Here is a 57,671-nt window from a genome sequence, read left to right on the forward strand (position 1 = left end):
GCACCATTGGTGCATCGCTTTATTCCCTGTTCCAGATCATGACCCTTGAAAGCTGGTCGATGGGAATCGTCCGCCCGGTGATGGTGTTATATCCGTTGGCATGGATGTTTTTCGTGCCATTCATCCTGGTAACGACATTTGCGGTCCTCAATCTGTTCATCGCGATTGTCGTGGATGCGATGGCAACCCATGTTGACGTTGAAGAAGACCAGACCCGCGATGAAATAGACCACGATCATCAGGAAGTTATGAGTGAACTCCGCGCTTTGCGCCAGGAAATGGCCAAACTTGCAGCCGCCCAAAATTCCGGCGCCAACCGGCCTGACTCCGGACAAAACTGACCAATGCGGGCCTAACAGACACCGGGTCAGGATCGATTAATACAGAAAAATTCAAGCTTTCCTTATAAAAGGGGGTGGTTAAACGCCCCGAACCTCGTCTAATCTTTCGACAAAATATCGGGAGAACGGGGAATGAAGCTTACATTTGCGGGGACAGGTTCAGCCTTTTGCATGGCTGCCGAAAACTTTCAGAGCAATATGGTTCTGGAAACGACCCCGTTAGGTGACGAACAACCGCAACGCCTGTTGATTGACTGCGGTTCAGATGCGCGTCATTCTTTGCGCAACCTTGGCCACCTGCCAAACGATTTTGACGGGGTGTATATCAGCCATCTGCATTCAGACCATATCGGGGGTCTGGAATGGATGGCACTTGCCAATTATTTTGTGTTTGATGGCCACCGCGCGAAACTGTTTGCCGTTAAAGAACTGCTTGAACCGCTTTGGGAACATTCCCTGCGCGGCGGGCTTGAAACCAGCGATCATGGCAATAGCCAGCTTTCATCTTATTTCGATGTTGTTCCTCTTAAAGCCAAAGACGGATTTGACTGGCAAGATATGCATCTTGATGTCATTCCAGTGCCCCATATCGTTACCAGTGAAACCACCATGTTTTCATATGCCCTGTTCGGGCATGGTGCGAAGACTTCCTTTTTCCTGACAACAGATGCGATTTTCAATCCTGCTGCCCATATGGCATTCTATCAAAAGGCAGATATCATTTTTCAGGATTGTGAATTGGGCCCGCGTCATTCCGGGGTACATGCCCATTATGATGAACTTGTGACCCTGCCAGATGATGTGAAGGCAAAGATGTGGCTGTATCATTATCAAGCCTATGACAAGCCTGATGCAAAAGCGGACGGATTCTGTGGATTTATTGAACCGGAGCAAGTTTTCGATCTTGGCTGATCAAACCACCGGCGCATAATCTGCACACTACCCAGACAAAAACGAGCGACTGGAACAAAAAGTTCCAAACAACAAGACGGGACGTGCGAATGCCTAAATCGGTTTTTGCCTATATCTGGCGCCATAGCCGCCTTCAGCAGATCATCTTGCTGGTGGTGACGCTACTTTCATTTCCGTTCCTGTATTATTCGCTCGATCTGCCCAAACAGATTGTCAACGAAGCCATTGGCGGTGCCGGTGCCCCGTACGACATCGCGGGCATATCGCTTGACCAGATTGAATATCTTTTCGCCCTGTCGGGTATTTTCCTTGCCCTTGTTTTCGTCAATGGCGGGTTCAAATATTTCATCAATGTCTATCAGGGCGTCATGGCGGAACGCATGCTGCGCCGCCTGCGCTATACATTGTTTGACCGCGTTTTACGCTTTCCCCTGCCGCATTTCCGCAAAACCAGTCAGGGTGAAATTGTTTCCATGATCACCGCCGAAGCAGAACCGCTGGGCGGTTTCTTTGGCGAGGCGATTTCACTTCCGATCTATCAGGGCGGCATCCTGATTACGATTTCGGCCTTTATCTTTATTCAGGACCCGATGATGGGGTTGGCCGCGATTGCGTTCTATCCGCTTCAGGGCTACATGATCCCGAAGCTGCAAAAACGGGTCAATCTTCTGGGTAAGCAGCGCGTTCAGAACGTACGCCGCATGTCAGAACATCTGGGGGAATCTGTTGGCGGTGCGACCGATATTCGTGCCAATGAAACCCAGGGGTTCGAACTTACCCACTTCACCCAGCGGCTGGGCCGGATTTTTGAAATCCGCAAGGAAATCTATTTCCGCAAATTCTTTATCAAATTTCTCAACAACTTCATCGCGCAGATCACGCCATTCTTCTTCTATTCGATTGGTGGCTATCTCGTGATCAAGGGCGATCTTAGCTTTGGCGCATTGGTCGCAGCCCTTGCCGCCTATAAGGATATGGCTGCCCCCTGGAAAGAACTTCTGGCCTATTATCAGCGCCTTGCCGATGCACGGATCAAATACGAACAGCTTCACGAACAGTTCGAACTGCCTGATCTTAAACCCGAACATCAGCTTTTTGCCGCCCCGTCCCCTGTGCTCGGTGGGCCGCTTGATGTCAGTGGTCTGTCATGGATCGATGATGACGGGACGCGGGTGGTCGAAAATGTGTCCTTTAACATGTCCTTACCCAGCAAGGCCCTTTTGACCGGCGCGTCAGACAGCGGGAAATCACAGCTTGCCCGCCTTCTGGCCGGCATCCTTGATCCGACCGGTGGCCGTATTCAATTTAATGATCTTGATGCCAGCACCCTTCCATCTGCGGTCATTGGTCAACGTTTGGCCTATGTCGGTGCGGACGCCTATCTGTTTAACGGCAGCATCGCGGATAATCTGTTTTATGGCCTGAAACACCGCCCGATCACCATAAATCAGGATAGTGCATCGGCGCCAAAATCCGGGCCATCGGGTGAAAATGACAATGCCGCACAATCAGATACTGCCAAGGGCAAAGCTGTCGCCAAAATCGCCAACACGTCCAAAGGCACCGCCGACGATCATGACTATCCCGACCCGCAATTTGTCGATGTCATCGAACTGACCGATCCGGTTGAACTGCCAAAGAAACTGACCCGCGAGATGTTCAACGAAATCATAATGTCGGGCAACATCCCCTATGATCCGTCAGCTGAATGGATTGACTATGTCGGGCCCGGCTTTGGATCGCCAGATGAGCTTCAAGGCGAATTGATGCGACTGTTAGAAGTCGTCGGTCTGGACCGCGACATCTATCGCATCGGCTTACAGCGACGCATCAGTGCTGAAGAACGCCCGGAACTGGTTGAATCGGTTCTGACCGTGCGTCCACGCCTTAAACAAATCCTGGCTGAACGCGAACTGTCTGACCTTGTCGAGCCTTATGACATTGAAAAATACAATGAAAACGCGCCCGTCGGCGTAAACCTGATGTTCGGCACACCGTCGCGTACCGAAGAATTCAAACGGTTTGATTTCCTATCGCACCCGTTTATCCAAGACAGCCTGCGTGAATATGGGCTCTATGAAAAAATGGTCCAGATGGGCCGCGAAACGCTTGATCTCATGATCGAACTGTTTACCGGCTTGCCACCGGGTCATGAGTTCTTTGATCGCTACAGCTTCGTTTCCGCCGATGAAATCCCGGAAGTCAAAAACATCCTGAAACGCACCGATGGTGTTGCAGTCAAAGACATGCGCAAAGAAGATCAGCTTCATCTTCTTGACGTCGCCATGCAACTGACCCCGGCCCGCCATCGTTTGCGGGTGATTGATGATGATTTCCGCGGTCTTATCCTCAAGGCACGCCCGCACATTCGCGCGAATATGCCCGACAACCTCGCCAAATATATCGACTTCTTCGAAGCCGACGATTACGCGCCAGCCGCCCCGATCCTTGATAACTTGCTGTTTGGTCGCTTTGCCTATGGCCGTGCGAATTCCGAAGAACGTGTTGGTGAAGTCCTGTTTGAAATTGCCCATGAAGGCGGGCTTTATGAAGGACTGGTTGCTCTTGGCCTCGAAAGCCAGGTTGGTGTCGGCGGCAGCCGCATGTCCCAGACCCTGCGTCAGAAAATTGCCCTTGTGCGCGCCCTGATCAAGAACCCGAACCTTCTTGTCATTGACGAAGGCCTGTCTGCGCTTGATCGTGAAACCCGCGAAGGTGTGATCAATTATCTCACCGGCGAAAACGACAATACCAGTCTGGTCTGGGTCGATGGCGACGATGAAGCCAGTGAAAAGTTCGACACCTTCTTGCATATGTCGAACGGCAAACTGGTCAAACGCCGCAGCAACAATGACGATAGCCCATCAGAAACAGCAGAGGCTGATGAAGATGCTGCCGTCGTTGCCGATGGTGATATCGAACAGGAAGTTCGCCTTCTGCGCACCATTCCGCTGTTTGCCGGTCTTGATCCAAGTGTGGTTAAACTTCTTGCCTTTACCAGCCCGCGCCTGACCTTCAAGCGCGGTGAAGTTCTGGTCAAACAAGGCGATCCGGGCGATGCCGCCTATATCGTGATATCCGGCCGTGGTGAGATATGGTTGACCACCGAAGAACAGCAAACCGTGAAACTACGCGATGTTCACGCCAAGGAAGTCATCGGCGAAATCGCCCTTCTGGTCGATGCCCCGCGGTCGGCCACCATTCGCGCAGTAGAAGACATGACGGTTCTGAAACTCGATAAAACCGAGTTCCTCGGTCTGGTCCGACAGGACCAGGCGGTCGCCGTTCAGCTGATCCGCGTTCTTGCTGACAGGCTCGATCAAACCACCAAACAACTAAGTGCGCGTAACAACGATTAAACTCTCTGCCCTGAAAAGACTGTCCTTGAATGAATAAGATCGCCTCCATCCTGCTGGCCACCGTTATTGCCGTCGTCATCCTTGGCGGCTTTATCGCGATTTTAGGCGGCAGTATCCTTGGTGCGGTGCTGTTTCTCGTGGGCATTCCCTTTGCCTTTCCGATGTCGACCAGCATTGTTGTTCTGTTCTTTGCCGTGATCATTGTCCGGACTGTCATCGAAAAACGCCGCCAAAAGCGCGAAATGCAAAAGTATCTGGAATCCCGAGACGATTGATTTTCGGGCGTTTCAGGCCCTTGGCAGAAGAAACATGCCCATTTCCCCCCGCCGCGCCAAAAAAAGCGCATCATTTGGCATCGAGTTCGGACACCTCCTCTGAACACACGCTGATACCTTCCTTGCAGTTCAACAAACAAGCTTGGCGCAAATGTGCCAGCCCGTTTCAAGGAGGTCCCGATGTCGGCACAATCAAAAGAACAGCGTTGCGTGTCATTGAGCCAGCTTGCCGATCTGCGGCTGCTGCGCGAACATGCCTATATTGATGGTCGCTGGTGTTCTGCCGATAACCTTCAGGTCATCGAAGTCACCAACCCGTTTGACGGAAGCTTCATCGGCACCGTGCCAAATATGGGAATTTTCGAAACCCGCAAGGCAATTTCTGCGGCCAAGGAAGCCTTCCCGGCATGGGCAGCCCTTCTGCCACAGGAACGTTCAAACGCGCTGCGTCGCTGGCATGATCTTCTGATCGAAAACAAGGAAGATCTCGCCCTTCTGATGACGTTGGAGCAGGGCAAACCCATCACGGAATCCCGTGGCGAAATTGATTACGCTGCTAGCTTCATCGATTTTTACGCCGAAGAAGCCAAACGGATGAATGTTGAAAACATCACATCCCACCTGCCCGGCCGCAATATGTCGGTTAAACGCGAACCGATTGGCGTAACCGCCGCAGTAACCCCATGGAATTTCCCATGTGCGATGATCACCCGCAAGGCCGCTGCGGCCTTGGCAGCGGGCTGCACCATGATTGTCCGCCCGGCGACCGAAACCCCGTTTTCGGCAACTGCCTTGGCCGAACTGGCCGAACGTGCGGGCATCCCGGCGGGCGTGTTTAACATCATCACCGGTGATCCGAACCCGGTGGTTGGCGAGCTGTGCGGCAACCCGATTGTCCGTGCACTGTCCTTTACCGGCTCGACCGAAGTCGGGCGTTTGCTTCTGTCGCAAGGGGCGCAGACCATCAAAAAAATGTCGATGGAACTGGGTGGTCATGCCCCGTTCATCGTCTTTGATGATGTCGATGTCGATGAAGCCGTCGCCCACGCGATGAACGCCAAATTTGCCACCAGTGGTCAGGACTGCCTTGCGGCAAACCGCATCTTTGTTCAAAGCGCTATCTATGATGAGTTCCTTGATAAATACGCCAAGGCCATAGGCGAGTTGCGCATTGGTAACGGGATAGAGGAACATGTTGAAATCGGCCCGCTGATGCATGACCGTGCCGTTGCCAAATGTGACGAGCATGTTTCCGATGCCCGTGCCAAAGGTGCGCGTGTTTTGACCGGCGGCAAAAAGATGGGCGGGTTGTTCTATGCCCCGACATTGCTTGCCGATGTCACCTGTGACATGCAAATCTACCGCGAAGAAACTTTTGGTCCGGTCGCCCCCGTCATGGCGTTTGATTTTGAACAAGACGTGATCAATCAGGCCAATGACAGCGAATATGGCCTTGCGGCCTATCTGTTTACCAAGGACCATGATCGCGCGAACCGCGTTTCAAACGCCCTTGAATACGGCATGGTTGCGCTCAACTGCGTGAAAATCACCGGCGCACCAATCCCGTTTGGCGGGGTCAAACAATCCGGCCTCGGGCGCGAAGGATCGCGCCACGGTCTCGAAGAATTCACTGAGCTTAAATATGTCTGCGCTGCGTTCAAACAGTAACGCGCGCATCTGATACCACCGCATTCACATGGGAGAAGAAAATGAATGTCATCAAAAACACCACGGCTGATCTACAGGAAATGGATCGGGCGCATTTCATGCATCCATCCACCCACATGCGTCAGCACGCCGCCGGCGAAACCCCGAACCGCATCATCAATGGCGGCAAGGGCATCTATATCCATGACACCGAAGGCAAAGAAAGCCTTGATGCGTTTGCCGGTCTTTACTGTGTGAATGTTGGCTATGGCCGTACCGAAATTGCCGATGCAATCTATGCACAAGCCAAAGAACTGGCCTATTACCACACCTATGTCGGGCACGGGAACGAGCCGGTCATTCGCCTGTCGGACCGCATCATCAAAAGCGCGCCCGAAGGCATGCAGCGCGTCTATTACGGCATGTCCGGATCGGATGCCAACGAAACCAACATCAAGCTGATCTGGTACTACAACAACATCCGTGGCCTGCCGCAGAAGAAAAAGATCATCTCGCGCTGGCGTGGTTATCACGGCTCGGGCATCATGACCGGCAGCCTGACCGGCTTAGCTGCCTTCCACAACGCGTTTGATCTGCCGCGTGCACCTGTTCTGCACACCACCTGCCCGCACCATTACTGGAATGCAGAGGCCGGTGAAACCGAAGCAGAATTCGCCAAACGTTGTGCTGATGACCTTGAAAAAATGATCCTGCGCGAAGGACCTGAAACCGTTGCCGCCTTCATCGGCGAGCCGGTCATGGGCACGGGCGGCATCATCACCCCGCCAGAAGGCTACTGGGCTGCCATTCAGGCGGTTCTGAAAAAGTATGACGTGCTTTTGGTTGCTGACGAAGTTGTCACCGCCTTTGGCCGTACCGGATCCTATTTCGGGTCCATGCATTACGACATGAAACCGGACCTGATCACGATTGCCAAGGGTGTCTCATCTGGCTACCTGCCGCTTTCGGGCGTGATTGTCGGTGAACGCGTCTGGAAAGTTCTGGAAGACGGATCGGACAAAATGGGCCCGATCGGCCATGGCTGGACCTATTCAGCCCATCCGGTCTGTGCCGCAGCCGCCAACGCCAACCTTGATATCGTTGATGGTGAAAACCTGACTGGGAACTCGGCTGAAACCGGGGGCTATATGCAGACCCGTCTGCGCGAAACCTTTAACGACCACCCGCTGGTTGGTGAAGCACGTGGCGTTGGCCTGATGGCCGCCCTTGAATTCGTTGCTGATAAAACCAAGAAAGAGCGTTTTGATCCGAACCTGAAAATCGGCCCGCGTGTTTCTGCCGCCTGTCTTGAGCGCGGCATGATTGCCCGTGCCATGCCGCATGGTGACATCCTTGGTTTTGCACCACCGCTGTGCATCACCAAGGCAGAAGTCGACAAAGTCATCGACATTGCCAAACAGGCTGTTGATGCGGTTGCTGATGAAGTTGCCGCAGGCAAATAAGCACGCCTGATCACCGCTATCCCCGCCGCGTCAAATCTTCTTCCTGACGCGGTGCACAACAGGGGCCGGGCCCATGACCGGCCCCTGTTTTCTATATCTGACCCGTCATGTGACTAGCAGGTCGTGTCAAAGGTATTCCCGGTCTTGGTCGAGGTCACATCACACGTCCCCTGAACACTTCCGTCCTTGCGGACTTCGATGACCAATGTGTCACCAGAAGGCGAGCTGTCCCAAAAGGACATGACCGTCAGGGTATATCCCTTAACCCCTTTGACCCCGTTGGTGATCATGGCATTTCCGGCATTGGTCAAAGCATCGCGCACCGTGACATTCTTGCCATCGGTTGATGCATCTTTCCATTCAGCACTGCTCAGCAAAACACCATTGGGCGAATAAACATCGGCCTTCACCGACGTCACAAACGCCGCCAAAAGCACTGCTGCGGTTAGCATCGCAGGCAAAAAGACACCCGATAGCATCCGTGAAAAATTGCAATATTTCACAGCGATTTCCTTTCAAGTCTGTTGTGTTTCCATCTGTCTGTTGATCAAACAGATGGTTCACGTCAGACGCAGACACCCCAACGGGTGTGAGAAGGAATACACCAACCAATCGGCATCATGACCATCATGCGCCCGCTTCGGATCAAACCCGCCAACTGACGTTTTCACACCCGAAACAAACAAAGCCCCCCGCAAGACTAACTTGCGGGGGGCTTGTCAATTCGTCCGGTTTATAAGGTTCTTAAACCTTACATCGCGGTGCCGAATTCCTTACGAAGTGCATCAAGAACTTCCTGGGTGTCGCCACCGACTTCATCGACAAGGCTTGCGCCAATGCCTTTGGAAGCTTCTTTAAAGGCCGCACGCTGTTCGTCGGTCAAACGGATGACCTCGATCTCGGGCTTTGCTTCCTTGATACGATCAAGGGCGGCTTCGTTTGCTTTGGTCTGTGCGTCATAGATGAAGTCATCCAGCTCGGCTTTGACTTCTGCAAGAAGCTCTTTACGCTCATCAGACAGACCGGCATAGAAATCAGCATTCGATACCACGGTGGTGGTGTATTGCTGCTGGCCAGCATAGATCAGATAATCGGTAACTTCGTAGAATTTTGCACTTTCAACGAAGAAGATCGGGTTGACCTGTGCGTCGATAACGCTGGTCTGAAGGCCCGAATAAACTTCACCCCACGGCAATGCAACCGGATCGGAACCAAATGATTTATAGGTTTCGATCAGGATCGGCGAGGTCATCACACGGAACTTAACACCGTCAAAGTCATCCGGTTTGGTGACTTCTTTTTTGGTGGTCCAGACCATTTCGCCTTCCGGATACATGGTATAAAGCTTCAAGCCTTTGGACTCGAAATCTTTGCCAAGACCGTCATAAATGGTCGGGCTGCCCGACAGAACTTTCTTGTTCACGTCGTTGTCTTGCGACAGCAGGTAAGGAACACCAAAGACCTGAATTTCAGGCACAAAGGTTCCAAGGTGGCCCGGTGACGCATTCGAGAACTGAACCGCACCCGCAGCCGTCAATTCGGTAATGTCGTTTTCCGTACCAAGCTGGCCATAGGTGTAAATGGTCACAGTCACATCGCCGTCGGTCTTCTCTTCGACCAGACGTTTGAATTCCTGAGCATACAGATCCTGAACATCACCCGGGCTTTCTTCGTGGGCGAATTTCCATTCTTCAGCATGGGCAGCGGTTCCCGCTACTGCAAACAGGGCGGCGGCAGACAGAGTCGCCTTAAAGAGTTTGTTCAAACTCATATCGAAGTCTCCCTTATTATTACGCGCAACGACCGAGTTTGGGCCCGGAATCGAGGCGTTTGGTTGGCACATCAATTTCATGAACGCCCAAAGTGTTGAAATGTTCCTGTATCAGGTCAATGCCGATTTTGTTTCATGACAAAATAACAATCACACCTACACATTAACCCGGAGGGCATGTTAGGCTTCGGCAAAACACGAGGGGGTAGAAACCGAACCATGTGGTTGCCAGAGATCGATCTAAGCGGCGAGACCGGGCCAAAATACAAGGCACTGGTCGAAGCGATTATCACCGATATCGAGTCGGGACGTCTGCGCCATGATGTCCGTATGCCAACCCATCGGGAACTGGCATATCGCCTTAAAGTCAGCGTCCAGACTGTCAGTGCGGCCTATAAGGAAGTCGAACGTCAGGGCTATCTTCGATCCGAAAGACGGCGCGGAACGTTCGTGCAGGCCCGCCTGACCGACCGGGCATCGACCTTCATCCTCGATAACCGCCAACCTGATCTGATTGACCTGTCCATCGTGCGCGCGGCCTATACCGATTATCACAATGACCTGTCGCGCCAGATGCATGTCAAACTCGCCGAAGACCCCCATCATGGCTGGATGGAAAGCTGCCGTCCGGTTGCCGGGCTTGAATATCACCGCGAAATTGGCTGTAACTGGTTGGCAGGCATGGGGGTTGATGTCGCCATCCCCAATCTCCTGATCACCAATGGCGCCGCCCAAGGCGTCTTCACCGCCCTTTCCACCATCGTTCAACCCGATGACGTGGTCCTGACCGAAAGCCTGACCGATCATGGCGTGATTGGCACGGCCAGCATCCTGCGGTTCAAGCTTGGCGCACTTCCCACCGATGACGAAGGCATCATCCCCGAAGCCTTCGAAGCCGAATGCCGCCACCGTCAGGTGCGCGCTCTTGTCGTCACACCGATTTTCACCAATCCTACCAACTGCTTGATGGGGTTGGAGCGCCGCAAAAAGATCGCCGAGATCGCCGAACATTACGGCGTTTACGTCATCGAGGATGATGTTTATCGCCCGCTTCTTGAACAAAACCTGCCACCAATTACCAGTTTCCTGCCAAAACTTGGCTTCCACGTTTCAAGCCTGACCAAGATTGTCATGCCCGGTCTGCGCACCGGGTTTTTGACCGTTCCGCAGCACCTTTCGATCCGCGCCAGCAGTGTGCTGCGCGTCACCGGATGGATGGGGACTCCATTGATGGCAGAGATCGGCGCACGCTGGATTTCGGATGGAACCGTCGATCAGGCCGTAACAGTCCAGCGCGCCCTGATGCGCGAAAGACAGGCCCTTGTTGCCGAAGTTTTGGGTGACGCTGTAGTCCGCCACCACCCGACATCGCTCAGTGCGTGGGTGCGTATTCCCGAACATTGGCAGGAAGAATGGTTTGCATCAGAACTGCGCAAAAATGGCGTGGCTGTTACGATTTCCGACCCGTTCATGACGGTAAAAGTACCCCGCCCCAATGCCATTCGCATCTGCCTTGGCGGGGCGCCAGATACACGGACCACCCATCGCGGATTGATGCAGATCCGCCATACGATGGAACAGATGCCCGGTGTTCATGGCTTCGACGTGATGTATTGATTTTTGTGTCATGACAAAAATCTGATTGAACCGTTACAAAGCGTTTTTATTCTGGCCTATTAGGCGCGAAGCGAACGACACCCGTGTGGGAGGGAACCATTCACCGCACATAACGTTCTGCAACAATGTCTCGCACGCGCATCAAGGAGGTCGTATGTCAACTTCTAACGGGGAGACCCCCGCCTCGGGTGGTGGGGTGTTGGGCATTCTGAAACGGCTGGATGACGGATTATCCGTGGTCGAGCGTCAGCTTTTGGGGTGGAGCATTGTGATCATGGCGGTCAACACGGTTGCCAACGTGATTGCGCGTCTCGCATTCAGTTCGAGCATCTTCTTTTCCGAAGAGCTCAATCAGTTTCTGATTATTCTTGTGACTTTCGTCGGCATCAGCGAAGCAGCCCGCATGGGACGCCACATTCGCATGTCGGCCTTTACCGATATGCTTGGCCCCAAGGCCAGCAAAGTCATGATGATCATTATTACAACCGGCACCGCCTGCCTTCTGTTTTTACTGGCATGGTATTCCGTCGGTTATGTGTCGTCGTTGATTACGTCAAACCGACTGACACCGGCTTTGCGCATTCCATATTACTTTACCGTCCTCTGGGTTCCGTTCGGCCTGACCGTAACGGGCATTCAGTTCCTTCTCGCCGCAGCAACGAACATCTTCAAGCCGGGGACACATCTGTCCTACCGGGTAGAAGACACGTTCGAAGCCGACGACATTCACCTGTAAGGAGGACGCAATTATGGATCTTGGAACCACAATCCTTTTGGTGATGCTCGTCCTTCTGGTACTGGGCTTCCCCATGATGGTGCCGCTGGCAACCGCCAGTGTCGTCGCATTCGCTTTTTACATGCCGATCCCCGAACGCATTCTGATCCAGCAAATGGTCACCGGCATTTCGCCTGTCGCCCTGATTGCTGTGCCAATGTTTATCTTTGCCGCTGATATCGTGACAAAGGGCCACACAGCCAACCGGCTGATTGACCTTGCCATGACCTTTGTCGGGCATGTCCGGGGCGGCCTTGCGGTTACAACCGCCCTTGGTTGCACCATGTTTGGGGCCGTATCGGGTTCGACACAGGCAACTGTGGTTGCCATGGGCGGGCCGCTGCGTCCCAAAATGCTCAAGGCCGGCTACGAAGACAAATTCGCCATGGCATTGATCATTAATGCCAGCGACATCGCATTTTTGATCCCGCCCTCAATCGGCATGATCGTCTTTGGTGTTGTCGGCAAAGTCTCGATTGGCGAGCTGTTCCTGGCGGGTATTGGTCCGGGTATTCTCATCCTGATCATGTTCTCGCTGTACTGCATGTATTACGCCAAAAAGAACAACATCCCGACCATCCCGCGCATGACATGGGCCGAACGCGGCAAGGCCGTGATCAATGCCGGACCTGCGATCATGTTCCCGGTTCTGATTGTTGGCGGCATCTATCTGGGTTGGGTCAGCCCGACCGAGGTCGCAGCCGTTTCCGTGGTTTATGCGATCATCCTTGAAGTACTGATTTTCAAGTCGGTCAAATGGTCAGAACTGCTTGATATCGCCAGATCGACAGGTTTGATCACCGCCGTTGTGTTTATTCTGGTCGGGGCGGGCACGACATTCTCGTTCGTGATTTCCTTTGCCCAGATTCCGCAACACGTGATCGGTACCCTTGGCCTAGAAGGGGCAAACGAATACATCATTCTGGCGGCAATCTGCGCCGCGTTCTTCATCGGCTGTATGTTTGTCGATCCGATTGTTGTCATTCTGGTTCTGACCCCGATCTTTATGCCGTTGGTCCATGCTGCCGGACTTAATCCGGTTCTGGTCGGGACACTGGTCACCCTGCAAGTTGCCATCGGGTCGGCGACACCGCCATTCGGGTGCGACATCTTTACAGCCATCGCGATCTTCCGGCGACCCTATGCCGAGGTCATTCGCGGAACGCCGCCCTTTATCATCATGCTGTTGCTCGCAGCGGTGATTCTGGTCTTCGTCCCGCAAATCGCTTTGTTCCTGCCTGAACTTGCCTTCCACTAAGTTGGATTAAGTCAGCAGAACCGGGTTCGCCCGATATTCGATAACCACAGAAACCGGGGGTGGTCTTTCCAATCTGGATAAAGACCGCCCCCGACTTGGAGTTCAGGATGATGTCCGTATCCCCGACGGTCACGCCAGAGCCGGTAAACCTGCCCTATTTTCCTGATCCTGTCGGACCAGCAGGAAAGATCGGCTTGATTACACTGGCAACCGACTTCAACAGCGAGGATGACCTGCGCGGTATCCTGCCCGGTGACGTGCGCCTGTTCACCACCCGCATTGAAAATGCCAATCCGGTGACGGTCGAAAACCTGCGTTCTATGGCCGCGGACTTGCCGCGTGCCGCCCGCACCCTGATGCCGGGGTATGGCGTTGATGTCGTCATTTTTGGCTGCACATCGGGAACAGCCGTCACCGGGTCTGACAAAATAGCCGCCTTGATCAACGAAGGCATGCCCGGTGTCCATGTCACCAACCCGATGCTTGCAAGTACGCTGGCATTAAAGGCAGTCGGCGCGCAAAAAATCGCCATCGTTACCCCCTATCTTCCCGATGTCACCCAATCGGTCGCAGACGGTTTCGCCCAACAGGGGTTCGAGGCCACGCATCTTATGGGATTTGGTCTTGATAGTGATCAGGACATGACCGCCATCCCGCCCAAGGCCATTCTGGATGCTGCAATCAAGGCCGACACCAAAGATGCCGATGCGGTATTCATTTCCTGTACCGCCATCCGGTCCGCCGAAATCGCCGCCGAGGCTGAAAAACAATTGGGCAAGCCCGTGATCACCAGCAATCAGGCCTTGATCTGGCATGCACTTGGCCTGATCAAGTATGATAAACCGGTCAAAGGGTTCGGATGCCTGTTTGACCATGCCCCGCAACTCAAAGATCAAGTCGAGGTCCCATGAAAGATCCCATCACATTTGCTGATGTTCTTTCTGCCCGCAAAACCATTGCAGGGCACGTGATCCATACGCCACTGCGCCCGTCCACGGCCCTTTCCGATCGTGTCGGAAGCCCCGTCTGGCTGAAATGCGAACAACAACAATATACCGGAAGCTTCAAGCTCCGTGGTGCGGCCAACGCGGTTCTACGCCTGAGCGATGCGCAAAAGGCCAAAGGTGTCGTCGGTGTCTCGACCGGAAATTACGGTCGTGCATTGGCTTATGCTGCACGCAATGCCGGTGTTCGTTCTGTCATCTGCATGTCCGAACTGGTGCCCAAGAACAAGGTCGATGGCATCCGCGCCCAAGGTGCCGAAGTCCGCATCATCGGTCAGTCACAGGACGAGGCCCAGCAAGAAGTAGACCGTCTGGTAAAGCAGGACGGTATGACCATGCTGCCGCCGTTTGATCACGCCGACATTATTGCCGGTCAAGGAACCCTTGGCCTTGAAACCATCGAAGCCCTTCCAGATGTCGACACCCTTTTGGTTCCTTTATCGGGGGGTGGTCTTTTGGCCGGTGTTGCCCTTGTTGCGAAATCAATCAATCCCGCCATTCGCGTGGTCGGCATTTCGATGGAACGCGGCTGTGCCATGATCACAAGCCTGCAAGAAGGCAAACCGACAGCGGTCAAGGAACTGCCAACCCTTGCCGACAGTCTTGGCGGGGGCATTGGCGAAAACAACCAATACACATTTGATATGTGTGCCGATCTGACCGATGACTTTGTTCTGGTCAACGAAGCCCAGATCGCCGATGGCATTCGCGCCGCCTATCTTGATGACCAACAAGTGATCGAGGGATCCGGTGCCGTTGGCATTGCCGCCCTGCGCGCCGGTCTGGTCGATAATCCGGGTCGGACCGTGGTGTTGGCCACGGGGTGCAATATCGACATGGATTTACATAAACGCATTGTCGGCGGCGAAGACGTCGACCTGATGGCGGAGTAACCGATATGCCCAAAATCAGAATTCTGACCGAAAGCGATCTGCGCAAGGTTATCGACCTTGATATGGATGCGATTGCCTGTGTCGAAAATGCGTTTCTGGCCCTGGCGACCAAAGATGTCCGCATGCCGCCGATCCTGCGTTTGGATATTGACGATTATAATGGCGAGGTCGATGTCAAAACCGCTTATGTGCCGGGTCTGGATGGCTTTGCGATCAAGATCAGTCCGGGCTTCTTTGACAATCCCAAACTCGGCCTGCCATCGGTCAATGGCATGATGAACCTGTTTTCATCTAAAACCGGCATGCTCGAGGCCGTCTTGCTGGATAACGGCTTCCTGACCGATATCCGAACGGCTGCGGCCGGTGGTGTTGCCGCTGCCCATCTCGCCCGCAAAGATTCCAAACATGTCACAATCTATGGTGCGGGCGTTCAGGCATGCTTGCAGCTTAAAGCCATCACCCTGATCCGCGACATTGCGTCCGCCACCATCTGGGCACGTGACATTGGCAAGGCAGAAGCCTGCGCGAAAAAGGCCTCCCTTGAACTTGGCATTCCGGTCACGGCGACCAGTGATGGCAAGGATGCCTGTGCCAATGCAGATATCATCGTCACCACCACCCCGGCACGCGAACCGATCCTTATGGCCGACTGGGTCAAACCGGGTACGCATATCACCGCTATGGGATCAGATGCCGAACACAAAAACGAAATCGACCCTGCCCTGATCGGGCAGGCCGATCTTTATGTCAGCGACAGTCAGGCACAAACCAGCATCCTTGGCGAACTTCATCACGCCATTAATGCCGGAACCGTTGCCAAGGACGCGACATTCCCCGAACTTGGACAGATCATCGCCAAATCCAAATCTGGTCGAACTTCTGCTGATCAGATTACGGTGTGTGATTTGACCGGAACCGGTGTGCAAGACACCGCAATCGCCACCCTCGCCCAAAGCCGCTGCGACAAAGCAGCTGCCGGGGTCGAGATTATTTCGTAACAACAAAAGGAACATGGGTCAGAAAAGGACCTAGACTCACTAATGTGATGACCATGGCAACCGTTAGAGTTGCGAAATACGAGGAAAACTCCGCAGGGCGGGTTGGTGACCCGAACAAGGAGTTTAACGCTGGAGTTCGCAACTCTGGCGGTTGTCCTTCGGATTGTTCGGATTTGCACGGGCTGGTTTGTCGCAAAGCGTTGAAAGATCGTAATCTTCCTGCTGCTTTGCTTCGCCTATCCGCACAAATCCGAACAACCATTGTCGTCACATTAGTGAGTCTAGGTCCTTAACCCGCCTTTATCAGGAGGCCTGCGATGAGCCAGGTTGAATTAAATTTCACGCGCGAGGAATATGCCGAGCGTCTGGAGAAAACCAAAAAAGCCATGGTGGAAAAGGGCCTCGATCTTTTGATCGTGACCGATCCATCAAATATGGCCTGGCTGACCGGCTATGACGGCTGGTCCTTTTATGTCCATCAATGTGTGCTTGTGCCAATTGAAGATGACCCGATCTGGTTTGGGCGATCCCAAGACGCCAACGGCGCCAAACGCACCGTCTATATGCCCCATGATCGCATCATTCCCTATGCCGATTACTATGTGCAATCGACCACCCATCACCCGATGGATTACCTTTCCGAGGTGATTGAAAATCGTGGATGGGGCACGCGCAGAATCGGCGTGGAAATGGATAACTACTATTTCTCCGCCAAGGCCTTCCTGCAATTGCAGACCCATTTGCCCAATGCGAAATTTAACGATGCAACCGCGCTTGTGAACTGGCAACGTGCGGTAAAGTCCGAGACCGAGATTTTCTATATGCGTCAAGCCGCACGCATTGTCGAAAACATGCATGAACGTATTTTCGAAATCGTCGAACCGGGCATGAAGAAAAACGAACTGGTTGCCGAAATCTTCCGTACCGGCATCGCCGGTGTCGACGGGATCGGGGGCGATTATCCGGCGATTGTTCCGCTGTTGCCATCGGGTCCGGATGCCGGGGCACCGCATCTGACCTGGGATGAAAAACCCATCCCAGGTGATTCCGGTACGTTCTTTGAAATTGCCGGCTGTTACAAACGCTATCACGCACCCCTGTCGCGCACGATTTTCCTCGGCGATCCGGATCAGCGGTTCCTTGATGCTGAAAGTGCCCTGATCGAAGGCCTTCAGGCCGGTCTCGAAGCCGCCAAACCCGGCAATGTCTGCGAAGATATCGCCCTTGCCTTCTTTGGTGTTTTGCAAAAATTCGGCATCGAAAAAGACAGCCGTTGCGGTTACCCGATCGGGCTGTCCTACCCGCCAGACTGGGGCGAACGCACCATGAGCCTGCGCCCCGGTGATAAAACAGTTCTTGAACCGGGCATGACTTTCCACTTCATGCCGGGCCTCTGGTTTGATGACTGGGGGATCGAGATCACCGAAAGCATGATGATTACGGAAACCGGCAGCAAAACCCTGACCAGTTATCCACGGCAGTTGTTCGTCAAGAACTAGCCACCCTCAAAACCGCACCGATATGCTGCCCATTTAATATGGGCAGCATTCGGGCTCAGACGTCACCGCCCGGTAACGACGGTCGCGAAACCGGGAAAATGCAAGGATACGACCATGACAAAACCATCACCCATCAGCCCGACGATCCCGCTTGATCAGGACGGCGTTCATCACGGCTTTTTAAAGCTTCCCTATTCGCGCGATGATTCTGCGTGGGGGGCTGTGATGATCCCGATCACGGTCATTCGCAACGGCGATGGCCCCACCGCCCTTTTGACCGGCGGCAATCATGGCGATGAATATGAAGGCCTTGTGTCCCTGTTTAAACTGGCAGGATCGCTTACCCCGTCCGAAGTATCGGGCCGCGTGATCATTCTGCCTGCCATGAACTATCCGGCATTTCGCAATGCATCGCGGACTTCCCCAATTGATGCGGGCAATATGAACCGCTCCTATCCCGGCAAGCCTGATGGCACCGTGACCCAGAAAATTGCCGACTATGTGCTGCGTTTTCTGGTCCCCGAAGCCGACATTGTTCTCGATATCCATTCGGGTGGCAAAACGCTTGATTTCATTCCGTTCGCCGCCGCCCACGTCCTGCCCGACAAGGAACAGGAAGCCCGCTGTGTTGCGGCAATGAACGCCTTTGGCGCGCCCTATTCGATGATGATGCTCGAACTTGATGCGGTTGGCATGTTCGATACCGTTGTCGAAGAAGCTGGCAAAACCTTTGTCACCACCGAACTTGGCGGGGGTGGCTCAACCACCGCCGAACGGGTTGCGATTGCCGATCGCGGTGTGCGCAATATTTTGATCCATGCGGGTATTGTTGGCGGCGAACTTGACGTCGCACCGGATGGCACCACCATGCTTGATATGCCCGATGACACCTGCTTTGTCGCATCCGAGGCAACCGGGCTGTTTGAACCCTGTGTTGATCTGGGCGATATGGTTAAAAAGGGCGATCTGATCGCCCGCATCTATGATGTGGAGCGTACCGGATCCGTACCGCGTGAATATCATGCATCGCGTGATGGCATTGTTTCATGTCGCCATTTCCCCGGATTGATCAAAACCGGGGACTGTCTGGCCGTGATTGCAAAGGTGCTCTGACATGATCAGGCTTGATGAGCTGGATCTGAAAATCCTTAAAACCCTGCAACGTGAAGGGCGCATCACCAAGGTCAAACTGGCCGAGGCGGTAAACCTGTCGCCAAGCCCGTGCTGGGAACGGCTTAAACGTCTTGAAGACCTTGGCGTTATTTCGGGCTATCACGCCCATATCAATCTGGAAAAGCTGGTCAAACCGACCCTGGTCATGACCGAGGTAACGCTTCGCCATCATCAACATGATGACTTCCAGATTTTCGAAAAGGCCGTGCAGGACATCCCCGAAATCGTCGAATGCTATGCGCTCGGCGGCGGGGTGGATTATATGCTCAAGGTGCTCTGCCACGATGTTGATGCCTATCAGCGCCTGATAGACCGGCTTCTGGTGTCCGATATCGGGATTGATCGATACTTCACCTATATCGTGACCAAGAAAGTCAAAACCACCGCAATCACCCCGATTGAAAATCTGGTGGAGTCCCCGGAACGAAAATAACCCTTCAGGAATGTCTTTCCGCTTTCCTTTCCCCCGAATTTATGGCGAAGTTTCCGCTGCAACAGAACCTGAAATTCCATTCTGGTTCAGGCGCATCGGAGCCGCCATTTTCGGGGGATATATGGCATGGACAGGCGTTATCTGACGGTAATAACAAATACGGTTGGCGCGGGAATGCTTGCGCTGGCCCTTACCGCCTGTCAAACCACCGGCACCCCACAGACCGCCAGCCCCCCTGCCCAGAACAACCTGCCCGCTGCCGAAATTTCCGATCCGGGAATCCTTCAGTTCAAAATCAATCCGTCCGGTGTCGGGGCCTATTATGGTTGGCAGATGCAGATCACCAAGGCGGCGCGCAACAAGGGTTTCAAACCCTTTACCACCGAACAGCTTTCCGCCGGGCAGACCAAGGAATACACCCTCTGGCCCGACAGCTATACCGTGACGGTTTATCGTCTGGGGGATCTCAAATATAACGGTCAGATCGAAATCCGCCCCGGCGAAACCACGGTCGTCTATGCCGATTATGGTTTGCTGTCCGACAACATTGTCATCAGTCGTCAGATCGATCCGTTCCGCGCCCATCCGGAACTTGATACCACCGCCTGGCGCGTGCCGATATCCACCACCTATGAACCCGAAACACTTTTTGCCGAACGCGAATTTCGCGCCGAATATACCGGCCCGCAAAATAACGGCGAACGGGTTGGCGAAGGAACGGTTGATATTACCCGCAATGGCCTGCCGTTTGCCGAAATCCTCAACGCCGAAATCACCGATGAAAAAATCACCGGCGACATCACATATGCCGATGGCCGTGAAGTTGACGGCGACTATCAAAACACCAACCACCAACTGACACCGGGCAGCACCACCAAATGGCCGGACGGAACTGTCTTTACCGGCAGCTACACCTTGTTCGAACCGCAGGACGGCGAACTGAAGATGGCTGATGGCACGATCTGGCAAGGACCCGTGCGCGAACGCAAACCGTTCGGTCAGGGCCGTCTGACCCGCTGGGAAGGCGACTGGATGGACCTGCCCGATGGATCGGTCTTCCCCGGACAGAGCGGCGCATTTGTCTGTGGCGGGGAAACCGTCGCGGTCGGTGAATGCTATTATTACGGTGGCAAAAAACTCTCCGGGCCCGAAGAACTGGCCACCCTGATGGAACGTGACCGCCAGATCGCAGCCAAAACCGCCGCCGGGAAAGCCGCACAGGAATCCGCCACACAATCCCCCCGCCAGCCCGAAACCGCCCAAGCCGGGTGCCGCAATGCCAGCGGTACATTTAACGACAATACCGGCAATTCAACCCTGCGCCTTGACAGCCCCGGTCAAGGCAGTGGCAATTTCATCAGCTACACCTATGGCGGTGCGGCCAGATACCGGTTTGAAATCGGTTTTACCTTTACCACCGCCCCCGACAGCATTTCAGTCACCTACGGCAACGGCGTCTATAGCGACGCCGCAACCGGCAAGGTTCTACAACGCATGAGCGCCCCGTCAGGCACAGTATCCTGCCGCTACGACGGAACCGTTCTGGTGTTTGACGGGGTAGAATACCGCCGTTAGATCATGGTGCAACATGGCGAATATCCCATCCGGCAAGGGCCCGGATAAACGCCGCCACACCCCAAATACCGCCGCGAAAATTCATTCTGACAATTTACGTTTAAGGCGAAACCGCGACAAAATACCGGCCAAAAAGCCATAATCCCCGGGAAAGTGGCCGTAAATTCGCCCGCACAGCACCGTAACCTTCCAATCAAATGATATGGAGGTTATGCGTGCCTGGTCCTGATAAAGAAGATCAAACCGCCGCCGATAATGGCGGCGATCGCATTTTTATTTCTGCCTTTGTTGTCGGTATTGCCGCAATCAGCTTCGGTTTGGGCGCGTTTGTCGTTCTGGCCGAAGTGCCGCCATATCAACCGCTTAAAAATGCATGGCGTGCCGGGACCGCATTGTGGGAACAGCGCACAAAATACACCGATGTTGAACGACTTGATTTCTGGTCCGAGGCCAGAAGCACGCAAACCGGCGTCACCATTCACGATGAAAACCGTGCACAGCACGGCTTGACCCTTTATTCATCCGGCGATGGCCCGCATGCCGTGCTGATCGATATGGATGGCAACATTGTCCATGAATGGCGCATGGCCTTTAGCACCATCCATGATGAAACATCCCCGATCCCCAATCCGCAAAAAGACGATTTCATGCATTGGCATACGGCCAAGATGGCACCGGATGGCGATCTGATTGTGCAATATACCGCGGCTGGCGATACGCCATATGGCTATGGCATGGCCAAGATTGATCGGGGTTCGAACCCGGTCTGGAAATATCTCGGCACCGCCCATCACGATTTTTCCATCGCCGATGATGGCCGGATCTATGCATTAACGCAGGAATTCCGGTTCAACAGCTATGCCAATCGCAAACAACTGGCCCCGCCGCGTCTCGATGACTTTGCCGTTATCCTCTCGCCAGAGGGTGAGGAAATCAAAAAGGTCTCCATCCTCGATGCGCTGATCAATTCAAGCTATGCCAACATGGTCGATTTCGCGCCCTATTTCTCGAACGAAGACATTCTGCACACCAACACCATCCAGCTGATTGACGCCCAAACGGCCAAAAACTTCGCCTATGGCAAGGAAGGGGACGTTGTCCTGTCCTTCCGCGATCTTGGCATCATCGCCGTGCTTGATATGGATGCGGAAAAAATCGTCTGGGCGACCCGTGGGCCGTGGCTGGGGCAACATGACCCGGATGTTCTGCCCAATGGCGATATCTTGCTGTTTGATAATCAGGGGCAACTTGCCGATCCCGATGCCGGGCAATCGCGCGTGATTCAGATCGACCCGCAAACCAATGCGATCACCTGGCAATATAAAGGCACGGCCGATCAGAAGTTCGACAGCAATATCCGCGCCGATCAGCAACGCCTGCCCAACGGCAATACGCTGATGACGGAATCAAGTGGCGGTCGATTGCTTGAAGTCACACAGGACGGCGACATCGTCTGGGAATTCCACAACCCGATCCGGCGTGACGATCCCGAAAAACCCGACACCAAACTTATCCCCGTTGTATCGCAGGCCGAACGCATCACCGATGCGCGCCTTGATCTGTATCGCAACACCCCCGCCTCCAATACAGGAGAAGCAAAATGATATCCGAACAGAACGTACCTAAAACAATCGCCCCGTCGACAAAGCCCGATTTAAAACTGCTGACCATCGGAACGGCAACAATTGCCTGCGCCATGCTTCTGACCGCATTTCCGGCCCATGCCTATGTCGGTCCCGGTGCGGGGCTAAGCCTTTTATCCGCACTCTGGGCCGTTCTGGCCGCTGTCTTTGTTGCTGTTGGTTTCATTTTGATGTGGCCGCTTCGCAAAATGATGCGCAAACGCAAAGCCAACCGTGAAACGGCCAAGCACACGGCGACAAATGTTTCCGAACATCACAATTCATAAGCCAGCATCGCAATAACCGACCACAGGACGTGAGCACGATGGGAATTTTTGACTGGCCCGCCCCCGTATTTGCCACTCTGGACGGGCTTATGACAAATGCCATCGGCCCGTTTGGCCGCGTACTTGTATGGGCACTGCTCTGTGCGGTGATCTCGATGGTGTTGTATCGTCTCTTGTCACCACAGACGCGCATCAAACAGATCAAGTCCGAAGTCAAAACGGCGCAAAAAGCCATGGCCGATGATGATGGCGAAGATTTCGCCCATGGCATGCGACTGGCCCGCGCGCAGCTTGGAAAGGCGTTCAAACTGGTTGGCTTTGTCATCGGTCCGGCCGTTGCGGCATCTTTGCCCGCTCTTGCCCTGATTGTCTGGCTGGATGGGCAATATGGATATAGCTGTCCAGCCCCTGATCAAAACATTGCCATCACAATCGAACCGCAAGGGACCGCGTTTGAACAGGTCGGCATCAACCCGGATGCCGAAAATGGCACCTGCCCGATTGTGCAGATCCCCGGAAACCTCGATGGGCAAAGCCATGTCGTTGCTGCCGCTGCCGCCATTCCGGTCATGCATCACAAGGTCTGGTGGAACCATCTGATCGGGAATCCCGCCGGGTATCTTCCCGATGACACCCCGGTAACCCTGCTTCGTTTCGAGTTACCCGCACAGGAAATCATTTCTGTCGGGCCGGGTTGGGCACGTGGCTGGGAGCTGACATTCTTTGTCGCCCTTTTGTTGGGATCGCTTGCGATCAAGAAAGGATTTCGGATCGAATGACCCACTTTGCAAACAACATGGCCAATGCCCCCTCATCGCGTACGCCTACCAATGCCGAAGCATTCCACGTCTCGGGATGGGATCACTGGCTAAGCGGATGGATCGCGCGCAATCCGGCGCAATGGATACGTCTGGGCAATTTCGAAACAAGAATGGCTGCTGACAGCATCGAAAACGTGCAGGTCGAAAAACCGATCTTCGTTGCCGGTCTGGCGCGATCGGGCAGCACAATCTTGCTTGAAACACTCGCCCGGCATGAAGATGCCGCAACCCACCGCTACCGCGATTATCCGCCGGTGTTTACACCATGGTTCTGGAACCGCTTTGTTGATCTTGCCCCGGGTCGGCAGAATGTCGCGGTCGAACGCACCCATGCCGATGGCATCAACATCACCCCCGAAAGCCCCGAAGCCTTCGAAGAAATGATCTGGATGGCATTCTTCCGCCATCTGCACGATACCGGCGAAAGCAACGTTCTTGATGGCCAGATCAGCAACCCGGCATTCGAGAAATTCTATCGCGAACATATTCGCAAACTGATCCATGTGCGCGGCGGGCAACGATATGTGTCAAAGGCCAATTATCTTGTCACCCGGATGGAATATCTGTTGTCCATATTCCCTGATGCCCGCTTTGTCCTGCCGGTGCGCGATCCGGTTTGGCATATCGCATCCCTGATCAAACAACATGCGCTGTTTTGCTTGGGCGAACAGAACAATCCCCGTGCTGTGGCCCATATGCAGCGTGTCGGGCATTATGAATTCGGTCTGGACCGTCGTCCGATCAATACCGGTGATCTGCATGCGACCTTGGACATCATGAAGCTTTGGAAAAACGGCAATGAAATAGAAGGCTGGGCGCGATACTGGTCAAACCTGCATCACTATATCGCCGACCGGTTGATCGTGAACAAGGCGTTGGACAAAGCAACACTTGTGGTCCGCTATGAAGACCTTGTTGCCGATCCGGCGGGAAAACTGCGCACCCTGTTTGACCATGTCGATCTGGATGATGCACAGCCGATCATTGACCGCATTGCCCCGACCATTCATGCACCGGACTATTACCAACCAAAATTCAGCACCGAAGAAACGGCAATGATCCATGACATCACCGGCATTGCGGCGAAACGGTTCGGCTATGACGGCAAACCTGCCTAAAGGCATAAATCGACAAAAAAGGGGCAGGAATGTTTCCTGCCCCGTCAGTTTGCTTGCATCTCTCAGGAATGCTCCCTGACAGATCAGTGGGTATCTTCCTTACGACCTGTGGCAACATGCCAAAGATCCCATCCGGCAAGGGCAAGGGTCAATGCCGACATGATCCCCAAATCCCAACGCGGGACATACCCAACCAGAATGCCGACAAAACCGGCAAGAACCACAAACGCCGAAAGCGCCATAATGCGGTTTATAAGATTACTCGCCATCAGGTTTCTCCCTGTGTACTGAGATATGTTTTCAACCAGTTTGCTGTCCGCAGCAAACGGGCATCGTCACCGACTTTCCCGACAAGCTGTATGCCCATAGGCATACCGCTTTGCGACCAAAGCAACGGAATGGTAATGGCCGGTGTGCCACAAAACGTCCAAAGCCCGTTAAAGATCGGATTGCCCGTCGTATTCAAATCCGCCGGAGCCGGTCCGGGCGCCGCCGGTGTAATGATCGCGTCACAGCGCGAAAACACTTCCTTCAACCCGGCATTCAGGACCTTGCGCCAATCAAGTGCGGCAAGATAATCGCGTGCCTTCACATCGTTGCCCTTATCAATCGCTTCCAGAATTTCTGACGACAATTGATCCCGGCCACGCTTTTCATAGGCGTAGTAATCCTTGGCCATTTCGGCAAAATTGATCCGTGCGCGAAGGGCACTCGCATCATCAAATGCCTTGGGCAAAGGGGCCTCGAAACATTGATCACCAAGCATTTTGGTGATTTCTTCAAACGCCATGATGGTTTCTTCGTCCGCCACGTCTTCAAATTGCGGCGGACGGACAAAGGCAAACATCGGCGTTACCAATGGGTCGCTTTTGGCCGTATCAAGCAATCTTGGCGTCGGGCTTGGCGTGGTTGCAGGATCATGTGCATCATAGCCAAACAGGGTTTCAGCCACCATCGCCGCCCCGTTGATCGAATTGGCAAAGACACCAATCGTATCAAGGCTTGGACTTTGGCTTAGAACCCCGGTTCGGGCAATTGCGCCAAATGTCGGTTTAAACCCGACCACCCCGCAAAACGAAGCCGGACGGATAATCGACCCACCCGTTTGCGTGCCAACAGCCAACGGCACCATGGCTGCACCGACGGCAGCCGCCGATCCGGCCGATGATCCACCCGGCGTATGATCCGGGTTGTGGGGGTTTCGGGTTTTCGATGGATGCATAAAGGCAAGTTCGGTCGAAACCGTCTTGCCGATAATGATCGCCCCGGCCGCTTTAAGCCGCGACACCAGAACCGCATCCTCTTCCGGAACCCGGCCACTATCAAGCACCGTACCGTTTGAAGTCGGAATACGCGCCGTATCAATGACGTCCTTTAACCCGACGGGCAGGCCATGAAGCGGGCCGATTGGTGCCCCCGATTGCCGTCTGGCATCCAGTGCGCGGGCCTGGGCAATGGCATGATCGCTATCAAGCCACGCCCATGCCTGAACCTGCGGTTCGATCTCGGCGATCCGCGCAAGACAGGCCTCGACATATTCGACTGCGCGGACCGCCCCGCTGGCAAGGCGGTCCCGCAACTCGATGACATCAAGCGTCAGTAATGGGTTGATCTTACTCATCTAAAAACGTCCCTTACCGTGCGCCATAGAACAGATCCGGCAGATGGAACACGATCTGTGGGAACGTGTACATCAAGACCATGCTGACGATCACCATGAACAGGAACGGCATGATGCCCTTGAAGATATCGGTCAATAACAGCCCCGGAGGCGCCACCCCTTTCAGGTAATAGGCCGACATCGCCATCGGCGGCGTCAGGAACGAGGTCTGCAGGTTCAATGCAACCAGAATACCAAAGAACAGCGGATCAATATCAAACAGCGGCAGCAATGGCAGGAAGATCGGAACGAAGATGATAATGATCTCCGACCATTCCAGCGGCCACCCCAGAAGGAAAATGATCAGCTGGGCCAAAAGCAGGAACTGCAAGGGTGTTAGGTCAAGTCCACCAACAAACTCGGCAATCACATGCTCACCGCCAAGATAGGAGAACACAGACGAGAAGGTATAAGACCCGACAAACAACCAGCACACCATCGCCGATGTCCGCACCGTCAGATAAACCGACTCACGCAACCGGTCAAAGGTCAGCGCCCGATACGACAAGGCCAACAGCATCCCGCCAAGCGCACCGATCGATGCCGCTTCGGTCGGGGTGGCAAGACCAAACAGGATAGACCCCAGAACCGACAGGATCAGGAAGGCCAGCGGGAAGAACGACGTTGCCAGCATCCAGAGAACTTTGGGCAGGGGTACTTCGGGAATTTCATCACTGGTCGGCTTCGGTGCAGCTTTGGGCTGCAACATCGCACGGCCCACCACATACAAAAGATACAGACCAACCAGCGTCAGACCCGGCAGCAATGCGCCTGCATACAGACGCACAATCGAAACACCCGATGCGGCGGCATAGACAATCAACATGATCGATGGCGGGATCAGAATGCCAAGCGTACCACCGGCACAAATAATGCCCGCAGCAAAGCTTTTGTCATAACGGGCTTTGAGCATCGCCGGCAACGCCAGCATCCCCATCAGGGTCACAACCGCACCGACAATCCCGGTCGCAGTCGCAAACAACGCACAGGTGACAAGGGCGGCAACACCAAGCGAGCCGGGAATATTACGCGCAGCAATGTTCAGGGTTCCGAACAACCGGTTGACGATATTGGCGCGTTCAACAATGTAGCCCATAAACAGGAACAGCGGCACTGCTGTCAGCACCTCGTTGGACATCACCGTATATGTCTGATTGATAAACAGATCGAATATTCGACTGTTAAGCGCACCTTCAAACCACGTGGTCACGGATGTCAGAATATCGCTGTCTTCGGCCAGCCGGTCAAAGGCCCGCCACATACGGCCGGCATCGAAATAGGCGTAATAGCCAAATCCTATCCCCAGGGCCATGAGGGTAAAGGCAACCGGGAAACCCAGAAATACCAGTATAATAAAGATGCCCAGCATCAGTAGGGCGACATGTGCGTCAATCACTTTGGCAGCTCCGTTCGGGGGCGTGAATGGCGTGTGACACTGAAACCGTCATCGGATCAGTCTTCTTTGGCCACGCGCTGTTTCATCAGCAGTTCTTCGGTTTCTTCCACATCGTCATCCGCATTGCGCCAGTACCCTTCGCGGATACACAGAATGCAACGCATGACCTGGGCTATGCCCTGAATGAACAGAAGAATACCGGCTGCGACAATCACCGCCTTGAATTGAAAGATCGGAACGCCCGCCGGGCTGTTCACGCTTACTTCGCCATAACCCCACGACCGGACCGCGTATTTCCAGCCAGACAGGATCAGTGCCGTAACACCGGGGAAGAAGAAAAAGATATAAAGGACCAGATCAACCTTGGCCTGGGTTTGAGGCTTCCACAGGCGATAAAGGAAATCGCCGCGTACATGCCCGCCGCGTGACAGGGTATAGGCCCCACCCATCATGAACAGCGTGCCGTACATGATAAAGGACACATCAAGTGACCATGTGGTTGGCGCATTAAATAGGTATCGCGAAGCCACCTCATAGCTCATGCCAAGCGTCATAAGGAGAATCAGCCAGCCAAAGGTCTTGCCAAACCAGGCCGACAACCTGTCCGCGAATTCAATAAATCCAATCATGAAATCCTGTCCGTTCGCGTATTGATCGCTCCGCCTGCCGCATGACACGGCAGACGAAGCGATCAGGATCATCAAACCACTGAAAAACCGTGACGGTTGATCAGAGTTTCAATTTGCCCGGGAAGTAGTGGTTATATGCCAACTGATAATCAGGCGAGTTCATCAGTTCGTAATAAGTCACACGTTCTACCCATGCACGCTGGCTATCAAGAACCCGTTTCATGAACGGATCTTCTTCCAGGGTCGGGATCAGTTTGTCCCAGGCCTCAAGCTGTGCTGCCAGGATTTCTTTCGACGTGCGGTGAACTTCAACACCGGCGTCCTGAAGTTTCTGCAAGTCGGCAGAATAGTTATCCATGGCAAGTGCGGTGTTGGACGTCGAAGCCGCTTCAACCCCATGGCGCAAGATTGCCTGCAGATCCGGGTCCATGTCTTCCATCAGCGATTTACTGAACAGGAATTCAAAGCTCTCGGATGCCTGATGGTACGAAGAAAGATAGTAGTTCTTCGCAACGTCCTGTGCGCCGAAACGCATGTCAGACGACGGGTTGTTGAATTCAAACGCGTCAATCACACCACGTTCCATTGCCGGGACGATTTCCCCGCCTGGAAGCTGTGCAACAGACATGCCCATGGACTGCAACAGATCAGCAGCAAGACCCACGGTACGGTATTTGAAGCCCTGGATATCGGCGACGGTATTGATTTCGCCTTTGAACCAGCCAAACGGCTGTGCCGGCATCGGGAACCCGAGAAGACCAACGATATCAAGACCCATCACGTCCTGAACAAGTTCGCGATAGAACTCTTCACCACCACCGGCATAGAACCAGCTCAGCATGGTGGTTGCAGAACCACCAAAGACCGGGCCCGTACCAAACAGGGATGCTGCTTTGTTTTTGCCATACCAGTAAACCGGCACGGAATGGGCGATATCGATCACGCCATCATTGACGGCATCGAGAACCTGAAACGCGCCAACAACCGCACCAGCAGGCAGAAGGTCGATTTTAAGACGACCACCCGACATGGCTTCGACACGATCAACATATTGCTGAGCAAACGTCATCCAGATGTCGGATGACGGCCAGGAAGTCTGCATTTTCAGCACCATCGGTGCTGGCTGTGCATGGACGGCAGGTGCGGCAAACATTCCTGTTGCCACGGCACCACCGGCGACAACCCCGGTCGCACCTTTGGTAAGGAACGAACGGCGGGATAGTTCCTTGGACGTCACGTCTTTGTCTTTAGATTTCATATCCATTATTTCCTCCCAGATTTATCGCCATTTACCGACAACCATTGCCGGGGAATGAACGATAACTGTCAGCCTTCAAAAGCCCCTGACCTCGTTATTGAAGATCATTAAAGATGCGCTTTTCCCGTTTCGGGACCTGAAAAAAACGGCACGCATTTTGTTATTATTAGAACTTTGAATTAACTGAATTCCGGCGGTTTTTCCGCCTTGTTAGGCCACCCGGTCACCCGGTTCCCGACCGTTAAAATAGGCATCAAGATTATCGAGCGCGCGGAACCCCATGGCGTCGCGCGTTTCTTCGGTAGCCGACCCTATATGTGGCAACAGAAAAACGTTTTTCAACGCGCTAATCCGTTGATTTCCACCGGGTTCGGTACGAAACACATCCAAACCGGCGGCAAAAAGCTTTCCGCTTTCAAGGGCGGCGACCAGATCATCTTCATTCACCAGGTTGCCGCGTGCCGTATTCACAATGATCGCACGATCTGGCAGCAACGCAATGGTATCACGGTTAATGATGCCCGTCGTCTCTGGCGTGGACGGGCAATGCAATGACAACACATCCGAATTGGCAAAAAGCCCTTCGATCGTATCATGATACACAGCCCCCTTCACAAGATGGTCCGCGACCGGTTTGCGGTTGTGATAATGAACAGTCATTCCAAAACCGCGCGCGCGTTCGGCTGCAACCTGCCCGACACGCCCCATCCCGAGAACGCCGAAACGTTTGCCGGTGACCTGACGCCCGACCATAAAGGCCGGCGACCAGAAATCCCATTTCCCGGCACGCACCATGGCATCCCCCTCGGCCCCGCGCCGCGATGCGCCCAGCATACACAGCATCGCGATCTCGGCCGTGGCATCGGACAACACATCGGGCGTATTGGTCACAACAATCCCGGCATCCTTGGCCGCCGTCAGATCAACGTGATCGACACCCACAGAATGGTTGGCAATAATCTTCAGGCTTTTGGGCAATGCCGCGATGACATCTGCAGAAAAATGTTCGGAATGACACGGCAGGACGGCATCGACCTTCTGGCATTTTTCAATCAGTTCTTCGCGCGTGAAAACGCGGTCTTCGGCATTGGTCAGCACCTGATAGTCGCGTGCAGCGCGCGCCTGAACGGCATCACGCAAACGGCGCGTTATCAAAAGCTTTGGCTTATCGGGCATGCGGACGCTCCCGGTTTTTCCCTGAAAGGTAGGTTTATTTATTATGATGCAAGGAAACACCTATACGGAAAAACCATCAATAGGCGATCAACTATGTAGCAATTCTTTTTCACTTCGTGGAAAACCAAGGGCTTCATACCCAAGACAGAACCGAAATCAAAACACCATCAAGTTGATGATTCTAATCAATAAAGTCCGGTTATCACTTCAGAATCCTGAGTTAACTTGCTTTCGGTAAATTCCCCCATCCAAAAGTATACATTTCATTTCCAACCACCAGAGAATCGATATTCCGGTCGGCCGGTCAGTTTGGATTTCGCAATTGAATGCCAAATTTTCACCTGCAACCAAAAAGCGTATTGCCCCCTCAAATTCCCTTTTCAGATTTTCTGTTTTCTGATCAAATATTAGAAGAACAGGGTCTGCATCACGGGGAAGAGGATATGCAGGGTCAAAGCAAACTCACAAAATCAGCGCTTGCCACTGGAACTTTGCTCCTTGCCGCAAGCTATTTTCTCGCAGGATGCCAGACAACCGATTTGACCAGTATTGGCTCGGATTTTCTTTCCAGTATATCCGGCGCTTCAAACACCACCACATCTGCTCCCTCAGGTTTGCAGAAGGTCGAACAGACTTCCCAGACGAAACTTGCGAAGTCCGAACTCCCGTGGGGTGTGCTCTCGTTTCAGGTCGATCCCGACGGTCTCATGCCAGATTACTGGAATATGTATGTCATCGGATCGACCGACAATCCGAATTTCAAACCATATAGCGCCACGATGTTGGCACCCGGTCATCGCCATATCGCGCAACTTTGGCCCGGAACCTATCAAGTTCGCATCGAACATGATGGCGTTATTCTGTTTGACGGCCCTGTAAACGTTGATGCAGGTGAGTTGGTCTTGCTGAACGGAGAATACGGCTTGTTCAAAGACACAATCAAACAAACAAGCCAGACTCAGTTCTTTGATATACTTCCATACGCAAACAAGACCATTCACATTGATATGCTTTACGGACCTATCGTAATTCAACGCGGTGACGGCTGGCAGCTTGAGTATCGGGGAGAACAAGCGCGTGGTGAAATTCGCACCGATGGCCAAGGCATTGTTGGCATTCGCAAAAAAGGCGAAGAGATTGTCAAGATTACCAAGGCAGAAATCACTCCGACCGAAATTTCAGGCACCTTTATCTTGCCTGACGGCGGCGAAACACCCGGCACCATAAACCGAGAAACCATGGACTTTAAGCCGGACAACATAACACGATGGGCCAACGGCAAAACCTTTACCGGTGACTATGATACCGGCATTCCTAAATCGGGCAAGCTTACTCAACTAAGTGGATCCTTCTGGGAAGGCGAAGTCAAAGACGATAAACCGAACGGCAAAGGGCGCTATACAAATACGGATGGCAGTTGGGTCGAATATAGCGACTATGCGAGACGTGATACCTATGTCGGCCTACGCGATTGCGGTCCGTCTGCAGATGTGAAAACCACATGTGCCTATTACAAAGGAGAAAAGCTGGCCTCCGAAGCGGACCTTAATGACAAGATTGCTGCCGAGAACCGTTTGGCGGAGATCGAGCGCCAACGTCGTGAGGACAAACGCCTTGAAGAACTGGCCGCTGCCCAAGCCCTTGCCGAGGCACGCGAAGCTGCAGCAACCGAACAGGCCACACGCGAAGCCGCTGCCTCACAAAAGCGCGATGACTGCACCACCGCAACCGGAACCTTCACCGCCGACAGTGGCCTGACATCATACGACATGAATGGACCAGGTAGCGGCAGTGGTCATTTCCGGCAGCGCACCTACGGCAGCGAATATCAATTCGATATTGATTTCTATTTCAACACCTCGGCCCACAGCATCAGTTTCGATTATAGCGAAGGCGTCTACACCGATGCAGGAAGCGGTGCGGTATTGCAACGGACCGCAATTCCCAATGGCAGTGCAAATTGCAGCTTCAATGGGCGGGTTTTGACCATTGATGGTAAAGAGTTCGTCAAAAGATGACCGGATAAAAAAAGCCGCTGCCCGTTAAGGCAGCGGCAATGCGGCCGACAAGACGCCGGTCGGGAAGAATCCGTAATTTATGATCTACGAGCTTCTGCAATCCCCAGATTTACAGTGCCCGCACGTGATCACATCTTGACCCAAACAGCTCCGCCCTGACCAGACCGAACGACGGCCTCGACAAATTTCATGCCTTTAAGGCCCTCGACAACGCCGGGCACCAAAAGCGATCCTGTATCCGGTGCCGTTCCGTTGATATGCGCGTTCAACTGCTCGGCAAAATCGCTATAAAGGTTGGCAAACCCTTCAAGATAGCCTTCCGGGTGTCCCGGTGGTACGCGCACACCGCGCAGGCCTTCGGAACCGATACCGGCACCGCCGCGGGTCATCAGTTCCGGGCGACCATCAAGCGGGCGGAAATGCAAATGATTGGGATGTTCCTGCGCCCATTCAATCCCGCCTTTGTCACCATAGACCCTCAATCGCAGACCGTTTTCATGGCCAATAGCAACCTGACTGGCCCAAAGCATCCCGCGTGCGCCATTTTCATAGCGCAGAAGGATCTGCACATTGTCATCAAGCTTACGCCCCGGAACAATCGCATCAACATCCGCACACAGTTCGCTGATCTCAAGCCCTGTGACAAATTCCGCGATATTATGTGCATGGGTTCCGATATCGCCAAGTGCGCCGCCCATACCGGCCTTGGCCGGATCGGCACGCCAATTGGCCTGCTTGTTATCGGTGTCTTCAACGCGCGTTGCCATCCAGCCTTGCGGATACTCGACCTGCACCAGTCGAATGCTGCCAAGTTTGCCCTCGGCCACCATCTGACGGGCTTCGCGCACCATCGGATAGGCGGTGTAATTGTGCGTTAAGGCAAACAAAAGCCCGGTCTCTTTGACCTTGGCCTGAATTTTCTCGGCTTCTTCGACCGTCAGGCAAAGCGGCTTGTCACAAATCACGTGAATGCCTGCATTCAGCATTGCCATGGTGGCGGGGAAATGCAGATGGTTTGGCGTAACAATCGCACAGACATCCATACCGTCTTCACGGGCGGCTTCGGCCTGCGCCATGGTTTCAAAACTGTCATAGCTGCGATCCGGGGCAATGAACAATTCTGCCGCCGATGCAGCAGCAATATCGGGCTTTGAGGACAAAGCCCCCGCAACCAGCTCATAGCGATCATCAAGACGGGCCGCAATACGGTGAACGGCACCGATAAAGGCACCCTGCCCGCCACCGACCATACCAAGACGGATGCGACGACTAGGATTGGAAATCTTGCTCATGTCTGTCTCCAGAAGTCTTTTCACTGTGTTTGATACGACGTGACGGGCTCAGGCTCGGGACCTAGGCTGCCTTAATCAAGGCCAAGAATACGACGATTTGCCGCCTCGTCCGTGCCGCCATCGGCAAAATCGTCAAAGGCCTTTTCCGTCACGCGAATAATATGGTTCCTGATGAACTCGGCCCCTTCGCGGGCACCGTCTTCGGGATGTTTAAGCGCACATTCCCATTCCAGCACGGCCCAGCCATCAAAATCAATCGCGGCAAGCTTGGAAAAGATTGCGCCAAAATCAACTTGCCCATCGCCAAGCGACCGGAACCGGCCGGCACGCCCGACCCAGTTCTGATACCCGGAATAAACGCCCTGACGCCCGGTCGGATTAAACTCGGCATCCTTGACGTGGAACATGCGGATACGCTCCGCGTAAATATCGATGAAATCAAGATAATCAAGCTGCTGAAGCACAAAGTGGCTTGGATCATACAGGATGTTGGCACGTGAATGGTTTTTCACCCGCTCCAGAAACATCTCGAATGTTGCCCCGTCAAACAGGTCTTCACCCGGATGGATTTCATAGCAAACATCAACGCCACATTCATCCGCAACATTCAGGATCGGGGTCCAGCGTTTGGCAAGTTCATCAAACGCGGTTTCAACCAGACCCGCCGGGCGCTGCGGCCACGGATAAACATAAGGCCAGGCAAGCGCACCCGAGAAAGTCGCATGGGCCGAAATGCCCATATGTTGCGATGCTTTAAGGGCTGCTTTTACCTGATTAACCGCCCATTCCTGGCGGGCTTTGGGATTGCCGCGCACTTCCGGTGCGGCAAAGCCGTCAAACATCTCGTCATAGGCCGGATGAACCGCAACAAGCTGCCCTTGCAGATGGGTCGAAAGTTCGGTCAGCTCGACACCATATTGCGCAAGTGTTCCGGTAATTTCGTCACAGTAATCTTTACTGTTTGCAGCTTTTTCAACATCAAACAGCCGCTTGTCCCAACTCGGGATCTGAACGCCCTTATATCCCAACGACCCGGCCCAACGGCCAATGGAATCAATTGTGTCGAACGGGGCTTCATCACCTGCAAATTGGGCTAGGAAAATAGCCGGTCCCTTAAGTGTTTTCATAGCGAGCCTCTTTGACTACGTCCTGATGGGTATGGCGGAAAAGATGTGCGTCGGGCGGGCTCCCGCCCGACGCTTAAATGCTGGTCCCAACCAAAGACCAATTAGAACGGGCTGTCCGGGAAATAGAAGTTCTCGGCATTTTCTTCGGTCACGACAGTCGCGCCAAGGATATAGCGGCCTTCAACCGGCACACCTGATGTGAATTTCAGCGCCGTCAGCTCCATCGCGGTTGCGATCATTGCTGGCGGATACAAAACGTCAATCGGGGTCAGTTTGTCGCCATCCATCACACGTTTGATGATGTCTTTCATACCGGCACCGCCAACGATGAACATCTCGTCGGTACGATCCGCCTGTTTGACGGCTTCGATCACACCAAGGGCGATGTCATCATCCTGTGCCCAGACCGCATCGATCTGCGGGAAGCGCGACAGGAAGTCCTGCATCACTTCATAGCCGTCATCACGGTTCCAGTTGGCGTGCTTCATATCAAGCACTTCGATGTTTGAACCTTCGATCGATTCAATGAAGGCATCTACACGTTCGGTATCAATCGTGGTCGGAATGCCGCGCAAGATAACGATCTTGCCTTCGTCATTCAGACGATCACGAATGTATTCACCCGATACACGACCCAGTTCCGGGTTATTCCCCGCAACGTAAACGTCTTCAATCCCCGGAAGGGAAAGACCACGGTCAACCACGGTGATGAACTTGCCAGCTTCCTTGACCTGCTGGACCGGAACGGTCAGCGGATCAGATTCAAACGGCAAGATAACCAACGCATCAATATTCTGAACCGACACCAGATCTTCAAGATCATTGGCCTGTTCTGTCGCACCATTTGCCGAAACAACGATGACATCGATATTGGGATAGGAGGCCTCGATACGTTTTTCGGCCTCTGCAGCATGCCAGTTCAGGCCACCGGCCCAACCATGGGTCGCAGCGGGAATAGAAACACCGATTTTAATTTTTTCCTGTGCGAATGCACCGGTAGACACAAGGCCAAGACCCAGAACACAGGCGGCCCCAAGATATTTCGTAAACGTTTTCATAAACGCTTCCTCCTGATCAAAAAAAATGATGCGTTTTCACATTCATCCCGGACGTTGATCGCCGGTTATTTGCTCTTTTTGCGTCGCCAGTCCCCACGTTGCAGGAAGACGGCAACGATGATGATCAGCCCCTGAACCGCTCCGTTCAGATAGTTACTGATCGCATCCGTCAAATTCAGAATATTGCCAATGGTGGTCAGCATGATCGCACCGACAACCGTGCCCCAGATCCGGCCATAGCCGCCCTTCAGCATCGTTCCGCCAATGATCACTGCTGCAATGGCTTCAAGTTCCCAAAGAACGCCGGTCGAACTGGATGCCGAACCAAGGCGCGGCACATAAATGATGGTCGCAATCGACACACAGATCCCCTGAATCACATAGGTCAGGGTCTTGATCCGGTCGACATGGATCGCCGAATAGCGTGCAACCTGTTCATTTGACCCGATGGCAAAACATTTCCGGCCAAACGGCGTCATGTTCAACAACACATACCCGGCAACCGCGACCACAAAGAACACCAGTACGGGTACGGGAATGCCCAAGACATCGCCGTAATAAATCGGGCGATAGACACCGCGCACATCAAAGTCCAGCGACAAGGTCCCGCCATCGGCCATATAGGTCACAAGCGATCGGTAAATCCCCATGGTGCCCAACGTCACGATAAAGGCTTCAATCTTGCCCTTTGTGCTGACCAGACCATTGACCGCCCCGGCACCAATACCCAGAACGATACTAAGCAAAACACCAAGAAGCACGGTTTCAACCCCGGCCCCCAACGTTTGGACAAGCGTGTTCATCACGACAATCATGGCACCGGAAATAAAGGCCGCCATCGACCCGACCGAAAGATCAATCCCGCCCGCCGTAATAACAAAAGTCGCCCCGACCGCGATGATGCCGATAAAGGCCGCGCGGGTGAAAATATTCGACAGATTCCCGCCGCTTAGGAAGGCTTCATTAATCGCCGTTCCCAGGATGAAAAGTCCCACCAGCGCAAGGAACGGGCCCAACGCCTTAAAATCGATGCTAAAGCCGCTCGAAGTCTTTGAAGTCTTGGCTTCGTTGCGCTCAAGGCTACTCATGAACAGACACTCCCTGCTTGCCTGAAATTCCTGTCGCATGCCGCATGATTTCATGCTCATTGCGGTCGTTACCTTCGAGAATGCCGGTAATGCGCCCGGCTGCCATCACCGCAATACGGTCAGACAGGCCAAGCATTTCGGGCATTTCGGACGACAGGAGAATGACGGATTTTCCGCGATTGGTAAGATCGCCGATGAAATGATAAATCTGGCTTTTCGTACCAATATCGATGCCGCGTGTCGGCTCATCAATAATCACGATGTCCGGGTCGGTTTCCATGACTTTGGCCAACAGAAGTTTTTGCTGATTGCCACCGGAAAAATCACCGACCTTGGATTTTCGGTCTGCGGCCCGGATATCAAATGCTTCAATCGCGGCTTCAAGGGCGGCTTCTTCGGCCTTGCGGTCAATGATCACCCGCCCGAATTTTTCAAGTGCCAGCAAGGTCAGATTGGGCCGCATATCCATATTCAACAGCAACCCGCTGCCTTTGCGGTCCTTGGTCAGATAGGCAATGCCGCATTTCTTGGCATCTTGCAGACTGTGGATCTCGACCGGCGAACCATTATGTGCAATCTGGCCCGAACTTTTTTCGCGCAGACCAATGATCGCTTCCATAAGGGCGGTACGACCGGCCCCGACAATCCCGGCAAAGCCAAGAACCTCGCCCCGGCGAAGATCAAAACTGGCATCACGGACTTGCCCGTCCACCGAAAGCCCCCGGACCGAAAGCGCAATGTCCGATGCCTTGACCGGTTCACGATCGGGGAACATCTGTTTGATGTCGCGCCCGACCATCAGCCGCGCCATATCATCCTTTTCAAGACCCGAAACAGGTTCGGTCGTGATGTGGCGCCCGTCGCGCAGAACCGTCACCCGGTCGGCAATGGCTTTGATCTCGTCAAGTTTATGGGAAATATACAGGATCGCCACACCCTGCTCGCGCAACCGCTTGATCTGCTCAAACAGGATATCAACCTCGCGCCCGGTCAGAACCGCTGTCGGTTCGTCCAGAATCAGGATGTCGGCTTTTTTGGACAGTGCCTTGGCAATTTCGACCATCTGGCGGTCAGATACCGGCAGGTCCCGAATGCGCGTGCGCGGATCAACATCGCATTGCAATTGATCCAGAAGCTTTTTGGCTTCAAGGCGCATCGTCGCTTTATCAAGGAACCAGCCACGTTTGATTTCACGGCCAAGGAAAATGTTTTCTTCAACAGTCAATTGTTCGGCAAGGTTCAATTCCTGATGGATCAGGATCACGCCGTGGTTTTCACCAATTTCACTATCAAGGAATTCAACAGGCGCATGATCAAGAACCAGCTCACCGCTGGTCGGCTGGTGATAGCCGGACAGGATTTTAACCAATGTCGATTTGCCAGCACCATTCTCGCCCAAAAGGGCATGGACTTCGCCCGCATACAGATCGATGGAAACATCGAACAGCACCTGCGCAGATCCAAATGACTTGCAAACCTGCCGACCGGACAGGCGTATTTGTGCCTGTTGATCGGAGTTAACGGCATGATTGGCCGCATCCGACATGATGTATCCTCCCTAGCGTCGCATTTTTGCGATCAACTCTTTATTACAGCCTGTGTAAACGTTTTCATTTTTAATGTAAACCTTTACATTTGTGTAATTGTGATCAAAATCACCGCTCCAAACGACCCGATGAATGCCGCTGGACAGCCTGTTACCGGCAGAGTAGGAAGAAGCATGAATGAAAAAATCGCGACGATTGAAGATGTTGCCCGCCATGCGGGGGTGTCGATTGCCACTGTAAGCCGGGCTTTGCACAAGCCAGATGTGGTTTCCGAAACCGCACGTGAAAAAGTGCAAACCGCCATCGCCGCGACGGGCTACACCGCCAATGTCATGGCCAGAAACCTGCGCCTGAACCGTTCGGGCATGATTCTTTTGCTGGTTCCAGACATCGGAAACCCGTTTTTTTCAGCGATTCTCTCAGGCATTGAAAAAGGTGCCAGTCAGGCGGGCTATAATGTTCTGATTGGCGACACGCAAAACGACCCTGACCGCGAAGCCACCTATGCCGCCTATCTGCGCAGCAATCAGGCCGATGCCATGATCTTGCTTAATGGTCGATTACCGGCTCCGCTTGCCAATGCACCGGCAAATGCAACGCCGCCTGTGGTCATTGCCTGTGAACGTATTCCGGGATGTGCGTTGCCGACCGTCATCATTGATAATGACGAGGCATCTTTTATCGCCACCCGCCATCTGACGGATTTTGGCCATACACGCATCGCCCATGTCAGCGGGCCTTCAAACAACATCCTGACCACCGACCGCGTTGCCGGATATCGCCGCGCATTGGCCTCTGTCGGCATTCAAAACGACCCGGCCCTGATATATCGCGGTGATTTTTCAATTGATTCGGGGATTGCCGCCGGACGCGCCCTTCTGGCGGATCCGAAAACGCGACCAACAGCGGTATTTTGTGCCAGTGACGGCATGGCAATCGGGGTGATTGTTGCGGCCAAGGAATATGGTCTTCGCATCCCTCAGGACGTTTCAATCGTCGGCTTTGACGACATCCCCCATGCGGCCGCCTATGATCCGCCGATCACGACGGTGCGCCAACCCCGCCGCCGACTGGGCGAACAGGCGATTACCCTTCTTCTGGATCGGCTGGGTGCCAAGGCACCGTTTGAAAACCGTGAAAAGGGCCCGGTCATTGTCCCGACGGAATTGATCATCCGGCAAAGCACAGGCCCCTGCCCCAAGGGTTAGCTTGATAAAGCCCCCTTGGCGGACCACGCTCTTAACCGCTTGCGATCTTTTTCCATTCGTCGACGACCACGCGCGCCTCGCCTTCGTGATCGCGCCCGGATTTTGACGTTTCCGATGCGAAAATCTCGAACCGGATACCGTTGGGATCACGGAAGAACAGACGCCGTGCGCGCCCGTCATCTTCATTGTGATACACCACCTTGTGCTGGAACAGATGGTTCTGCCAGGCAATCACATCACGCGGCGCATCACAGCGCAGACCGATATGGAACACTTCGTCGGGCATATGCGGATCATTGGGATAAGGCCCGGTATCTGCCGGCCAGTCAAAGAATGACAGCCGCGTTCCATCCGGCAAGGAATATGTCATCAGCAAATAATCGCTTTTCCACGACGGGCTATAACCGCTTTCGGCATGGACAAGCGTTGCGCCGATCACTTTGGCATAAAAATGATCCGTCTTTTCAAGATCGCGGGTTGGAAAAGCAAGATGGTCGACACTGACAGGTGCAGGTGACATGGCCCCCTCCGTCTCTGGTTATCCTTAGGGTCAAAACGCAAGACCACGGAAAATGATCCGCCATCAATATGGTCAATCCTTCCTGAACCATTGAATGCCAGCGGTTTCGGTGTCACACTAGGATCAGGATTTCGCAACGTGCAAGCAGCGTGTTTTCGCTTTCAAACGCACGTATTTTTCACGGCGTCCGCCCATACTAAGCAGATGGGGAATTGCAAACCAAAATCAATGCGATGACCATCCGGACAAACCGTCATAAAACCACAATATCACGCAATGATAAAATCGCATTAGGGTCAGGGCTGATTAATTCGATTGGAATGGCAGTCGAATTAATCAGCCCTGACCCTACATATTAAGGCAATGCAGTATTGACCGTCATGCCCCTCGCTGCTATTGGGTCGCGGAACAGAGCTGCGGAACATCCCGGCGATCGCGCGCGTTGTTACCCACATTCAAACAACGCGCATTTGGCATCACCACCCTTGATGGGGACATAAACGATGAATGACTACAGTTTATCCGTCTCCGGGTCATGGATGACGCAACGTTTCGCCGACCATTAGATGATGGCACCATTTTATGGTGCGCCTGATGGTACGTTCGGTTTTGGCGTTTAACGCCACCCAATCTCGTTTCTCCCGTCCCCGTGACATAGTTGTAGAGAGCCGCCTATGCCCGCAACGCCATATTATCTGATCGACAAGTCCAAACTGCTGCGCAACATGGAAAAGATCGCCTATGTCCGCGAACATTCCGGCGCAAAAGCATTGCTGGCCTTGAAATGCTTTGCCACATGGTCGGTGTTTGACTTCATGTCCGATTATATGGATGGCACAACCTCGTCCTCGCTTTATGAGGTCAAACTTGGCCGCAAGAAATTTGGCAAGGAAACCCACGCCTATAGTGTGGCTTATTCCGATGATGAAATCACTGAGGTCATTGAAAATGCTGATAAGATCATTTTCAATTCCATCAGCCAGCTCACCCGGTTTAGCGATCAGGCATCGTCAATTGTGCGCGGTTTGCGCCTGAACCCGCAGGTCTCGACATCAAGCTTTGATCTCGCCGATCCGGCCCGCCCGTTTTCACGCCTTGGCGAATGGGATGTCACCAAGGTCGAAGCGGTGATGGATCAGATCACCGGCTTCATGATCCATAACAACTGCGAAAATGCCGACTTTAATCTGTTTGATCAGATGCTGGGCAATATCGAAGAAAAGTTCGGATCGCTCCTCTCGCGGGTCGAATGGGTCAGTCTGGGCGGCGGCATTCACTTTACCGGCGATGATTACCCGCTTGATACATTCTGTGCGCGTCTTCGGGCATTTTCGGAAAAGTTCGGCGTGCAGGTCTATCTTGAACCGGGCGAAGCATCGATCACGAAAAGCACCACCCTTGAAGTCAGCGTGCTTGATACCCTGTTTAACGGCAAAAATCTGGCCATCGTCGATAGCTCGATCGAAGCCCATATGCTGGACCTTTTGATCTACCGCGAAAATGCCAAGGTTCTGCCCAATACTGGCGATCACCCTTACATGATTTGTGGCAAATCATGCCTGGCCGGGGATGTCTTTGGCGAATTTAATTTCGAGCACGAGATCAAGGTCGGCGACCGTATCTCCATTCAGGATGCGGCCGGCTACACCATGGTGAAAAAGAACTGGTTTAACGGGGTCGGCATGCCGTCCATCGTGATCCGGGAACTCGACGGAACGGAACGCATTGTGCGTGAGTTTACCTTTGATGACTACGTATCGAGCCTTTCCTAAGCAGGAAAAGGACTTTTCATAGCGAACCGGGGCGATGGATCGCCCCACCTCTCACAACAAGGGAGTTTTTGGCCCGACATGAAAAAGAATGTTCTGATTATCGGCGCAGGTGGCGTCGCACAGGTAGTGGCACATAAATGTGCCCAGCATAATGACGTGCTTGGCGATATTAACATCGCATCGCGTACTGCTGCGAAATGTCAGGCAATCATCGACAGTATCCACGACAAAAAGGCCCTTAAGAACGACGGCGTTCTTGCTGGTCATGCCTTGGATGCCACCGATATTGCTGCGACCGCTGCCCTGATCGAAAAAACCGGCAGCCAGATCGTCATTAATGTCGGATCCCCGTTTGTGAACATGCCGGTGATGTCGGCTTGCATCAAAACCGGTGTTGCCTATCTCGATACCGCCATTCACGAAGAACAGGACAAAATCTGCGAAACCCCGCCATGGTATGCCAACTATGAGTGGAAGCGCCGCGAAGAATGCGAAAAGGCCGGTATCACCGCCATTCTTGGCATCGGATTTGATCCGGGTGTGGTCAATGCCTATGCCAAACTGGCGGTCGAAGATTACTTCGATAAAATTGACTCGATTGACATCATCGACATCAATGCCGGCAGCCACGGCAAATATTTCGCCACCAATTTCGATCCGGAGATTAATTTCCGCGAATTCACCGGCACGGTTTATTCCTGGCAGGACAGCAAATGGCAGTCCAACAAGATGTTCGAGATCAAGAAAATCTGGGACATGCCTGTGGTGGGTGAAAGCCAGACCTTCATGACCGGCCATGACGAAGTCCATTCCCTGTCCCAGAACCTTGACGTGCCCAATGTCCGCTTCTGGATGGGCTTTGGCGATCATTACGTCAATGTGTTTACCGTGCTCAACAGCATCGGTCTTCTCTCCGAACAGCCGGTCAAAACGGCCGAGGGTCTGGAAGTTGTGCCGCTTAAGGTCGTAAAGGCCTGCCTGCCCGATCCAAGTTCGCTTGCCCCGGACTATACCGGCAAGACCTGCATCGGTGATCTGGTCAAGGGCACCAAGGACGGCAAGGAAACCGAAGTCCTGATCTATAACGTGGCGGACCACAAAGACGCCTTTAACGAAGTCGGCAGCCAAGGCATTTCCTATACCGCTGGTGTTCCGCCGGTGGCCGCTGCGATGCTGATCGCGACCGGCGAATGGGATGTGAAGAAAATGGCAAATGTCGAAGATTTGCCGGCCAAACCGTTCCTGAATTTGCTGAACGGCATGGGTCTTCCGACCCGCATCAAGGACGCCAATGGTGATCGGGCTCTGGATTTCAGCTAAGCGGCTTATATCCTGATCTCATACGTAAAATGGCGGGCCATGTATCGTTTGGCTCGCCATTTTTATGTTTGAATTTCGCGCATCAACGCGGGAACGATCACAGAATGGGTTGTTTGCACTAAACAGCAATCTTGGTATCACGTGATACCAGATGTATGGACAAGGTCAATTTGGCCGGCATCGTACATTGCATGACGAAAAATATATTTTAGCGGATCGCGAATGTTCAAATTTGCAACCGGTTGCAAATTGCACGTTACATGACATCTAGTGAAATCGTGTTTGCAGAATTTGCGCAATGTGCGGGCAATTTCCGGTCCTGATTTTTGCGCGAAAAAGTGAGACGTTTTGTGTGTGCAATCTGTGAACGAAATTGTACTCACAAAAACGTGCAGTTTTTGTAATACAAAAATGTGTTGCTTCAGTACAAATTTTATTTGTATAACGGGTTTGCAAAAGTTGGGAAGAAAACCAACTTTTAAACAGATAGCCCCCTTGGCCGTCCGTAGCCCCCGTGAGAACGGATTAATAGCAGGCTACCGACCCCAAGGGGTTTTTTTTTGCCTTTTCCAATAATTTCAAAAATAAAATCATTGGGGGAAATATGCAGCGGATGGCCATCATGATTGACGGGGCGTTCTTTTTGAAGCGTTTCCCGGTTGTCTTCCCAAGTAAGGATGCGCGTGATCCTGAAGTGGTGGCAGAGACGGTCTTTCGAATGGCAATCTCTCACCTTAAGCCCAAAAACCCCAATGCCAAGCGTTCCGATCTATATCGCATTTTCTTTTACGATTGCCCGCCACTAACAAAGCGTTTGCATACGCCAATTGAAAAGAAGGCTATCAACTTTGAGAAATCAGATGAGGCGATTTTCCGAAACGCACTACATCTTAACCTCACGAAGCGCAGAAAAGTTGCCCTTCGATTGGGGCATTTGAACGACAAGAATGCAAATTGGTCATTGCGGCCGCGTGTGATGCAGGATCTGATAAAGAACAGACGTAAATGGGAAGAGCTTGCCGACCATGATTTCGTTTATACGGCGAAGCAAACTGGTGTTGATATGCGGATTGGTGTCGATATCACACAACTGTCTCAGAAGCGTCTGATCGATCAAGTTGTTTTGGTTGCAGGAGATAGCGACTTCGTGCCAGCAGCCAAACTGGCTCGTAGAGAGGGTGTTGATTTTATTCTTGATCCAATGTGGAACCATATCCATCCGGATTTACATACACATATTGATGGATTGAGATCGATGACCCGCAATCCGGAAATGGTTGCTAATGAAGCAGAGGCGCAAAAGCAAGTCGTTGACGATCTTGATATCGAATAACTTCCCAGCAAAGGCAGAGTAGGAAAGTCATGCGGGGTAGCGGATGTCAAAAAAATGGCAAATGTCGAAGATTTGCTGGCCAAACCGTTCCTGAATTTGCTGAACGGCATGGGCCTTCCGACCCGCATCAAGGACGCCAATGGTGACCGGGCTCTGGATTTTAGCTAGACCACCGCACATCGCATAATATGAACATTCTCAATGGCGGGCCTCAGTGCCCGCCATTTTTATGCCGAGTCCTGACCCGATGGTCAAGATATCCACCACAACGCCGACAAACTCGACACATCGACGCTACGCAATCACAGGGTGATGGAAACCTATACATTTGGTCGAAAAAGCGTATCTCCCGCTGTTTTCCTGATGTTTGCGCACAAATCGCCCCACCCTTAAGGATAGCTACGCGGTATCATTGCGGCGCACAATAAACCCATCAAAATCAACAGTTTGACAACCGAAACCGCTTTCGGCTAGCGTTCCCCCTGTTACCGAAAGCGATTTCGGAAAACAGCAAACATCGCCAACAAGGCGCTGAAAAAAGATAAGGGAGGTTCCGTGCCACGCGTCAAGCCACGCCGTGAAACTGTGTCTATTGCCCAACTGGCAAAGCATCTTGGCTTGTCCGAGGGAACCGTTTCGCGTGCCCTGAACAATTATCCCGACATCGCCAAGAAAACCATCGCACGCGTCCGCAAGGCCGCCGATGAACTGGGCTATCGCCCGTCAACCACCGCCCGCCGACTTGCCCGCGGTGTCGTTGAAACCATCGGTTTTGTCCTGCCCGCACGTCACGGCCATCAGATCGATCCGTTTCTGGCCGAAATCCTTGATGGCTTGGCAACCGAGCTTGCCTTGTCGGACTGGGATTTGCTGGTCGCTGCCGTCCCCGAAGGCCATGACGAGGTCGAAGTCATGGACCGCCTGATCCGGTCGGGCAAAGTCGGCGGATTTGTTGTTGCCCGATCGCGGCGCAATGACCCCCGCGTCGATTTCTTGCGCAAATCCCAGATCCCCTTTGTCGTTCAGGGCCGCACCGCCAAATATGACGATTACGCATGGCTCGATATCGACAATGAAAAGGCCTTCATCGACGCGATGAACCATCTTGTCGGGTTGGGCCATCGCAAGATTGCCTATCTTGGTGGTGATCCCGACCTGAACTACGCATGGCAACGCCGCGAAGGTTTCGTCTCTGCCGCCAAGGCCCATGGCTGTGACATGCCATCCGGTTATGTCTTTGACGGCATTTCCGATGAAATGGCTGCCCGCCACGCCGTAACCGAACTTCTCAAACATCCCGACCGCCCCACCGCCCTTTTATGTGTCACCGATGCCGTTGCGATTGGTGCAATCCATGCACTCGCCCATGCCGGGATCAAAGTGGGCGATGAAATTTCCGTCATTGGTTTTGATGGCCTGCCCATGGGCGAAGCCATCCATCCCGGCCTGACAACAATGTCGCAGGCCAGCTATCAGATCGGCCGTGAAGTGGGCCGGATCGTTGTCGCGCAGGCCAATGCGCCTGCATCGCCGTTTTCCCAGATTCTTTGGGAAGCTTCGCTGACCATTCGTGGATCAGCCAATCCACCGGCACAGAAGTCGGTAACAAATGCCAAGGGAGGCATCTCATGAAAACTTTGACGCGTGCATTGACACTCGCGGCTGCCGGTTTGTTGGTTTCGACCAGTATGGCAAGCGCACAGCTGCGTTTCTGGACCACCGAAGAACAACCCGAACGTCTGGCCAAACAAGAAGAAATGGCCAAGGAGTTTGAAGCCAAAACCGGCACTGCCGTTGAAGTCATCCCGGTTACGGAATCCGAACTTGGAACCCGCGCAACGGCTGCCTATGCCGCAGGCGATCTGCCAGACGTCATTTACCTGACATTGCAATATGTCCTGCCATGGTCAGAAGCCGGCATTCTCGATACCGAAGCCAATAACGAAGTCGTCATGAGCTTGGGCAAAGACACCTTCGCACCGGCTGCACTGTCGATGGCCGATTTTGACGGCGAAGTTGCTGCTGTGCCGTCTGATGGCTGGACCCAGATGGTTCTCTATCGCAAGGATCTGTTTGATGCCGCCGGGCTTGAGGCACCAAACAGCTACGCCAACATCACCAAGGCACTGGAAAAACTTCACAATCCGCCAGAAACCTATGGCTTTGTTGCCGCGACCAAGATCGACGACAACTTCATGAGCCAGGTGCTTGAACACGTTCTGCTTGCCAATGGGGCCACCCCGGTTTCCGCTGATGGTTCCATCGGGTTTGATAAGGCCAAGCTGATCGAGGCCCTCGATTTCTATAAATCCATCGCCCAGGCATCGCCTCCGGGGGATCTGTACTGGAAACAGTCACGCGAAGTCTATTTCGCAGGCAAGGCCGCAATGATCATTTGGTCGCCCTTCATCCTTGATGAATTGGCTGGCCTGCGTGACAGCGCCCCACCCACCATCAATGATGATCCGACATCGGGCGAACTGGCATCGAAAACCGGTGTTGTGACCCGCCTGATGGGCCCGTCCAATCCTGATGGGGCCGCATGGGGTGACATCCGCTATTTCGGGATCACCAATGATGCCGATACCGATGCCGCCGAAGAATTCGTCAAATTCTCGCTTGATGATGGCTACACCAGCACGCTTTCCATCGCACCGGAAGGCAAATTCCCGGTCCGTCACGGCACCGCAGACGATCCTGAAAAATTCGTCAAGGCATGGTCGACCCTGCCGGTCGGTGTGGATCGCAAAAAGCCGCTTTCCGAACTTTATGATCCGGCTGTTATTTCCGACATCGTGTCGGGCCTTGAAACAGCAAACCGTTGGGGTGTTGCCGAAGGTCAGTTGTCACTGGCATCGCGCATCATCAACAGTCAGATCATTAACCGTCTGGTCCGCGAATATATCGACGGCGAACGGGATGCATCGGCAACCGCCGATCTGATCAACGAAGAAATCGCCGCCATCGAATAAGCGGCAAACAATCTTGTATCCGGGGTGCGTGGTGATCTGCGTGCCCCGGATTTCCGGTTTTCACAACGGATACCAAGACGATGACAACGTCCCACGGCACACACACACCATCAGCAACCGCACCGCCGCAAGACCCGTCGCCAAGGCGGAAATCAAAAATTGGCCCGATGGCGCGACGCGAAGCCAAACTAGCACTTTGGATGCTGGCCCCGACCTTTTTGATCGTTATGGGCGTTGTCCTGTTTCCGTTGCTGGCCAATTTCTGGATTTCGGTCAAACCGGTCAAACTTTCGGATCTGCGACCACCAACCCCGGTTGTCTCCGAACGGGTGCGGGGTGACTTTGACGTCGCAGGCGAAGAATTCAGCATTCAATACCGCATGCGCAATTCATCGCGCGAAGGCGACATTACCGATGTTGTCCTGACCGATACTTTGCCGACCGGCATTACAATCACCAAATCCGACCCTGCCTGTAGTGTAACCGGCACCGAAGTCCGCTGTACCCTTGAACAGCTTGAAGCCGGTGAACGCAACCGGTTGGAACTTACCGCCATTGCCGATGAAAGTTTTGCCGCCAACCCCGTATCGCCGCGTGATAGCGAACCAACCGTCACCGGGTCGGCTGAAAACATCCTGACCAATTCGGAATTCACCCTCGATAACTTCGCCCGGATATTTGATTCCCGTGAATTTTGGTCGGTTCTTTGGGTGACGATTGCCTATACCGTGTTTGGCACCTTGGGTGCGCTGGTCATGGGGCTTTTTGCCGCACAGATTTTGAACAAACCCTTTGCCGGTCGCTCCATCATTCGCGGTCTGTTCCTGTTTCCCTATGTCGCCCCCGTGATCGCGGTCGCCTTTACATGGGTGATCCTGCTTGATCCGTTTAACGGCACATTCAATGCCATTCTTTTGCGCATGAACCTTGCCGATGAAGGTGTGAATTTCTTTGGCCAACGGGCTCTGCCGATCGACATTCTTGGCATGACCTTCGAATTCCCCTTGGCCTTGGCAACCGTGATTGCCTTTGAAGCATGGCGGTATTTCCCGCTGTCATTCCTGTTCATTCTCGCCCGTATGCAATCAATTTCATCTGACATGTACGAAGCCGCCGAGGTCGATGGTGCCACCCCGCTTCAACAGTTCTGGCACATTTCCCTGCCGCAGCTTTTAGGCATCCTCTCGACCCTGTTCCTGTTGCGCTTCATTTGGACCTTTAACAAGTTTGACGACATCTTCCTTCTGACCGGCGGGGCTGCGGGTACGCGGACATTGACCGTTGATGTCTATGAACAGGGCTTTGCCCTATCGAACCTTGGCGCAGGCGCAGCGGTCGCGGTTGCGATCTTTATCCTGCTTCTGATCTTTGCCGTGTTCTATTTCAAATTCGTCCACCGGGAGGATTCGTAATGCGTATTGGTACGGGTCTTCTTCTTGGCCTTTTATCGGGTTTGCTGTGGGGGGCGATTGCGGTTGCCATCATCGGCATTTCCCTGACCCTGATTACCGGGCTTCCGGCAACACCGATCATTACCGCCGGTGCACTTGGCGGGGCGGTCAATGCCGCAATCATATTGCTGCGCACCCCAACGGACCGCACACCGGGCCTTTATCTGGTGGCCTTTGCTGGCGTGATCATTGCCATGATGCTGGTTTCGTTTGGCGCACCCTTTAGTCTGGCCTTCTCGGAAAGCTCGGCCATTCAGGCATTTGGTGTTGGTCTGGTTGCCCTTGCGGTGACCTTTGCCAACCGTGCGGTCCTGATTGATATCCACTCCGGGATGCTCAAACGCTATAAAACCGACCTTGTGATCGTGCGCGTTCTCAAGGGGTTTGGTTTTGTCTTCTTTAGCGTGATTGTCATTCTGCCCTTCTATGTGATGGTGATGACCAGCCTGAAGACCCAGCAAGAACTGTTCTTGAACCCGCTCGATCTGTCGATTGACCTGACCCAAGGGGCGGCAAGCCTGTTTGACAGCTATGTCGAACTGTTTACCAAGTTCAACTTTGGCCGGTTCCTTCTGATCTCGACCATTGTGTCTGTCTCAACGGTTCTGATCACGCTGGCCTTTTCGATCCCCGGTGCTTACGCCGTGGCCCGGTTGAAATTCCCCGGACAGGCGGTACTTTCCAGCTCGATCTTGCTGATCTATCTCGTGCCGATGATTGTTCTGGTCATCCCGCTTTATGCGGTGTTTAGCCAGCTTGGCCTGCGCAATACCGTGGTCGGGCTTTTGATTGTCTATCCGGCAACGACGGTCCCGGTCGCCCTTTATATGCTACAGGGTTATTTCCGCGGTCTTCCCGCCGAACTGGAAGAAGCCGGTCTGATGGATGGCCTGTCACGCCTTGGCGTGATCTGGAAAATCACCCTGCCGCTCGCCCTTCCGGCGTTGGCATCGGTATCGCTTTATGTCTTCATGATCGCCTGGAATGAATTCCTGTTTGCTTTCATGTTCCTTGATGATCCCGACATATTCACCCTGTCGCGCGGGGTTGTCTCGCTTAATTCATCGGAAGTTCCGCGCCAGCACCTTATGGCCGGTGCCGTCATCGCAACGGTTCCGATCCTTGTGATCTTCCTGTGGTTTGAACGCTTCCTTGTTCAGGGCCTCACCGCCGGGAGTGTCAAGGGATGACCATGACCCTTAATGAACTAAACCCCAAAAACCGGCGTGCTGCCGATATTCTGATCGCCAATGATCGCGGCGGCTATACCGTGCCAAGTGCCAAGCTTTATCCGTTTCAATGGAACTGGGACAGTGCGCTGGTCGCGCTTGGATTTTCAATCTTTGATCCCGACCGGGCATGGCAGGAAGTCGAAAGTCTTCTGTCTGCTCAATGGGACAATGGCATGGTCCCGCACATCATTTTCTGGAAGGTGGAAAAAAGCTACTTCCCCGGCCCGGACCAATGGGGCACCGCCGATATCGCCCATAACCCGCCAACATCGGGCATCACACAGCCGCCGGTCGCCGCAACCGTGATCCAGCGCCTTCTGGCCGAGGATGTTGATGACATTGATGCCACTCGCGACCGTGCGGCAAAGCTGCTGCCCAAACTTGACCGCTGGCATCAATGGTTTCTTGATGCCCGTGACCCGGATGGCCTTGGCATTGTTGCCATCATGCATCCATGGGAAAGCGGCCGGGATAATCTGCCCGATTGGGATCGTCCATTATCCTTCATCGATACCACCGGGGTTGGCACCTATCACCGGCGCGACACCGATATCGTCAACGAAGACGAACGCCCGAAAAACAATGACTATGATCACTACATGGCGCTGGTGAAATTCGGGCGTGACTGCAACTGGGATACAGCAACCATCTCGCGGGATTGCCCGTTCTGGGTGGCGGAACCGGGCATGAATGCCATCTTGCGCCGGGCGGAACGCGATTTGATCGCGATGGCAAAACTTCTGGGTATGGATGACATTGCGACACGCGCGGCATCGCGTCTGGCCCGCCTTGATACCGGGTTTGAAAAACTGTGGTCTGACGATGTTGGCGGCTATGTCACCCTTGATCTGCGCCGCGATGAATATGCCACCGGCCTGACATCGGGAAGCTGGCTTGCCCTGTTTGCCGGGCATGTTGAGCCCAAGCGCGCAGGCAAAATGGCGACAACCTTGTCACATTGGCTGACACAGGTTGACCGCGGTGTGCCCAGTTTCGATCCGAACCATGAACTGTTTGATTCCATCCGGTATTGGCGCGGTCCGGTCTGGGCGATGGTCAACTGGATGATTGCAACCGGATTGATCGAACATGGCGAAACCGATCTTGCCGAACGCATCCGCGCCGATACCGAAGCCCTTATCGAACAATCGGATTACCGCGAATATTTCTGCCCGGTCACCGGCCGCGGCGGCGGCGGATCCGATTTTTCATGGACTGCATCCATGTCGCTCTATTGGGCATCCCGTCCAACCGGCGACGTCATCAACTCCCCCGTCTTAACGCCCACTACCCCGGAACAGGAGGCCAAATAAAATGGGTCAGATCGAACTCAAAAATATCCGTAAATCATTTGGCGGGGTTGAAGTCATCAAGGGCATCGACCTTCAGATTAACGAAGGCGAACTGGTGATTTTCGTGGGCCCTTCGGGGTGCGGTAAATCAACACTTCTGCGGTTGATCGCCGGTCTGGTCGAAGCATCCGACGGACATATCCTGATTGATGGCGATGACGTGACGGGCAAACCACCGGCAGAACGCGAACTCTCGATGGTGTTTCAATCCTATGCGCTTTATCCGCATAAATCGGTCCGCGAAAATATGGGCTTTGCCCTGACCGTTGGCGGCATGCCCAAGGCCGAAATTACCGCCAAGGTCGACGAAGCCGCCGCGACGCTCAAACTTGAAGACTATCTTGAACGCAAACCCAAAGCCCTTTCGGGCGGGCAGCGTCAACGCGTTGCCATTGGGCGTGCAATTGTCCGCGAACCCAAGGCCTTCCTGTTTGATGAACCGCTATCAAACCTTGATGCTGCCTTGCGCGTTGAAATGCGCCTCGAAATTGCCCGCCTGCACCAGAAACTCCGCGCGACCATGGTCTATGTCACCCACGATCAGGTCGAAGCCATGACCTTGGCCGACAAAATCGTCGTGCTTCAGGCGGGCCAGATCGAACAAATCGGATCTCCGCTTGATCTGTACCGGCATCCGGGAAATCTGTTTGTCGCCCAGTTCATCGGATCGCCCAAAATGAATGTGGTTGATTGCTCAGGTTCGGGCACCACCGTCACATTTGGTAACAACATGACATCCGATATTGCCCGCAACGCCGAAGGTGCGACCAAAATGGGCATTCGCCCCGAACATATGGCCCTATGCGATGCCAACGATACCAGTGCCGCGATCCTGACCGGGCAGATCGATGTCATGGAACATCTCGGCTCTGACAGCTTTGCCTATGTCAATGTCGCCGATGTCGGCCTGTTCACCGTCCGCATTGTCGGCCATTCCGAAGCCGTGGTTGGCGATATGGTCGGACTGACATTCGGCTCGGAAAATGTCCATCTGTTTGACGCCGCCGAAAAAACCATTCCGGCATGATGAATGTCGCAACTCCACCATTATGAATGTCCCAACTCCAGCATTACGAATGTCGCAACTCCTGCATGATCAATATCGCAACGCGGGACTCTTCCCGCACGCCGAGGTCAATCCTCATACAATTATAAATCGGGTAAAATGCGACGGTCCGGGGCGGGCTTCCGGTCCGCCCCTTGATTCTGCACTAAAATTGAATAATGCGCGCAACTGTTCAAAATAAGTGAATAATAAAAACAGCGCCGGGCGGCCTTTTTTGGCTGCCCGTAACCGCTATTTCAGCGACCCCAGAACCGCCAGACTTTCATAGCGTTTGATATAGGGTTCATGAAACACCCGATCAACAAATGCACTATATTCTTCCATGTCACTGACCTGAATGCGCAAAACAAAATCATGCGCGCCCGTAACATGATGACATTGCACCACTTCGGGCATTTTCGCAAAAGCTTCGCGCATCAGCATATAACGATCCGGTCGGTCACGCTCCATGGTCAGAAGGACGATCACCATCATCTTCTTACCGAACACTTTGGGTGAAACCACCGCAACATCGCGTTCAATCACGCCTGTTTCGCGCAAACGCTGCACACGGCGCAGGCATGCCGCGGACGAAAGGCCAACCTTTTCCGCAAGCTCCGTACCTGTCAGCCGACTGTTATCCTGCAACAGTTCCAGCAGGCGATAGTCGAATTTATCGAGTTCCGCCAAGGTTCAATTTTCCCAAATCATGATGGTGTAACACCCTGCAAACAAACATGACCTATGCAGCCAGCGAAAGAAAATCGTTTTTGTAAAATATTTGCGAAAATCTCGCACGGATTTGCGAAACTTGCGCACCAATTAACACACCGGGGGCGTAGATTGTTTGTGGGTTCAGAGGAAACTTTGTCCCTTATTAGCAAACAAACTAGCGAGCCAGCATCATGCCAGCACAGTTTACGAATGACTCCCTCGTCGCCACCACCAATGTAGCGCCGGTTTCGGGCGCATCCATCTGGCGCTGGCTCGTCCTTTTCCCGCGCAAATGGGCCATTGCGTTCAAGATTGCCCGTGATACCGAAATGCTGCGCCATGCGCCGCGTGAGGTTCTTGAAGATATCGGGATCGCCCGCAGTGACATCGAATTTGCCTGCGAAAAAGGCTACGCGCCGAAATAATCCCCCGATGAATGGCAAACAGGTGCCCCACCCTGAATTGCCAAATTAAAAAGCCTGTCTTTGCCGCTTTGCATCGACAGGCTTTTTTTTATTTCCGCAGCCATTATCCCGCACACCTCTAATAACAATGCCTTGCGGTTTCCCGCCATTTGGCCGTTTCAGATTTCGCCAATCTTGTCCTTAAATCCCGCCTGATCTTGCCTACATACACTCTGCGACCAGCCGGTCTGATGGCAGATCATCCGCGCCACCGGATCGACATATCGGATCATTGTGCGCGTTTACCCCTCGGTTACCTGCCCGCAGGCAATGATCAGGCATAACAAGCCAAGAGAGAGAGGCGGTCATGCAATATCAGCTTAAGATCAATGGAGAATCCCGCACCGTTGATGCAGAACCCGGCACACCGTTGCTGTGGGTTTTGCGCGACGAACTGCACCTTACCGGCACCAAGTTTGGCTGCGGCGTTGCCTATTGTGGTGCGTGCACTGTGCATGTTGACGGCTACCCGACCCGATCCTGCCAGACCTTTGTCGAAGACGCGGTCGAGACCGAAATCACCACCATCGAAGGTGCCACCGACAAGGTCGCACAGGCCGTTCAGGCCGCATGGCGTGAAAAGGACGTTGTGCAATGTGGCTGGTGCCAATCCGGTCAGATCATGTCCGCCATCGGTCTTTTGACCGAAAACCCCAGCCCGACCGATCAAGACATCAAAGATTACATGGACGGCAATGCCTGTCGTTGTGTGACCTATGTCCGCATCAACGAAGCCATCAAGCTGGCATCTGAAAAGCTGGAGGCCTAAGTCATGACCATTAATGTTTCACGTCGCGGCTTCCTTGCCGGAAGTGTCGCGGGCACCACCGCCCTTCTGGTCGGGGTCAACGCCAAAGGCGTTCTGACCGCCGGCAGCACGGCCGCTGCCGCCACCACCGATCTCAATCCGTTTGTTAAAATTGATGGCAACGGCACGGTTACCGTCATCATCAAGCATTTCGAAATGGGTCAGGGCACGACAACCGGTCTGGCAACGCTGGTTGCCGAAGAACTCGATGCGAATTGGGATAAAGTTCAAACCGACTTCGCCCCCGCCGATGACAAACGCTACGCCAATCTGTTCTTTGGCGGACAAGGCACCGGTGGTTCGACCTCGATTGCCAATTCATACATGCAGTACCGCGAAGCCGGTGCTGCTGCGCGCGATCTTCTGGTGCGTGCTGCTGCCCAAAGCTGGGGCGTGGATGCCAGCAGCATTTCCATCGAAGACGGCATGTTGAAATCCGGTGGCAATTCCGGCCATTTCGGGGAATTCGTTGCCATTGCAACAACCCTTGAAGCCGTCGAAAAACCCGCAATTAAAACACCCGATCAGTTTAAACTGATTGGCAGTGACAAATTGCATCGCAAGGATAACACCAGCAAAACCAACGGCACCGCGATCTTCGCCATGGATGTCAATTTGCCCGGCATGATCTATGCCGCCATCATCAGAAGCCCGAAATTCGGCGGCACGGTTGTTTCGTTTGATGATGCCGATGCCAAGGAAGTCGGCGGCTTTATTGCCGCACAGGTTCTGCCCAACAAGGCCGGTGTGGTTGCCTTTGGCAAAAACACCTGGTCGGCTTTTCAGGCCCGCGATGCGCTTTCGGTTGAATGGGATTTCAGTGCGGCCGAAACCCGCAGCACGGACGCCCTGATGGCCGATCACAAATCCTTGCTCGATGCGCCGCAATACAATCTCGGCAAAGAGATCACCGTGCAAACAGTTGCCCCGGTTCTTGACGGTGCCGCCGACACAATCGATGCGGAGTTCTCGTTCCCGTTCCTTGCCCATGCACCGCTTGAATCCCTGAACTGCACGATTGAGCCAACCGAAAACGGTGTCCGGCTTCATGATGGCTGTCAGTTCCCAAGCCTGACCCGCCCGACCCTTGCGGCAATCCTTGGCCTTGAACCATCGCAGGTCGAAATCAAAACGCTGTATGCCGGTGGATCATTCGGACGACGTGCAAGCCCGACCGCCGACTACAACGCCGAAGCCGCCATGGCCTTTGCCGTTTCGGGGCGCAAAGTGCCCGTCAAACTGGTCTGGAGCCGCGAAGACGACATCAAAGGCGGCTATTACCGTCCAATGGCTGCCCACCGCGCAAAAGTCGGCCTTGATGCCGATGGCAAGGTGATTGGCTGGGACCATCGCGTCGCCGTCAAATCAATCATGAAGGGCAGCCCGATGGAACCGATGACGGTCCATGACGGTATTGACCATACATCGGCCGAAGGTGTCGCCGGCGGCCTGTATTCAATCCCCAATCAAGCCATCGGTCTCAGCGATTTCCAGACAGAAGTCCCTATTCTATGGTGGCGTTCGGTCGGCCATACCCACACGGCATTTGCCATGGAAAGCCTGATGGATATGGTTGCCACCCAGACCGGTCAGGACCCGATAGACATGCGTCTTTCGATGCTTGACCCGGCGGCCCCAAATCCGGCCCGCATGATCGAAGCCATCAAGCTTGTCCGTGAAATTTCCGGTTGGAAAAAAGGCGATAAGCGCGGCTTTGCCTGCCATTATTCGTTCAATACATGCGTTGCCGTTGTCGCCGACATCACGGTCGAAGACAGCAGCGTGCATGTCAACAAACTGTTCATGGCGGTTGAATGCGGGGTTGCGATCAACCCCGATGTGATCCGTGCCCAGATGGAAGGCGGGGCTGGATATGCCCTGTCCGCAATCTATCGCAACGAAATCACGCTGACCGACGGGGAAGTCGATCAATATAACTTCCCTGATTACGAACTGCTGCGCAATTCCGAGATGCCTGAAGTCGAGGTCGCCATTGTTCCGTCGAACAATGCACCGACAGGTGTTGGTGAACCGGGCGTGCCCCCAACCGGGCCGGCCGTTGCCAATGCGATCTTCGCACAGACCGGTAAGCGGATTATGGATCTTCCCATGTCCAAGGCCGGTTTCGACTTCATGTAAGGCAAGCTGCCCGGGGAATGTTCATTCTTCCCCCCCCCCGATGTTTCCCGGGCAGCGGTCCTTCCATAAAAGGGATCAAGTGATGAGCAACCAACTTTCCGCAATGTTAAGCGCATGGCATGATGACCGTGACCTCACCCAATGGGTTCTCGGAACCGTTTATCGCACCGATGGATCGGCCTATCGCAAGGCCGGGGCCATGATGCTGATTAACGGCCATGGGCAACAATTTGGCCTGCTGAGTGGTGGCT

The 57,671-nt window shown here is 53.7% G+C and carries 50 protein-coding genes (2 of these 50 cut by a window edge); 35 read left to right on the forward strand and 15 right to left on the reverse strand.

Features of this window, described 5'->3' with window-relative positions; translation table 11 throughout:
* From RIC05_RS11620 to RIC05_RS11645, 6 genes are all read left to right on the forward strand, one after another.
* On the forward strand, positions 1-341 hold the end of the coding sequence (locus RIC05_RS11620) for an ion transporter (protein ID WP_350048762.1). It extends 478 nt beyond the left edge of the window; 341 of the gene's 819 nt are visible here — the last part of the coding sequence; its start codon lies off the left edge, out of view; the stop codon is at positions 339-341.
* Positions 342-473: 132 nt separating this feature from the next.
* Entirely contained in the window at positions 474-1,253 is a 780-nt protein-coding gene (locus tag RIC05_RS11625; protein WP_350043009.1) for an MBL fold metallo-hydrolase, read from the forward strand.
* An 89-nt stretch (positions 1,254-1,342) separates the two neighbouring features.
* Positions 1,343-4,612, forward strand: a complete 3,270-nt coding sequence (locus RIC05_RS11630) for an ABC transporter transmembrane domain-containing protein (protein ID WP_350048760.1) — start codon at positions 1,343-1,345, stop codon at positions 4,610-4,612.
* Positions 4,613-4,641: 29 nt separating this feature from the next.
* On the forward strand, positions 4,642-4,887 hold the full coding sequence (locus tag RIC05_RS11635) for a hypothetical protein (RefSeq protein WP_350048758.1): 246 nt from the start codon (positions 4,642-4,644) through the stop codon (positions 4,885-4,887).
* Positions 4,888-5,067: 180 nt separating this feature from the next.
* Entirely contained in the window at positions 5,068-6,555 is a 1,488-nt protein-coding gene (locus RIC05_RS11640) for an NAD-dependent succinate-semialdehyde dehydrogenase (RefSeq protein ID WP_350048756.1), read from the forward strand.
* Positions 6,556-6,596: 41 nt separating this feature from the next.
* On the forward strand, positions 6,597-7,997 hold the full coding sequence (locus tag RIC05_RS11645) for an aspartate aminotransferase family protein (RefSeq protein ID WP_350048754.1): 1,401 nt from the start codon (positions 6,597-6,599) through the stop codon (positions 7,995-7,997).
* Between the two features lie 113 nt (positions 7,998-8,110).
* On the opposite strand, the gene RIC05_RS11650 is transcribed toward RIC05_RS11645, so the two are convergent.
* Together RIC05_RS11650 and RIC05_RS11655 are read right to left on the reverse strand one after the other, a co-directional pair.
* On the reverse strand, positions 8,111-8,500 hold the full coding sequence (locus tag RIC05_RS11650) for a hypothetical protein (protein ID WP_350048752.1): 390 nt from the start codon (positions 8,498-8,500) through the stop codon (positions 8,111-8,113).
* 248 nt (positions 8,501-8,748) lie between these two features.
* Positions 8,749-9,768, reverse strand: a complete 1,020-nt coding sequence (locus tag RIC05_RS11655) for a TRAP transporter substrate-binding protein (RefSeq protein WP_350048750.1) — start codon at positions 9,766-9,768, stop codon at positions 8,749-8,751.
* A 219-nt stretch (positions 9,769-9,987) separates the two neighbouring features.
* On the opposite strand from RIC05_RS11655, the gene ehuR reads away from it, so the two are divergent.
* The 14 genes from ehuR to RIC05_RS11725 all read left to right on the forward strand — a co-directional run bounded on the left by ehuR (position 9,988) and on the right by RIC05_RS11725 (position 24,841).
* Entirely contained in the window at positions 9,988-11,385 is a 1,398-nt protein-coding gene (gene ehuR / locus RIC05_RS11660) for a MocR-like ectoine utilization transcription factor EhuR (RefSeq protein WP_350048748.1), read from the forward strand.
* A gap of 154 nt (positions 11,386-11,539) precedes the next feature.
* Positions 11,540-12,121 carry a TRAP transporter small permease gene (locus RIC05_RS11665; protein WP_350044171.1) on the forward strand — a complete coding sequence of 194 codons (582 nt, stop codon included), beginning with the start codon at positions 11,540-11,542 and terminating at the stop codon, positions 12,119-12,121.
* A 13-nt stretch (positions 12,122-12,134) separates the two neighbouring features.
* Positions 12,135-13,418, forward strand: a complete 1,284-nt coding sequence (locus tag RIC05_RS11670) for a TRAP transporter large permease (protein ID WP_350044170.1) — start codon at positions 12,135-12,137, stop codon at positions 13,416-13,418.
* A gap of 107 nt (positions 13,419-13,525) precedes the next feature.
* On the forward strand, positions 13,526-14,329 hold the full coding sequence (locus tag RIC05_RS11675; RefSeq protein WP_350048746.1) for a maleate cis-trans isomerase family protein: 804 nt from the start codon (positions 13,526-13,528) through the stop codon (positions 14,327-14,329).
* Positions 14,326-15,315: a hydroxyectoine utilization dehydratase EutB gene (gene eutB, locus RIC05_RS11680; RefSeq protein WP_350048744.1), complete on the forward strand. Its 990-nt coding sequence runs from the start codon at positions 14,326-14,328 to the stop codon at positions 15,313-15,315. Before RIC05_RS11675 ends, eutB begins: the two co-directional genes overlap by 4 nt.
* Before the next feature lie 5 nt (positions 15,316-15,320).
* On the forward strand, positions 15,321-16,313 hold the full coding sequence (gene eutC, locus RIC05_RS11685; protein ID WP_350048742.1) for an ectoine utilization protein EutC: 993 nt from the start codon (positions 15,321-15,323) through the stop codon (positions 16,311-16,313).
* A gap of 317 nt (positions 16,314-16,630) precedes the next feature.
* Positions 16,631-17,812 carry an ectoine hydrolase DoeA gene (gene doeA, locus RIC05_RS11690; RefSeq protein ID WP_350048740.1) on the forward strand — a complete coding sequence of 394 codons (1,182 nt, stop codon included), beginning with the start codon at positions 16,631-16,633 and terminating at the stop codon, positions 17,810-17,812.
* Between the two features lie 114 nt (positions 17,813-17,926).
* The gene (doeB, locus tag RIC05_RS11695; protein WP_350048738.1) at positions 17,927-18,925 is read left to right on the forward strand and encodes a N(2)-acetyl-L-2,4-diaminobutanoate deacetylase DoeB; all 999 of its coding nucleotides are present in this window, start codon (positions 17,927-17,929) and stop codon (positions 18,923-18,925) included.
* A 1-nt stretch (position 18,926) separates the two neighbouring features.
* A complete protein-coding gene (locus tag RIC05_RS11700) occupies positions 18,927-19,418 on the forward strand; it encodes an Lrp/AsnC family transcriptional regulator (protein ID WP_350044164.1) in 492 nt (163 codons plus the stop codon).
* A 126-nt stretch (positions 19,419-19,544) separates the two neighbouring features.
* Positions 19,545-20,993, forward strand: a complete 1,449-nt coding sequence (locus RIC05_RS11705; RefSeq protein WP_350048736.1) for an MORN repeat-containing protein — start codon at positions 19,545-19,547, stop codon at positions 20,991-20,993.
* Positions 20,994-21,208: 215 nt separating this feature from the next.
* On the forward strand, positions 21,209-22,597 hold the full coding sequence (locus RIC05_RS11710; protein ID WP_350048734.1) for an arylsulfotransferase family protein: 1,389 nt from the start codon (positions 21,209-21,211) through the stop codon (positions 22,595-22,597).
* Positions 22,594-22,902: a hypothetical protein gene (locus tag RIC05_RS11715; protein ID WP_350048732.1), complete on the forward strand. Its 309-nt coding sequence runs from the start codon at positions 22,594-22,596 to the stop codon at positions 22,900-22,902. The genes RIC05_RS11710 and RIC05_RS11715 overlap by 4 nt, the downstream gene beginning before the upstream one ends.
* Positions 22,903-22,991: 89 nt before the next feature.
* Positions 22,992-23,681, forward strand: a complete 690-nt coding sequence (locus RIC05_RS11720) for a hypothetical protein (RefSeq protein ID WP_350048730.1) — start codon at positions 22,992-22,994, stop codon at positions 23,679-23,681.
* Complete coding sequence (locus tag RIC05_RS11725) at positions 23,678-24,841, forward strand: sulfotransferase family protein (protein ID WP_350048728.1); 1,164 nt, start codon at positions 23,678-23,680, stop codon at positions 24,839-24,841. The genes RIC05_RS11720 and RIC05_RS11725 overlap by 4 nt, the downstream gene beginning before the upstream one ends.
* 83 nt (positions 24,842-24,924) lie before the next feature.
* On the opposite strand, the gene RIC05_RS11730 is transcribed toward RIC05_RS11725, so the two are convergent.
* The 6 genes from RIC05_RS11730 to RIC05_RS11755 all read right to left on the reverse strand — a co-directional run bounded on the left by RIC05_RS11730 (position 24,925) and on the right by RIC05_RS11755 (position 30,960).
* A complete protein-coding gene (locus tag RIC05_RS11730; protein ID WP_350044158.1) occupies positions 24,925-25,110 on the reverse strand; it encodes a hypothetical protein in 186 nt (61 codons plus the stop codon).
* Positions 25,110-26,462 (reverse strand): amidase, encoded by a 1,353-nt coding sequence (locus RIC05_RS11735; protein ID WP_350048726.1) that lies wholly within the window; start codon positions 26,460-26,462, stop codon positions 25,110-25,112. Before RIC05_RS11735 ends, RIC05_RS11730 begins: the two co-directional genes overlap by 1 nt.
* 13 nt (positions 26,463-26,475) lie before the next feature.
* The gene (locus tag RIC05_RS11740; RefSeq protein WP_350044156.1) at positions 26,476-27,897 is read right to left on the reverse strand and encodes a TRAP transporter large permease; all 1,422 of its coding nucleotides are present in this window, start codon (positions 27,895-27,897) and stop codon (positions 26,476-26,478) included.
* Between the two features lie 56 nt (positions 27,898-27,953).
* Positions 27,954-28,526: a TRAP transporter small permease subunit gene (locus RIC05_RS11745; RefSeq protein WP_350044155.1), complete on the reverse strand. Its 573-nt coding sequence runs from the start codon at positions 28,524-28,526 to the stop codon at positions 27,954-27,956.
* A 100-nt stretch (positions 28,527-28,626) separates the two neighbouring features.
* Positions 28,627-29,790, reverse strand: coding sequence for a TRAP transporter substrate-binding protein (locus RIC05_RS11750; RefSeq protein WP_350048724.1), 1,164 nt, complete (start codon positions 29,788-29,790; stop codon positions 28,627-28,629).
* A 204-nt stretch (positions 29,791-29,994) separates the two neighbouring features.
* Positions 29,995-30,960 carry a 2-hydroxyacid dehydrogenase gene (locus tag RIC05_RS11755; RefSeq protein WP_350044153.1) on the reverse strand — a complete coding sequence of 322 codons (966 nt, stop codon included), beginning with the start codon at positions 30,958-30,960 and terminating at the stop codon, positions 29,995-29,997.
* Positions 30,961-31,403: 443 nt separating this feature from the next.
* Between RIC05_RS11755 and RIC05_RS11760 the strand changes: the two genes are divergently transcribed.
* Entirely contained in the window at positions 31,404-32,978 is a 1,575-nt protein-coding gene (locus RIC05_RS11760) for an MORN repeat-containing protein (protein WP_350048722.1), read from the forward strand.
* 128 nt (positions 32,979-33,106) lie between these two features.
* On the opposite strand, the gene RIC05_RS11765 is transcribed toward RIC05_RS11760, so the two are convergent.
* The 5 genes from RIC05_RS11765 to RIC05_RS11785 all read right to left on the reverse strand — a co-directional run bounded on the left by RIC05_RS11765 (position 33,107) and on the right by RIC05_RS11785 (position 39,089).
* Positions 33,107-34,270: a Gfo/Idh/MocA family protein gene (locus tag RIC05_RS11765; RefSeq protein WP_350048720.1), complete on the reverse strand. Its 1,164-nt coding sequence runs from the start codon at positions 34,268-34,270 to the stop codon at positions 33,107-33,109.
* A 71-nt stretch (positions 34,271-34,341) separates the two neighbouring features.
* Positions 34,342-35,397 carry a sugar phosphate isomerase/epimerase family protein gene (locus tag RIC05_RS11770; protein WP_350048718.1) on the reverse strand — a complete coding sequence of 352 codons (1,056 nt, stop codon included), beginning with the start codon at positions 35,395-35,397 and terminating at the stop codon, positions 34,342-34,344.
* A 101-nt stretch (positions 35,398-35,498) separates the two neighbouring features.
* Positions 35,499-36,455 carry an ABC transporter substrate-binding protein gene (locus tag RIC05_RS11775; RefSeq protein ID WP_350048716.1) on the reverse strand — a complete coding sequence of 319 codons (957 nt, stop codon included), beginning with the start codon at positions 36,453-36,455 and terminating at the stop codon, positions 35,499-35,501.
* A gap of 65 nt (positions 36,456-36,520) precedes the next feature.
* A complete protein-coding gene (locus RIC05_RS11780) occupies positions 36,521-37,543 on the reverse strand; it encodes an ABC transporter permease (protein ID WP_350044117.1) in 1,023 nt (340 codons plus the stop codon).
* The gene (locus RIC05_RS11785; RefSeq protein ID WP_350048714.1) at positions 37,536-39,089 is read right to left on the reverse strand and encodes a sugar ABC transporter ATP-binding protein; all 1,554 of its coding nucleotides are present in this window, start codon (positions 39,087-39,089) and stop codon (positions 37,536-37,538) included. The genes RIC05_RS11780 and RIC05_RS11785 overlap by 8 nt, the downstream gene beginning before the upstream one ends.
* A gap of 174 nt (positions 39,090-39,263) precedes the next feature.
* On the opposite strand from RIC05_RS11785, the gene RIC05_RS11790 reads away from it, so the two are divergent.
* Positions 39,264-40,298, forward strand: coding sequence for a LacI family DNA-binding transcriptional regulator (locus RIC05_RS11790; RefSeq protein WP_350048712.1), 1,035 nt, complete (start codon positions 39,264-39,266; stop codon positions 40,296-40,298).
* A gap of 31 nt (positions 40,299-40,329) precedes the next feature.
* On the opposite strand, the gene RIC05_RS11795 is transcribed toward RIC05_RS11790, so the two are convergent.
* Positions 40,330-40,818: a VOC family protein gene (locus RIC05_RS11795; protein ID WP_350048710.1), complete on the reverse strand. Its 489-nt coding sequence runs from the start codon at positions 40,816-40,818 to the stop codon at positions 40,330-40,332.
* A gap of 674 nt (positions 40,819-41,492) precedes the next feature.
* Between RIC05_RS11795 and nspC the strand changes: the two genes are divergently transcribed.
* The 9 genes from nspC (at position 41,493) to RIC05_RS11840 (ending at position 53,277) form a co-directional block, all read left to right on the forward strand.
* Positions 41,493-42,590 (forward strand): carboxynorspermidine decarboxylase, encoded by a 1,098-nt coding sequence (gene nspC, locus RIC05_RS11800; RefSeq protein ID WP_350048708.1) that lies wholly within the window; start codon positions 41,493-41,495, stop codon positions 42,588-42,590.
* 78 nt (positions 42,591-42,668) lie between these two features.
* Complete coding sequence (locus RIC05_RS11805) at positions 42,669-43,910, forward strand: saccharopine dehydrogenase family protein (protein ID WP_350048706.1); 1,242 nt, start codon at positions 42,669-42,671, stop codon at positions 43,908-43,910.
* Between the two features lie 613 nt (positions 43,911-44,523).
* Positions 44,524-45,243 carry an NYN domain-containing protein gene (locus RIC05_RS11810; protein ID WP_350048704.1) on the forward strand — a complete coding sequence of 240 codons (720 nt, stop codon included), beginning with the start codon at positions 44,524-44,526 and terminating at the stop codon, positions 45,241-45,243.
* A gap of 555 nt (positions 45,244-45,798) precedes the next feature.
* Positions 45,799-46,875, forward strand: coding sequence for a LacI family DNA-binding transcriptional regulator (locus RIC05_RS11815; RefSeq protein WP_350048702.1), 1,077 nt, complete (start codon positions 45,799-45,801; stop codon positions 46,873-46,875).
* Positions 46,872-48,215: an ABC transporter substrate-binding protein gene (locus RIC05_RS11820; protein ID WP_350048700.1), complete on the forward strand. Its 1,344-nt coding sequence runs from the start codon at positions 46,872-46,874 to the stop codon at positions 48,213-48,215. Before RIC05_RS11815 ends, RIC05_RS11820 begins: the two co-directional genes overlap by 4 nt.
* 80 nt (positions 48,216-48,295) lie before the next feature.
* On the forward strand, positions 48,296-49,627 hold the full coding sequence (locus RIC05_RS11825) for a carbohydrate ABC transporter permease (RefSeq protein ID WP_350048698.1): 1,332 nt from the start codon (positions 48,296-48,298) through the stop codon (positions 49,625-49,627).
* A complete protein-coding gene (locus RIC05_RS11830) occupies positions 49,627-50,856 on the forward strand; it encodes a carbohydrate ABC transporter permease (RefSeq protein WP_350048696.1) in 1,230 nt (409 codons plus the stop codon). The genes RIC05_RS11825 and RIC05_RS11830 overlap by 1 nt, the downstream gene beginning before the upstream one ends.
* Positions 50,857-50,858: 2 nt before the next feature.
* Complete coding sequence (locus tag RIC05_RS11835; RefSeq protein ID WP_350048694.1) at positions 50,859-52,211, forward strand: amylo-alpha-1,6-glucosidase; 1,353 nt, start codon at positions 50,859-50,861, stop codon at positions 52,209-52,211.
* A gap of 1 nt (position 52,212) precedes the next feature.
* A complete protein-coding gene (locus RIC05_RS11840) occupies positions 52,213-53,277 on the forward strand; it encodes an ABC transporter ATP-binding protein (protein WP_350048692.1) in 1,065 nt (354 codons plus the stop codon).
* 270 nt (positions 53,278-53,547) lie between these two features.
* Here RIC05_RS11840 and RIC05_RS11845 read toward each other — a convergent pair whose 3' ends face one another.
* Positions 53,548-53,985 carry an Lrp/AsnC family transcriptional regulator gene (locus RIC05_RS11845; protein ID WP_350044129.1) on the reverse strand — a complete coding sequence of 146 codons (438 nt, stop codon included), beginning with the start codon at positions 53,983-53,985 and terminating at the stop codon, positions 53,548-53,550.
* Between the two features lie 215 nt (positions 53,986-54,200).
* Here RIC05_RS11845 and RIC05_RS11850 point away from each other — a divergent pair, with 215 nt between their 5' ends.
* The 4 genes from RIC05_RS11850 to RIC05_RS11865 all read left to right on the forward strand — a co-directional run.
* Positions 54,201-54,434, forward strand: a complete 234-nt coding sequence (locus RIC05_RS11850) for a hypothetical protein (RefSeq protein ID WP_350048690.1) — start codon at positions 54,201-54,203, stop codon at positions 54,432-54,434.
* 346 nt (positions 54,435-54,780) lie between these two features.
* Entirely contained in the window at positions 54,781-55,242 is a 462-nt protein-coding gene (locus tag RIC05_RS11855) for a (2Fe-2S)-binding protein (protein WP_350048688.1), read from the forward strand.
* A 3-nt stretch (positions 55,243-55,245) separates the two neighbouring features.
* Entirely contained in the window at positions 55,246-57,420 is a 2,175-nt protein-coding gene (locus RIC05_RS11860; RefSeq protein ID WP_350048686.1) for a xanthine dehydrogenase family protein molybdopterin-binding subunit, read from the forward strand.
* A gap of 82 nt (positions 57,421-57,502) precedes the next feature.
* Positions 57,503-57,671: the 5' end (the start) of an XdhC family protein gene (locus RIC05_RS11865; RefSeq protein ID WP_350048684.1), read on the forward strand. The gene runs 827 nt beyond the window's last position; only the first 169 of its 996 coding nucleotides appear in the window; it begins with the start codon at positions 57,503-57,505; its stop codon lies off the right edge, out of view.

It is taken from the genome of Thalassospira sp. (genome assembly GCF_040218635.1).
Classification (GTDB): domain Bacteria; phylum Pseudomonadota; class Alphaproteobacteria; order Rhodospirillales; family Thalassospiraceae; genus Thalassospira.

What these genes read in the sequence shown, in the direction of transcription:
- RIC05_RS11625 (WP_350043009.1), top strand. Translation starts at nt 474, where the DNA reads ATGAAGCTTACATTTGCGGGGACAGGTTCAGCCTTTTGCATGGCTGCC.
- RIC05_RS11630 (WP_350048760.1), top strand. Translation starts at nt 1,343, where the DNA reads ATGCCTAAATCGGTTTTTGCCTATATCTGGCGCCATAGCCGCCTTCAG.
- RIC05_RS11635 (WP_350048758.1), top strand. Translation starts at nt 4,642, where the DNA reads ATGAATAAGATCGCCTCCATCCTGCTGGCCACCGTTATTGCCGTCGTC.
- RIC05_RS11640 (WP_350048756.1), top strand. Translation starts at nt 5,068, where the DNA reads ATGTCGGCACAATCAAAAGAACAGCGTTGCGTGTCATTGAGCCAGCTT.
- RIC05_RS11645 (WP_350048754.1), top strand. Translation starts at nt 6,597, where the DNA reads ATGAATGTCATCAAAAACACCACGGCTGATCTACAGGAAATGGATCGG.
- RIC05_RS11655 (WP_350048750.1), bottom strand. Translation starts at nt 9,768, where the DNA reads ATGAGTTTGAACAAACTCTTTAAGGCGACTCTGTCTGCCGCCGCCCTG.
- ehuR (WP_350048748.1), top strand. Translation starts at nt 9,988, where the DNA reads ATGTGGTTGCCAGAGATCGATCTAAGCGGCGAGACCGGGCCAAAATAC.
- RIC05_RS11665 (WP_350044171.1), top strand. Translation starts at nt 11,540, where the DNA reads ATGTCAACTTCTAACGGGGAGACCCCCGCCTCGGGTGGTGGGGTGTTG.
- RIC05_RS11670 (WP_350044170.1), top strand. Translation starts at nt 12,135, where the DNA reads ATGGATCTTGGAACCACAATCCTTTTGGTGATGCTCGTCCTTCTGGTA.
- RIC05_RS11675 (WP_350048746.1), top strand. Translation starts at nt 13,526, where the DNA reads ATGATGTCCGTATCCCCGACGGTCACGCCAGAGCCGGTAAACCTGCCC.
- eutB (WP_350048744.1), top strand. Translation starts at nt 14,326, where the DNA reads ATGAAAGATCCCATCACATTTGCTGATGTTCTTTCTGCCCGCAAAACC.
- eutC (WP_350048742.1), top strand. Translation starts at nt 15,321, where the DNA reads ATGCCCAAAATCAGAATTCTGACCGAAAGCGATCTGCGCAAGGTTATC.
- doeA (WP_350048740.1), top strand. Translation starts at nt 16,631, where the DNA reads ATGAGCCAGGTTGAATTAAATTTCACGCGCGAGGAATATGCCGAGCGT.
- doeB (WP_350048738.1), top strand. Translation starts at nt 17,927, where the DNA reads ATGACAAAACCATCACCCATCAGCCCGACGATCCCGCTTGATCAGGAC.
- RIC05_RS11700 (WP_350044164.1), top strand. Translation starts at nt 18,927, where the DNA reads ATGATCAGGCTTGATGAGCTGGATCTGAAAATCCTTAAAACCCTGCAA.
- RIC05_RS11705 (WP_350048736.1), top strand. Translation starts at nt 19,545, where the DNA reads ATGGACAGGCGTTATCTGACGGTAATAACAAATACGGTTGGCGCGGGA.
- RIC05_RS11715 (WP_350048732.1), top strand. Translation starts at nt 22,594, where the DNA reads ATGATATCCGAACAGAACGTACCTAAAACAATCGCCCCGTCGACAAAG.
- RIC05_RS11720 (WP_350048730.1), top strand. Translation starts at nt 22,992, where the DNA reads ATGACAAATGCCATCGGCCCGTTTGGCCGCGTACTTGTATGGGCACTG.
- RIC05_RS11725 (WP_350048728.1), top strand. Translation starts at nt 23,678, where the DNA reads ATGACCCACTTTGCAAACAACATGGCCAATGCCCCCTCATCGCGTACG.
- RIC05_RS11730 (WP_350044158.1), bottom strand. Translation starts at nt 25,110, where the DNA reads ATGGCGAGTAATCTTATAAACCGCATTATGGCGCTTTCGGCGTTTGTG.
- RIC05_RS11735 (WP_350048726.1), bottom strand. Translation starts at nt 26,462, where the DNA reads ATGAGTAAGATCAACCCATTACTGACGCTTGATGTCATCGAGTTGCGG.
- RIC05_RS11745 (WP_350044155.1), bottom strand. Translation starts at nt 28,526, where the DNA reads ATGATTGGATTTATTGAATTCGCGGACAGGTTGTCGGCCTGGTTTGGC.
- RIC05_RS11750 (WP_350048724.1), bottom strand. Translation starts at nt 29,790, where the DNA reads ATGGATATGAAATCTAAAGACAAAGACGTGACGTCCAAGGAACTATCC.
- RIC05_RS11755 (WP_350044153.1), bottom strand. Translation starts at nt 30,960, where the DNA reads ATGCCCGATAAGCCAAAGCTTTTGATAACGCGCCGTTTGCGTGATGCC.
- RIC05_RS11760 (WP_350048722.1), top strand. Translation starts at nt 31,404, where the DNA reads ATGCAGGGTCAAAGCAAACTCACAAAATCAGCGCTTGCCACTGGAACT.
- RIC05_RS11765 (WP_350048720.1), bottom strand. Translation starts at nt 34,270, where the DNA reads ATGAGCAAGATTTCCAATCCTAGTCGTCGCATCCGTCTTGGTATGGTC.
- RIC05_RS11770 (WP_350048718.1), bottom strand. Translation starts at nt 35,397, where the DNA reads ATGAAAACACTTAAGGGACCGGCTATTTTCCTAGCCCAATTTGCAGGT.
- RIC05_RS11775 (WP_350048716.1), bottom strand. Translation starts at nt 36,455, where the DNA reads ATGAAAACGTTTACGAAATATCTTGGGGCCGCCTGTGTTCTGGGTCTT.
- RIC05_RS11780 (WP_350044117.1), bottom strand. Translation starts at nt 37,543, where the DNA reads ATGAGTAGCCTTGAGCGCAACGAAGCCAAGACTTCAAAGACTTCGAGC.
- RIC05_RS11785 (WP_350048714.1), bottom strand. Translation starts at nt 39,089, where the DNA reads ATGTCGGATGCGGCCAATCATGCCGTTAACTCCGATCAACAGGCACAA.
- RIC05_RS11790 (WP_350048712.1), top strand. Translation starts at nt 39,264, where the DNA reads ATGAATGAAAAAATCGCGACGATTGAAGATGTTGCCCGCCATGCGGGG.
- RIC05_RS11795 (WP_350048710.1), bottom strand. Translation starts at nt 40,818, where the DNA reads ATGTCACCTGCACCTGTCAGTGTCGACCATCTTGCTTTTCCAACCCGC.
- nspC (WP_350048708.1), top strand. Translation starts at nt 41,493, where the DNA reads ATGCCCGCAACGCCATATTATCTGATCGACAAGTCCAAACTGCTGCGC.
- RIC05_RS11805 (WP_350048706.1), top strand. Translation starts at nt 42,669, where the DNA reads ATGAAAAAGAATGTTCTGATTATCGGCGCAGGTGGCGTCGCACAGGTA.
- RIC05_RS11810 (WP_350048704.1), top strand. Translation starts at nt 44,524, where the DNA reads ATGGCCATCATGATTGACGGGGCGTTCTTTTTGAAGCGTTTCCCGGTT.
- RIC05_RS11820 (WP_350048700.1), top strand. Translation starts at nt 46,872, where the DNA reads ATGAAAACTTTGACGCGTGCATTGACACTCGCGGCTGCCGGTTTGTTG.
- RIC05_RS11825 (WP_350048698.1), top strand. Translation starts at nt 48,296, where the DNA reads ATGACAACGTCCCACGGCACACACACACCATCAGCAACCGCACCGCCG.
- RIC05_RS11830 (WP_350048696.1), top strand. Translation starts at nt 49,627, where the DNA reads ATGCGTATTGGTACGGGTCTTCTTCTTGGCCTTTTATCGGGTTTGCTG.
- RIC05_RS11835 (WP_350048694.1), top strand. Translation starts at nt 50,859, where the DNA reads ATGACCCTTAATGAACTAAACCCCAAAAACCGGCGTGCTGCCGATATT.
- RIC05_RS11840 (WP_350048692.1), top strand. Translation starts at nt 52,213, where the DNA reads ATGGGTCAGATCGAACTCAAAAATATCCGTAAATCATTTGGCGGGGTT.
- RIC05_RS11850 (WP_350048690.1), top strand. Translation starts at nt 54,201, where the DNA reads ATGCCAGCACAGTTTACGAATGACTCCCTCGTCGCCACCACCAATGTA.
- RIC05_RS11855 (WP_350048688.1), top strand. Translation starts at nt 54,781, where the DNA reads ATGCAATATCAGCTTAAGATCAATGGAGAATCCCGCACCGTTGATGCA.
- RIC05_RS11860 (WP_350048686.1), top strand. Translation starts at nt 55,246, where the DNA reads ATGACCATTAATGTTTCACGTCGCGGCTTCCTTGCCGGAAGTGTCGCG.